At 73.9% G+C, this 54241-nt stretch carries 58 protein-coding genes (1 of these 58 running past the window's edge); 26 read left to right on the forward strand and 32 right to left on the reverse strand.

Annotated elements, in window-relative coordinates; translation table 11 throughout:
• A protein-coding gene (gene egtC / locus ABD981_RS03445; RefSeq protein WP_046909575.1) for an ergothioneine biosynthesis protein EgtC crosses the window boundary here: on the forward strand, nt 1-267 show its end. The gene continues 486 nt to the left of window position 1, outside the view; 267 of the gene's 753 nt are visible here — the last part of the coding sequence; the start codon falls outside the window, past its left edge; its stop codon occupies nt 265-267.
• Entirely contained in the window at nt 264-1229 is a 966-nt protein-coding gene (gene egtD, locus ABD981_RS03450; RefSeq protein ID WP_046909574.1) for an L-histidine N(alpha)-methyltransferase, read from the forward strand. The genes egtC and egtD overlap by 4 nt, the downstream gene beginning before the upstream one ends.
• On the opposite strand, the gene ABD981_RS03455 is transcribed toward egtD, so the two are convergent.
• The 3 genes from ABD981_RS03455 to ABD981_RS03465 form a co-directional block, all read right to left on the reverse strand.
• Nucleotides 1124-2029 (reverse strand): lysophospholipid acyltransferase family protein, encoded by a 906-nt coding sequence (locus tag ABD981_RS03455; protein WP_123954753.1) that lies wholly within the window; start codon nt 2027-2029, stop codon nt 1124-1126. The two genes, egtD and ABD981_RS03455, sit on opposite strands and share 106 nt — an antisense overlap.
• Nucleotides 2026-2838, reverse strand: a complete 813-nt coding sequence (locus tag ABD981_RS03460) for a GNAT family N-acetyltransferase (RefSeq protein WP_205628225.1) — start codon at nt 2836-2838, stop codon at nt 2026-2028. Before ABD981_RS03460 ends, ABD981_RS03455 begins: the two co-directional genes overlap by 4 nt.
• 163 nt (nt 2839-3001) lie before the next feature.
• Nucleotides 3002-4249, reverse strand: a complete 1248-nt coding sequence (locus ABD981_RS03465; protein ID WP_046909619.1) for an extracellular solute-binding protein — start codon at nt 4247-4249, stop codon at nt 3002-3004.
• A 261-nt stretch (nt 4250-4510) separates the two neighbouring features.
• On the opposite strand from ABD981_RS03465, the gene ABD981_RS03470 reads away from it, so the two are divergent.
• On the forward strand, nt 4511-4726 hold the full coding sequence (locus ABD981_RS03470; RefSeq protein ID WP_046909572.1) for a dodecin: 216 nt from the start codon (nt 4511-4513) through the stop codon (nt 4724-4726).
• 98 nt (nt 4727-4824) lie between these two features.
• Here the strand turns inward: ABD981_RS03470 and ABD981_RS03475 are convergent, their stop codons facing one another.
• Entirely contained in the window at nt 4825-5313 is a 489-nt protein-coding gene (locus ABD981_RS03475) for a phosphatase domain-containing protein (RefSeq protein ID WP_046909571.1), read from the reverse strand.
• A 60-nt stretch (nt 5314-5373) separates the two neighbouring features.
• Between ABD981_RS03475 and ABD981_RS03480 the strand changes: the two genes are divergently transcribed.
• Nucleotides 5374-6459 (forward strand): MsnO8 family LLM class oxidoreductase, encoded by a 1086-nt coding sequence (locus ABD981_RS03480; protein ID WP_046909570.1) that lies wholly within the window; start codon nt 5374-5376, stop codon nt 6457-6459.
• Nucleotides 6443-8845: an ATP-binding cassette domain-containing protein gene (locus ABD981_RS03485; protein WP_046909569.1), complete on the forward strand. Its 2403-nt coding sequence runs from the start codon at nt 6443-6445 to the stop codon at nt 8843-8845. Before ABD981_RS03480 ends, ABD981_RS03485 begins: the two co-directional genes overlap by 17 nt.
• 122 nt (nt 8846-8967) lie before the next feature.
• On the opposite strand, the gene melC2 is transcribed toward ABD981_RS03485, so the two are convergent.
• The 5 genes from melC2 to ABD981_RS03510 form a co-directional block, all read right to left on the reverse strand.
• A complete protein-coding gene (gene melC2 / locus ABD981_RS03490; protein WP_046909568.1) occupies nt 8968-9795 on the reverse strand; it encodes a tyrosinase MelC2 in 828 nt (275 codons plus the stop codon).
• A gap of 42 nt (nt 9796-9837) precedes the next feature.
• Nucleotides 9838-10230 (reverse strand): apotyrosinase chaperone MelC1, encoded by a 393-nt coding sequence (melC1, locus tag ABD981_RS03495; protein ID WP_046909567.1) that lies wholly within the window; start codon nt 10228-10230, stop codon nt 9838-9840.
• A 288-nt stretch (nt 10231-10518) separates the two neighbouring features.
• Entirely contained in the window at nt 10519-11265 is a 747-nt protein-coding gene (locus tag ABD981_RS03500; RefSeq protein ID WP_046909566.1) for a succinate dehydrogenase/fumarate reductase iron-sulfur subunit, read from the reverse strand.
• Nucleotides 11262-13205, reverse strand: coding sequence for a fumarate reductase/succinate dehydrogenase flavoprotein subunit (locus ABD981_RS03505; RefSeq protein WP_046909565.1), 1944 nt, complete (start codon nt 13203-13205; stop codon nt 11262-11264). The genes ABD981_RS03500 and ABD981_RS03505 overlap by 4 nt, the downstream gene beginning before the upstream one ends.
• Nucleotides 13206-13928 (reverse strand): succinate dehydrogenase, encoded by a 723-nt coding sequence (locus ABD981_RS03510; RefSeq protein WP_046909564.1) that lies wholly within the window; start codon nt 13926-13928, stop codon nt 13206-13208.
• A gap of 95 nt (nt 13929-14023) precedes the next feature.
• Here ABD981_RS03510 and ABD981_RS03515 point away from each other — a divergent pair, with 95 nt between their 5' ends.
• A complete protein-coding gene (locus ABD981_RS03515) occupies nt 14024-14923 on the forward strand; it encodes a LysR family transcriptional regulator (protein ID WP_046909563.1) in 900 nt (299 codons plus the stop codon).
• A gap of 68 nt (nt 14924-14991) precedes the next feature.
• Here the strand turns inward: ABD981_RS03515 and ABD981_RS03520 are convergent, their stop codons facing one another.
• A complete protein-coding gene (locus ABD981_RS03520) occupies nt 14992-17163 on the reverse strand; it encodes a putative bifunctional diguanylate cyclase/phosphodiesterase (protein ID WP_046909562.1) in 2172 nt (723 codons plus the stop codon).
• Nucleotides 17160-17972, reverse strand: a complete 813-nt coding sequence (locus tag ABD981_RS03525) for an SAM-dependent methyltransferase (protein ID WP_046909561.1) — start codon at nt 17970-17972, stop codon at nt 17160-17162. The genes ABD981_RS03520 and ABD981_RS03525 overlap by 4 nt, the downstream gene beginning before the upstream one ends.
• A 505-nt stretch (nt 17973-18477) precedes the next feature.
• Between ABD981_RS03525 and ABD981_RS03530 the strand changes: the two genes are divergently transcribed.
• The 3 genes from ABD981_RS03530 (at nt 18478) to ABD981_RS03540 (ending at nt 20681) form a co-directional block, all read left to right on the forward strand.
• Nucleotides 18478-19161, forward strand: coding sequence for a hypothetical protein (locus ABD981_RS03530; protein ID WP_345527838.1), 684 nt, complete (start codon nt 18478-18480; stop codon nt 19159-19161).
• A gap of 28 nt (nt 19162-19189) precedes the next feature.
• Nucleotides 19190-19954, forward strand: coding sequence for a bestrophin-like domain (locus ABD981_RS03535; protein ID WP_046910584.1), 765 nt, complete (start codon nt 19190-19192; stop codon nt 19952-19954).
• A gap of 166 nt (nt 19955-20120) precedes the next feature.
• The gene (locus ABD981_RS03540) at nt 20121-20681 is read left to right on the forward strand and encodes a hypothetical protein (RefSeq protein WP_046910583.1); all 561 of its coding nucleotides are present in this window, start codon (nt 20121-20123) and stop codon (nt 20679-20681) included.
• Nucleotides 20682-20781: 100 nt separating this feature from the next.
• Here ABD981_RS03540 and ABD981_RS03545 read toward each other — a convergent pair whose 3' ends face one another.
• The gene (locus tag ABD981_RS03545; RefSeq protein ID WP_046910582.1) at nt 20782-21306 is read right to left on the reverse strand and encodes a hypothetical protein; all 525 of its coding nucleotides are present in this window, start codon (nt 21304-21306) and stop codon (nt 20782-20784) included.
• 324 nt (nt 21307-21630) lie between these two features.
• On the opposite strand from ABD981_RS03545, the gene ABD981_RS03550 reads away from it, so the two are divergent.
• Nucleotides 21631-22290, forward strand: a complete 660-nt coding sequence (locus ABD981_RS03550; protein ID WP_046910581.1) for a class F sortase — start codon at nt 21631-21633, stop codon at nt 22288-22290.
• A 91-nt stretch (nt 22291-22381) separates the two neighbouring features.
• On the opposite strand, the gene ABD981_RS03555 is transcribed toward ABD981_RS03550, so the two are convergent.
• Nucleotides 22382-23248 (reverse strand): polysaccharide deacetylase family protein, encoded by an 867-nt coding sequence (locus tag ABD981_RS03555; protein ID WP_046910580.1) that lies wholly within the window; start codon nt 23246-23248, stop codon nt 22382-22384.
• A 90-nt stretch (nt 23249-23338) separates the two neighbouring features.
• Here ABD981_RS03555 and ABD981_RS03560 point away from each other — a divergent pair, with 90 nt between their 5' ends.
• Nucleotides 23339-23785 carry a universal stress protein gene (locus ABD981_RS03560; RefSeq protein ID WP_046910579.1) on the forward strand — a complete coding sequence of 149 codons (447 nt, stop codon included), beginning with the start codon at nt 23339-23341 and terminating at the stop codon, nt 23783-23785.
• Between the two features lie 95 nt (nt 23786-23880).
• Here the strand turns inward: ABD981_RS03560 and ABD981_RS03565 are convergent, their stop codons facing one another.
• Nucleotides 23881-25071, reverse strand: a complete 1191-nt coding sequence (locus tag ABD981_RS03565; RefSeq protein WP_046910578.1) for a CapA family protein — start codon at nt 25069-25071, stop codon at nt 23881-23883.
• Between the two features lie 229 nt (nt 25072-25300).
• Here ABD981_RS03565 and ABD981_RS03570 point away from each other — a divergent pair, with 229 nt between their 5' ends.
• From ABD981_RS03570 to ABD981_RS03580, 3 genes are all read left to right on the forward strand, one after another.
• Nucleotides 25301-25861, forward strand: a complete 561-nt coding sequence (locus tag ABD981_RS03570) for a sigma-70 family RNA polymerase sigma factor (protein WP_046910577.1) — start codon at nt 25301-25303, stop codon at nt 25859-25861.
• Nucleotides 25862-25865: 4 nt separating this feature from the next.
• Nucleotides 25866-26279, forward strand: coding sequence for a PaaI family thioesterase (locus ABD981_RS03575; RefSeq protein WP_046910576.1), 414 nt, complete (start codon nt 25866-25868; stop codon nt 26277-26279).
• A 183-nt stretch (nt 26280-26462) separates the two neighbouring features.
• On the forward strand, nt 26463-26942 hold the full coding sequence (locus ABD981_RS03580; protein ID WP_123954973.1) for a hypothetical protein: 480 nt from the start codon (nt 26463-26465) through the stop codon (nt 26940-26942).
• Between the two features lie 13 nt (nt 26943-26955).
• Here the strand turns inward: ABD981_RS03580 and ABD981_RS03585 are convergent, their stop codons facing one another.
• The 7 genes from ABD981_RS03585 to ABD981_RS03615 form a co-directional block, all read right to left on the reverse strand.
• Entirely contained in the window at nt 26956-28161 is a 1206-nt protein-coding gene (locus ABD981_RS03585; RefSeq protein WP_046910575.1) for a histidine kinase, read from the reverse strand.
• Nucleotides 28158-29960, reverse strand: a complete 1803-nt coding sequence (locus tag ABD981_RS03590; RefSeq protein ID WP_046910574.1) for a sodium/solute symporter — start codon at nt 29958-29960, stop codon at nt 28158-28160. Before ABD981_RS03590 ends, ABD981_RS03585 begins: the two co-directional genes overlap by 4 nt.
• Nucleotides 29961-29970: 10 nt before the next feature.
• A complete protein-coding gene (locus ABD981_RS03595) occupies nt 29971-30369 on the reverse strand; it encodes a DUF485 domain-containing protein (protein WP_205628263.1) in 399 nt (132 codons plus the stop codon).
• A gap of 93 nt (nt 30370-30462) precedes the next feature.
• Complete coding sequence (locus ABD981_RS03600; protein WP_046910573.1) at nt 30463-31272, reverse strand: LytR/AlgR family response regulator transcription factor; 810 nt, start codon at nt 31270-31272, stop codon at nt 30463-30465.
• Between the two features lie 30 nt (nt 31273-31302).
• Entirely contained in the window at nt 31303-32175 is an 873-nt protein-coding gene (locus ABD981_RS03605; protein ID WP_046910572.1) for an Fpg/Nei family DNA glycosylase, read from the reverse strand.
• A gap of 146 nt (nt 32176-32321) precedes the next feature.
• Nucleotides 32322-34436 (reverse strand): SpoIIE family protein phosphatase, encoded by a 2115-nt coding sequence (locus ABD981_RS03610; protein WP_123954972.1) that lies wholly within the window; start codon nt 34434-34436, stop codon nt 32322-32324.
• A 93-nt stretch (nt 34437-34529) separates the two neighbouring features.
• Nucleotides 34530-35669, reverse strand: coding sequence for a DUF6777 domain-containing protein (locus tag ABD981_RS03615; protein ID WP_046910570.1), 1140 nt, complete (start codon nt 35667-35669; stop codon nt 34530-34532).
• A gap of 182 nt (nt 35670-35851) precedes the next feature.
• Between ABD981_RS03615 and ABD981_RS03620 the strand changes: the two genes are divergently transcribed.
• The 4 genes from ABD981_RS03620 to ABD981_RS03635 all read left to right on the forward strand — a co-directional run bounded on the left by ABD981_RS03620 (nt 35852) and on the right by ABD981_RS03635 (nt 39170).
• Nucleotides 35852-36877, forward strand: coding sequence for a YndJ family protein (locus ABD981_RS03620; RefSeq protein WP_240495402.1), 1026 nt, complete (start codon nt 35852-35854; stop codon nt 36875-36877).
• Complete coding sequence (locus ABD981_RS03625; protein WP_123954970.1) at nt 36874-37443, forward strand: DUF1990 domain-containing protein; 570 nt, start codon at nt 36874-36876, stop codon at nt 37441-37443. Before ABD981_RS03620 ends, ABD981_RS03625 begins: the two co-directional genes overlap by 4 nt.
• A 74-nt stretch (nt 37444-37517) precedes the next feature.
• Nucleotides 37518-37682 carry a hypothetical protein gene (locus ABD981_RS03630; RefSeq protein ID WP_165591003.1) on the forward strand — a complete coding sequence of 55 codons (165 nt, stop codon included), beginning with the start codon at nt 37518-37520 and terminating at the stop codon, nt 37680-37682.
• Between the two features lie 63 nt (nt 37683-37745).
• Complete coding sequence (locus ABD981_RS03635) at nt 37746-39170, forward strand: lipase maturation factor family protein (RefSeq protein ID WP_046910569.1); 1425 nt, start codon at nt 37746-37748, stop codon at nt 39168-39170.
• Nucleotides 39171-39238: 68 nt separating this feature from the next.
• Here ABD981_RS03635 and ABD981_RS03640 read toward each other — a convergent pair whose 3' ends face one another.
• The 3 genes from ABD981_RS03640 to ABD981_RS03650 all read right to left on the reverse strand — a co-directional run bounded on the left by ABD981_RS03640 (nt 39239) and on the right by ABD981_RS03650 (nt 41925).
• Nucleotides 39239-39409, reverse strand: coding sequence for a hypothetical protein (locus tag ABD981_RS03640; protein ID WP_165591002.1), 171 nt, complete (start codon nt 39407-39409; stop codon nt 39239-39241).
• 240 nt (nt 39410-39649) lie between these two features.
• Nucleotides 39650-41134, reverse strand: coding sequence for an SDR family NAD(P)-dependent oxidoreductase (locus ABD981_RS03645; protein WP_046910568.1), 1485 nt, complete (start codon nt 41132-41134; stop codon nt 39650-39652).
• Between the two features lie 77 nt (nt 41135-41211).
• A complete protein-coding gene (locus ABD981_RS03650) occupies nt 41212-41925 on the reverse strand; it encodes a ferric iron reductase (protein WP_046910567.1) in 714 nt (237 codons plus the stop codon).
• Between the two features lie 307 nt (nt 41926-42232).
• Between ABD981_RS03650 and ABD981_RS03655 the strand changes: the two genes are divergently transcribed.
• Nucleotides 42233-43303, forward strand: a complete 1071-nt coding sequence (locus ABD981_RS03655) for a DMT family transporter (protein ID WP_123954969.1) — start codon at nt 42233-42235, stop codon at nt 43301-43303.
• Here ABD981_RS03655 and ABD981_RS03660 read toward each other — a convergent pair.
• The 3 genes from ABD981_RS03660 to panD all read right to left on the reverse strand — a co-directional run bounded on the left by ABD981_RS03660 (nt 43184) and on the right by panD (nt 45773).
• Nucleotides 43184-44566 carry a transglycosylase family protein gene (locus ABD981_RS03660; protein WP_046910566.1) on the reverse strand — a complete coding sequence of 461 codons (1383 nt, stop codon included), beginning with the start codon at nt 44564-44566 and terminating at the stop codon, nt 43184-43186. The genes ABD981_RS03655 and ABD981_RS03660 overlap by 120 nt on opposite strands.
• Before the next feature lie 377 nt (nt 44567-44943).
• A complete protein-coding gene (locus tag ABD981_RS03665) occupies nt 44944-45288 on the reverse strand; it encodes a GNAT family N-acetyltransferase (RefSeq protein ID WP_046910565.1) in 345 nt (114 codons plus the stop codon).
• A 59-nt stretch (nt 45289-45347) separates the two neighbouring features.
• Complete coding sequence (gene panD / locus ABD981_RS03670; RefSeq protein WP_046910564.1) at nt 45348-45773, reverse strand: aspartate 1-decarboxylase; 426 nt, start codon at nt 45771-45773, stop codon at nt 45348-45350.
• 262 nt (nt 45774-46035) lie between these two features.
• Between panD and ABD981_RS03675 the strand changes: the two genes are divergently transcribed.
• Nucleotides 46036-46596 carry a SixA phosphatase family protein gene (locus ABD981_RS03675; protein WP_046910563.1) on the forward strand — a complete coding sequence of 187 codons (561 nt, stop codon included), beginning with the start codon at nt 46036-46038 and terminating at the stop codon, nt 46594-46596.
• 115 nt (nt 46597-46711) lie between these two features.
• Here the strand turns inward: ABD981_RS03675 and ABD981_RS03680 are convergent, their stop codons facing one another.
• The gene (locus ABD981_RS03680) at nt 46712-46855 is read right to left on the reverse strand and encodes a hypothetical protein (protein WP_165591001.1); all 144 of its coding nucleotides are present in this window, start codon (nt 46853-46855) and stop codon (nt 46712-46714) included.
• Nucleotides 46856-47158: 303 nt separating this feature from the next.
• Here ABD981_RS03680 and ABD981_RS03685 point away from each other — a divergent pair, with 303 nt between their 5' ends.
• The 4 genes from ABD981_RS03685 to ABD981_RS03700 all read left to right on the forward strand — a co-directional run bounded on the left by ABD981_RS03685 (nt 47159) and on the right by ABD981_RS03700 (nt 49246).
• On the forward strand, nt 47159-47383 hold the full coding sequence (locus ABD981_RS03685; RefSeq protein WP_046910562.1) for a DUF6458 family protein: 225 nt from the start codon (nt 47159-47161) through the stop codon (nt 47381-47383).
• A gap of 60 nt (nt 47384-47443) precedes the next feature.
• Nucleotides 47444-47818: a ribosome maturation factor RimM gene (locus tag ABD981_RS03690; RefSeq protein WP_046910561.1), complete on the forward strand. Its 375-nt coding sequence runs from the start codon at nt 47444-47446 to the stop codon at nt 47816-47818.
• Between the two features lie 86 nt (nt 47819-47904).
• The gene (locus ABD981_RS03695) at nt 47905-48357 is read left to right on the forward strand and encodes an SRPBCC family protein (RefSeq protein WP_046910560.1); all 453 of its coding nucleotides are present in this window, start codon (nt 47905-47907) and stop codon (nt 48355-48357) included.
• A gap of 367 nt (nt 48358-48724) precedes the next feature.
• Complete coding sequence (locus ABD981_RS03700; protein WP_046910559.1) at nt 48725-49246, forward strand: DUF6328 family protein; 522 nt, start codon at nt 48725-48727, stop codon at nt 49244-49246.
• A gap of 85 nt (nt 49247-49331) precedes the next feature.
• On the opposite strand, the gene ABD981_RS03705 is transcribed toward ABD981_RS03700, so the two are convergent.
• The 3 genes from ABD981_RS03705 to ABD981_RS03715 all read right to left on the reverse strand — a co-directional run bounded on the left by ABD981_RS03705 (nt 49332) and on the right by ABD981_RS03715 (nt 52955).
• Nucleotides 49332-49505: a CsbD family protein gene (locus ABD981_RS03705; RefSeq protein ID WP_123954968.1), complete on the reverse strand. Its 174-nt coding sequence runs from the start codon at nt 49503-49505 to the stop codon at nt 49332-49334.
• A gap of 94 nt (nt 49506-49599) precedes the next feature.
• The gene (locus tag ABD981_RS03710; RefSeq protein WP_046910558.1) at nt 49600-51330 is read right to left on the reverse strand and encodes a thiamine pyrophosphate-dependent enzyme; all 1731 of its coding nucleotides are present in this window, start codon (nt 51328-51330) and stop codon (nt 49600-49602) included.
• A 32-nt stretch (nt 51331-51362) separates the two neighbouring features.
• Nucleotides 51363-52955 (reverse strand): FMN-binding glutamate synthase family protein, encoded by a 1593-nt coding sequence (locus ABD981_RS03715; protein WP_046910557.1) that lies wholly within the window; start codon nt 52953-52955, stop codon nt 51363-51365.
• A 114-nt stretch (nt 52956-53069) separates the two neighbouring features.
• On the opposite strand from ABD981_RS03715, the gene ABD981_RS03720 reads away from it, so the two are divergent.
• Together ABD981_RS03720 and ABD981_RS03725 are read left to right on the forward strand one after the other, a co-directional pair.
• Entirely contained in the window at nt 53070-53411 is a 342-nt protein-coding gene (locus ABD981_RS03720; RefSeq protein WP_131723922.1) for a hypothetical protein, read from the forward strand.
• 110 nt (nt 53412-53521) lie between these two features.
• Nucleotides 53522-53683, forward strand: a complete 162-nt coding sequence (locus tag ABD981_RS03725) for a DUF5670 family protein (protein ID WP_046910555.1) — start codon at nt 53522-53524, stop codon at nt 53681-53683.
• Nucleotides 53684-53775: 92 nt separating this feature from the next.
• Here ABD981_RS03725 and ABD981_RS03730 read toward each other — a convergent pair whose 3' ends face one another.
• Nucleotides 53776-54003 carry a DUF5133 domain-containing protein gene (locus tag ABD981_RS03730; RefSeq protein ID WP_046910554.1) on the reverse strand — a complete coding sequence of 76 codons (228 nt, stop codon included), beginning with the start codon at nt 54001-54003 and terminating at the stop codon, nt 53776-53778.
• Nucleotides 54004-54241: the final 238 nt, after the last annotated feature.

The raw sequence follows: 54241 nt of genomic DNA on the forward strand, positions 1-54241 counted from the left end.
CCCGAGCGGGCGCTCGCCGGCACCGTGCGGGAGGTGGCCGAGGCGGCGCCGGGGGCGCGGCTCAACCTGCTGCTGACCGACGGCTCCACCATCACGGCCACGACCTGGGGGGATTCGCTCAGCCACCTCACCGGGCCCGACCGCACGGTCGTGGCCTCCGAACCGTACGACGACGACCCGCGCTGGCGGCCGGTGCCGGACCGCACGGTCCTCACCGCCTCCCGCTCCGGCGTCGTCCTCACCCCGCTCGAGGAGCCCTCCCCGTGAGCCCCTTCCAGCTGACCCGCACCCTCGCCGAGGACGCCACGGGCGCCGCTCTGCGCGCCGACGTCCTGCACGGCCTCACCCGCACCCCCAAGGAACTCCCGCCGAAGTGGTTCTACGACGCCCACGGCAGCGAGCTGTTCGAGGAGATCACCCGGCTCCCGGAGTACTACCCGACGCGCGCCGAACGGGAGATCCTCGTCGCCCGCTCCCGGGACATCGCCGCCGAGACCGGGGCGCGCACGCTGGTGGAGCTCGGCTCCGGGTCCTCCGACAAGACCCGCCATCTCATCGACGCCCTCCTGCCGGGGCTGGACAGCTACGTGCCGGTGGACGTGAGCGAGTCGGCGCTGAGGGGGGCGGGCGAGGCGCTGCTCGCCGAGCGGCCGGGGCTGCGCATCCACGCCCTGGTGGCCGACTTCACCCACGGGCTGGCCCTGCCGGAGACACCGGGGCCGCGTCTGGTGGCCTTCCTCGGCGGCACGATCGGCAACCTGCTGCCCGACGAGCGGCGGGAGTTCCTGCGCGCGGTACGGGGGATGCTGGCGCCCGGTGACGCGCTGCTGCTCGGCACCGACCTGGTGAAGGACGAGGCGACCCTGGTCGCCGCCTACGACGACGCGGCCGGGGTGACGGCCGCGTTCAACAAGAACGTGCTCGCGGTCGTCGACCGGGAGCTGGGGGCCGACGCCGATCCGGACGACTTCGAGCACGTCGCCCTCTGGGATCGCGAGCGCGAGTGGATCGAGATGCGGCTGCGGGCGCGGCGCGCGCTCGCGGTCAAGATCCCGGAGCTGGATCTGGTGGTGCCGTTCGAGGCCGGCGAGGAGCTGCGGACGGAGGTGTCGGCGAAGTTCCGTCAGGAGGGCGTGCGCAAGGAGCTGGCCGAGGCGGGGCTCACGCTGGCCCGCTGGTGGACGGACGAGGAGGGGCGGTTCGCGCTGTCGCTGGCCACCGTGGGCTGACGGTGGACGGCGGTCTCCGCGGCGCGGGCGAGGGCGCGGCGGTCCGGATGCCGGGTGCCGGGTATCGGGTCCAGTATCCGGATGTCGGCGACGAGCCGCCGTGCCGTCACGATCCGCCACAGGGAGGCCCCCAGGGGGTCGTCCCCGACGAAGGCCGCGGGGCCCACGGGCCGGTAGGCGATCCGTACCGGCTGGACGTCGGATCCGGTGTCCAGGGCGGCCTGGAACGCGGCCGGGCGGAAGGCGCCCTCGCCGCGCCCGCACCACGTCGACCCCTCCGGGAAGACGACCACCCGGCCGCCGCCCGCCAGGACGCAGCTCATGGCGCCCACGGTCCCGGGCAGGCTCCTGAGGCGGTCGCGGTCGATGAAGAGGGTGCCGCCGAAGGCGGCGAGCCGGCCGAGCAGGGGCCAGCCCCGTACCTCGCGCTTGGCGAGCATCCGGCCCGGCAGGACGGCGGCGATCAGCGGGACGTCCAGCCAGGAGAGGTGGTTGGCCACCACCAGGAGCGGCCCGCCGGGGAGCGTCGCGGGCCCGTGGACCCGGATCCGCACCCCGAAGGCGCGGAGCACCGCCCGGCACCAGCGGCGGACCAGGAACAGGCGCCAGGCGGCGGGGAGCGGGGCCGCGAACGGGGCGAGGAGCACCCCGAGGAGCACGGCCGCGAGCCCGGCGGCGAGCCGGACCACGCCCCGGGCCGCCGCCGCGCGCGGGGCGTCGGGCCCGGGGTGGGCGGCGCACCGGCCCGGGGTGCAGGGCGCCGTGGGGAGCCACGGCGAAGGGGCCGTGGGGGTGCTCACCGGACCGGCGCGAGCGAGAGGAAGTGGCGCAGGTAGCGGGGGTTGGTCCGGCGCAGCGACAGCAGGACGTAGAGGTCGGCCACGCCGAAGTCGGGGTCGTGGGCCGGGGCGCCGCACACCCAGGCGCCGAGCCGGAGGTAGCCGCGCAGCAGCGCGGGCAGCTCGGTGCGGCCCTGGGCGGGGGCGGCGGCGTCGGGGGTCCAGAGCCGGTGCGGGGTGACCCAGTACTCCTCGGGCGCGAGGTGCTTGGCCTTGACGGTGTCCCAGGTGGCGGCGGCCAGGGTGCCGCCGTCGGCGAGCGGCACGGAGCAGCAGCCGGCGAGCCACTCGTGCCCGGTGCGGGTCATGTAGCGGGCGAGCCCGGCCCAGATGAGGGCGATGACGGCGCCGTTGCGGTGGGCGGGGTGGACGCAGGAGCGGCCGACCTCGACCAGGTCGTGGCGGATGGGGGCGAGCCGGGTGAGGTCGAACTCGCTCTCCGAGTAGAGCCGCCCCGCGACGGCGGCGCGGTCGGGCGGCAGCACCCGGTAGGTGCCGACGACCTCGCCGGTGTCCTCGACCCGTACGAGGAGGTGGTCGCAGTAGGCGTCGAAGGCGTCGCTGTCGAGGCCGGGTTCCGGCCCGTCGAGGACGGCGCCCATCTCGCCCGCGAAGACCTGGTGCCGCAGCCGCTGGGCGGCGCGGACGTCGTCCTGGTCGCGGGCGAGGCCGACGACGTAGCGGGGCTGCGGCCCGCCCCCCGCCTGCGGCTGGGCCGGTACGGCCACGACCGGTGCGGCGACGGGCTGGGCGAGGGGTACTGCGGCCATGTCGGGCTCCTCCGGCGGTACGGAAGGGACGGGGGGAGCCGGACCGGGTGAGCGGTGGTCCGGCTCCTTGTTTCTTCCGTGACCGGCTGGATTCGACGTGACCGTGCGGGGGCCGGTTGGTGTGGAGGCGCTGAATGCTGTCCGGCGGCCGGACGGGCGCCGGCTACTCCGCCAGGCCGCTGGTGATCTGCTCGGAGGCCTCCTTGGCGGCCTGCCGGGGGTCGCCGCCCTGGAGGACGGCGGTCATGTACGGCTTGATGGGGTTGGAGCCCTCGATGTCGGCCCACTGCGGGGAGTTGGGGGTGGCCCGGCCGCGGGCGGCGCCGACGGCCATGGTGGCGGTGGCCTCCTGGTCCTCGACGGCGGAGGCCAGCGAGGCCTTGTTGGGGACGTAGTTCATGGCGCGGGCGAGTTCGGTCTGCCACTTCTCGCCGGCCAGGGCCTTGACGACGTCGAGGGCGGCGGCGCGCTCGGGGGCGTTCTCCGGGATGATCAGGTCGGAGCCGCCGGTGAAGACGGCGCAGGGCTGGCCCGCCTTCTTGCCGGGTATCGGGAAGAAGCCCAGCTTGTCCTTGAGGCCGGGGTTGGCCTTGGTGATGACGGGGATGGCGCTGGGGGTCGCGATGATCTGGGCGACCTTGCCCTTGGCGAAGACCTCGGCCTGCGGCGGGTTCTGCTCGTCGGCGTCCTTGGGGCCCTGGCCGTGGGACTGGAGGTCCTTGTAGAACTCCATGCCCCGCAGGGCGGCGGCGCTGTCGAGGGTGCCGGTCCAGCCGCCGCCCTTCTCGACGGCGAGCTCGCCGCCCTCGTCCCAGATGAAGCCGGACAGGGTGTACCAGTCCTGGCCCGCCAGGTAGATGCCCTGGTTGCCGTCCCCGTTGAGCTTCTCGGTGTCCTCGAGCCACTGGGCGCGGGTGGCGGGCGGCTTGGTGATGCCGCCCCGCGCGAACAGGTCCTTGTTGTAGATGACGATGCGGTTGGCCGCGTACCAGGGGATGCCGTACTGGGCGCCGCCGATGGAGCCGGGCTCGGCGAGACCGGGGAGCCAGTCCTGGCTGCCGAGGTCGCGGACCGACTCCAGGGTGAGGTCGTAGAGCTTCTCGGTGTCGGCGTACTGCGCGACCTGGGTGTTGCCGACCTCGATGACGTCGGGTCCGCCCTCGCCCTTGATGGCCTCCGTGACCTTCTTCCCGATGCCGGTCCACTCCTGGATGGTGAACTTCAGCTCGATGTCGTCGTGCTCGGCCTCGAAGTCCTTCGTGAAGCGCTGCAGGAAGTCGTCGCTGACGCTGTCCCGCATCAGCCAGACGTTGACCGTGCGGGTGCCACCGCCCCCCGGGAGGAGACCGCACCCCGAGAGGACGAGGGCGGAGACGACTGCCAGCGGACAGACGAGATGGCGGTTCTTCACGTAGGTCACCTTCTGCGTTCCAGGGCACGGGCTGCGGCATGGAGTGCGGCGGCATGGGGGGCTGACCCGACGTGTGGGGGACCTGAGGGGAGGTTCGCGCGGGTATGTGGCCTGGATTCTGGTCTGGACCAAAGCGGATGGTCAAGTCCTTGACCACTTCGGCCGCCGGTGCGGGCGTCGGCCGGGCGGCTGCCGACGTGTCGCGGACCGCGGCGCCGTGGGGCACGGTGGAGGGAACGCACCGAGAGGAGTCCGGCTCCCATGTCGAACCACACCTACCGCGTCACCGAGATCGTCGGCACGTCCACCGAGGGCGTCGACCAGGCCATCCGCAACGGGATCGAGCGCGCCGCGCAGACCCTGCGGGGCCTCGACTGGTTCGAGGTCACCCAGGTCCGCGGGCATCTCGTCGACGGGTCGATCGAGCATTACCAGGTCGGGCTCAAGGTCGGCTTCCGCCTGGAGGACGAGGGCTGACGCGGATCGGAATGACGTCATCCGGCACCTTGGCGTCCAAGGTGCCGGATGACGTCATTCCGATCACGTATGCCGCATACCGGGGCGGGTCGGCGTCCTCAGGTCCGCCCCTCCCCCTCCTGCGCCTCCGTCAGCGCCTCCGAAGGCGCCGCCCAGCGGGCCCGCACCACCGTGAAGCCGGCGCCCTCGGCGGCGTCGCAGACCAGCTCGTCGTCGTCGACCAGCATGCGGACCTCGCGGGCCTCGCCGATCCGGCGCAGCACCTCCAGCTTGGTCTGCCGCGCCGGGCGGAAGTCACGGTCCCGGCGCATGTGGACCGGGCCCTCGGGAAGGCCGTGGGCGGCGAGCCAGGCGAGCGTGTCGCGGCGGCAGCGCTCGGGCCGGCCGGTGAGGTAGACGATGTCGCACTCCTCGGCGGCCTCCCGGCACAGCGCGAGGCCCTCGTCGAGCGGCGGGTCCTGCGGGGCGGCGGCGAAGAAGCCGTTCCAGTCGCGCGGCCCGCCCTCCAGGAAGTGCTGGCGGTGGGCGGTGGAGCTCAGGGTGTTGTCCAGGTCGAAGACGGCCACGGGCCTGCGGTGTCGGGTCACTCCCCCAGCCTAGGCACCGGCGCCCGGGAATCCACGGTGCCGTGACGCGTTGAACCTTCCGTGAGCACCACGGCGACAGCACTCGAAGGCATCCGGTTCTCGGTCCTGGACCGTTCCCGCACCCGGGAGGGCGAGGACGCGGGGCAGGCGCTGCGCGACACGGTGGCGCTGGCCCGGGAGGCGGAGGCACTGGGCTACCACCGGTTCTGGGTGTCGGAGCACCACGGCGTGCCGGGGGTGGCCGGTTCGGCACCGACCGTGCTCGCCGCGGCGGTGGCGGGGGCGACCTCACGGATCCGGGTGGGCACGGGCGGCGTGATGCTGCCGAACCACCAGCCGATGGTGGTGGCCGAGCAGTTCGGGGTGCTCGCGTCCCTCTTCCCGGGGCGGATCGACATGGGGCTCGGACGGTCGGTCGGGTTCACCGACGGCATCCGTCGGGCGCTCGGCCGGGACAAGGAGGACGCCGACCGGTTCGGCGCGCAGCTGACGGAGCTGCTGGGCTGGTTCACCGGGGAGCAGACCGCCCATCCGCAGGTGCACGCCCGCCCGGCGGAGGGCCTGCGGGTGCCGCCGTTCGTGCTCGCCACGGGCGAGGGCGCGGCCATCGCGGCGGCGGCCGGGCTGCCGCTGGTGATCGGGGATCTGCGCGGGCGCTCCCGGATGCTGGAGGCGGTCGACGCCTACCGGGCCGCGTTCCGGCCGTCGGTCTGGGCGGCGGAGCCGTACGTGGTGGTGGCGGGCACGGTCGCGGTGGCGGCGACCGACGAGGAGGCGCGGCGGCTGCTGATGCCGGAGGCGTGGTCGCTCGCGTACGCGCGGACCCGGGGCGCCTTCCCGCCGCTGCTGCCGCCGGAGCGGATCGAGGGCCTTCAGGCACCCGGGGCTCCGGAGGGGATGACGGAGAAGCAGCGTGACTTCTACCTGTCCGGGCTCCAGGGGCACGTCCACGGCACCGAGGAGCGGGTCGCCGAGGAGCTGGCGCGGGCGGTGGAGGAGAGCGGGGCACGCGAAGTGCTGGTGACGACGAGCACGTACGACCGTGGCGCGCTGCTCGACTCGTACCGCAGGCTCGCCCGTCTGGCGGGCCTGACCAGGGCAAACGTGCCGGGCGGCCTAGAATCGTCGGATGCACAGCCGCACTGACGCCCCGCCTGCGCCTCCCGGGCCCCACGATCCGTTCGTTCGCGTGCGGGGCGCCCGTGAGCACAATCTGAAGGGTGTGGACGTCGACGTCCCGCGCGACGCGCTGACCGTCTTCACCGGTGTGTCGGGGTCGGGGAAGTCCTCGCTGGCGTTCGGGACGATCTACGCGGAGGCGCAGCGGCGCTACTTCGAGTCGGTGGCGCCGTACGCCCGCCGGCTCATCCACCAGGTGGGGGCGCCCAAGGTCGGGGAGATCACCGGGCTGCCGCCGGCGGTGTCGCTGGAGCAGCGCAGGGCCGCGCCGAACGCGCGCTCCTCGGTCGGCACGGTGACGACGCTCTCCAACTCGCTGCGGATGCTGTTCTCCCGGGCCGGCACGTATCCGCCGGGGGCGGAGCGGCTGGACTCCGACGCCTTCTCCCCCAACACGGCCGCCGGGGCCTGTCCTTCCTGCCACGGCATCGGCCGGGTGCACGGGACGAGCGAGGAACTGCTCGTACCCGACCCTGAATTGTCGATCCGCGACGGCGCCATCGCCGCCTGGCCGGGCGCCTGGCAGGGCAAGAACCTGCGGGACGTGCTGGACACCCTGGGGTACGACGTCGACCGGCCCTGGCGGGAGCTGGCCGCGGAGGACCGGGAGTGGATCCTGTTCACGGACGAGCAGCCCGTGGTGACGGTCCATCCGGTACGGGAGGCCGGGCGGATCCAGCGCCCGTACCAGGGCACGTACATGAGCGCCCGGCGCTATGTGATGCACACCTTCTCGGATTCGAAGAGCGCGACGCTGCGGGCGAAGGCCGAGCGGTTCCTGACCAGCAGCCCCTGCCCGGTCTGCGGGGGCGGGCGGCTGCGGCCCGAGGCGATGGCGGTGACCTTCGCGGGGCGGACCATCGCGGAGCTCGCCGCGCTGCCGCTGACCGAGCTGGCCCGGACGCTGACCCGGGCGACGGAGGCGTCGGCGGCCACGGCCGGCGGCGGCTCCGAGACCGCCCGGGTGCTCGGCGAGGACCTGGTGGCGCGGATCGGCACGGTCACGGAGCTGGGTCTCGGCTATCTCAGCCTGGACCGGGCGACGCCCACGCTGTCCAACGGCGAGCTCCAGCGCCTGCGGCTCGCCACCCAGCTGCGGTCGGGGCTGTTCGGGGTCGTGTACGTGCTCGACGAGCCGTCCGCGGGGCTGCACCCGGCGGACACCGAGGCGCTGCTCGTGGTCCTGGACCGGCTGAAGGCGGCGGGGAACACGGTCTTCGTCGTCGAGCACCATCTGGACGTGGTGCGGCACGCGGACTGGCTGGTGGACGTCGGCCCCCTGGCCGGTGAGCACGGCGGCCGGGTGCTGCACAGCGGCCCGCCGCAGGGGCTCGCCGAGGTGGCCGGGTCGGCGACGCGGCGCTTCCTCTTCGACCGGACGGCCGCCCCCGGACGGGTGGTGCGCGAGCCCTCCGGGTGGCTGCGGACGGGGCCGGTCGACCGGCACAACCTGCGCGGGCTCGACGCCGCCTTCCCGCTGGGCGTGCTCACGGCCGTGACCGGGGTGTCCGGTTCGGGGAAGTCGACCCTGGTGGGCGTCCTGTCCGAGGAACTCGACGGCGTGGAGCGGCTGGTGACGGTCGACCAGAAGCCGATCGGGCGGACGCCTCGCTCCAACCTCGCCACGTACACGGGCCTGTTCGACGTCGTGCGCAGGCTCTTCACCGCCACGGACGAGGCGCGGGAGCGGGGTTACAAGGCCGGCCGGTTCTCCTTCAACGTGGCCGGCGGGCGCTGCGAGACCTGTCAGGGCGAGGGGTTCGTCTCCGTCGAGCTGCTCTTCCTGCCGAGCACGTACGCGCCCTGCCCGGACTGCCACGGGGCCCGCTACAACCCGGAGACGCTCGGGGTGCGGCTGCGCGGGCTGACCATCGCCGAGGTGCTGGACCTGACGGTGGAGTCGGCGGCGGAGTTCTTCGCGGACGTCCCGGCGGCGGCGCGCAGCCTGCGCACGCTGCTCGACGTCGGCCTCGGCTACCTGCGGCTCGGGCAGCCCGCGACCGAGCTGTCGGGCGGGGAGGCTCAGCGCATCAAGCTGGCCGCCGAGCTCCAGCGGCCCCGCCGCGCCCACACGCTGTACGTGCTCGACGAGCCGACCACGGGGCTGCACCCCGCCGACGTGGAGGTGCTGATGCGCCAGCTGCACGGGCTGGCCGACGCCGGGCACACGGTGATCGTCGTCGAGCACGACATGGACGTGGTGGCCGGCGCGGACTGGGTGATCGACCTGGGTCCCGGCGGCGGCGACGAGGGCGGCCGGATCGTGGCCGCGGGCCCGCCCGCCGCCGTGGCCGGGACGACGGCGAGCAGGACCGCTCCGTACCTGGCCCGGGCCCTGGGCGTCACCGCCTAGGGCCGGGCTTCGGGATCGTTCCTGGCCCGGTTCCGGTCCCGGGGCGAGGGGCCCCCACAGCCCCGCGCCGCGGGCCGGCCGTGGCCGTGGCCGTCACGCCGGCCCCGGCCCGGGACCGCCGGTTACGCCGCCGTGTCGAAGGTGTAGTGGCGGGTGTGGTCCAGCATGTCCGCCGGGGTCACGTCGTTCCACGGGCGCATCGTGTCGTTGAGGTCGACGACGTTCGCCGTGCCCGCGGCCGGGAGGTAGACCGACCGGGGGTGGCGGGCCTGCCAGTCGGCCCACAGCTTGTCGATGAAGGCGTGGTGCATCCAGAACACGGGGTCGTTCGGGGAGACGCCGGTGGCCATCTGGCCGCCGACCCAGACGTGCACCCGGTTGTGGAGGTTGACGCCGCGCCAGCCCTCCAGGTGGTTGCGGAAGCCGTCCGAGGAGCTGTTCCAGGGGGCCATGTCGTACGTCTCCATGGCCAGGACGGAGTCGACCTCGGCGCGGGTGGGCAGCTGGCGGCCGCCGGCGCCCAGGTCGCGCCGGAGGTAGTCGCGGCCGTCGACGCGGACGTTGACGGTCCAGCGGTTCCCGGAGCGGGCGAAGGCGCCGTCGAGGACCTGGCCGTCGCGGGCCCGGCCGGTGCCGCCGAGGAAGTCGGGGGCCCAGAGCGACGAGCGGGCGGTGCGGTCGGCGGTCCAGTCCCAGTAGGGCAGGGCGACGGTCGCGTCGACGGACTGCAGCGCCTGCTCGAACTCTATGAGGAAGCGGCGGTGCCAGGGCAGGAAGGAGGGCGAGCGGTGGCCGACGCGGTCGCCGCTGTCGGTGTCGCTCATGATGAAGGCGTTGTGCGTGGTGACGAAGGTGTCGTAGCGGCCCGAGCGCTTGAGCTCGAGGAGGGCGGCGACGAAGCGCCGCTTCTCGTCGGCGGTGAGGGCGGCCTGGTTCTTGCGTACGGTCACGGTGGTACGGCTCCTGGATGAAACGGGGCGTGCGGGATCGGGTCAGGCGACGGTGAGCGGGACGAGCGGCGCGCCCTGCAGCTCACGGACGGCCGCGCGGGCCACGGCCTTGGGCGTGGCGACGGGGTCGTAGTGGTTGATGACGCTGATCCAGGTGCCGTCGGCGTTCTGCATGACGTGCAGTTCCTCGCCGTCGATCGTCACGGAGTAGCCGCCCCCGTGGTGCCCCCCGTGGTGGCCGCCGCCGTGCGACGGGCCGCCCTTGATGCGGCGGCCCTGGTAGACCTCGTCGAAGGCCGTCGGCTCCGGGCCGGCCGCCGGAGCGGCGGCGCGCGGGGTGGTGGCCCCGGCGGAGCCGGCCAGGGCGAGGCCCGCGACGGCGCCGGCGGCGCCGGCGGCGACGCCCAGGGCCTGGCGGCGGGTGATGCTGGACATGAGAACCCCCAAATGAACTGGTACGACCGGGGGTTTGGTCATATGCCCCCGGCAGGACCCATCAGTACCCGGGAGTGCCCGGACGCCGGAAATCGCCCGGAGTGGGTTGGCCGCGATATGGACAACTCGCCATGATCAGTACAGTCTTGAACGGAGTTGATCTTGCGGTTCCGGCGCACGGAAGCGCCCCGGAACGAAAGTTCTGTGGAGATCATGACGATCTCGTGAACGATCTTTCGTTCCGGGGCGCCCGGAGTGGTGGGGCTCACGCTCCCAGACTGTCCGGATTCAGCCGCGCACCTTCCGCCGGGCGCGCAGCCACTCCTTGTTCATCGCCGCGATCGACGGGAGCGGGATCCCCTTGGGGCAGGCGGTGGCGCACTCGCCGGTGAGGGTGCAGCCGCCGAAGCCCTCGGCGTCCATCTGGGCGACCATGTCGAGCACGCGGGTCTCGCGCTCGGGGGCGCCCTGGGGCAGCACGCCCAGGTGGTTGACCTTGGCCGAGGTGAAGAGCATCGCCGAACCGTTGGGGCAGGCGGCGACGCAGGCGCCGCAGCCGATGCACTCGGCGTGCTCGAAGGCGAAGTCGGCGTCGGCCTTGGGGACGGGGGTGGCGTGGGCCTCCGGCGCGGAACCGGTGGGGGCGCTGACGTAGCCGCCCGCCTGGATGATCCGGTCGAAGGCGGACCGGTCCACGACGAGGTCCTTGACGACGGGGAAGGCGGACGCCCGCCAGGGCTCGACGTCGATGGTGTCGCCGTCGCGGAAGGAGCGCATGTGCAGCTGGCAGGTGGTGGTGCGCTCGGGGCCGTGGGCGTCGCCGTCGATGACGAGGCTGCAGGCGCCGCAGATGCCCTCGCGGCAGTCGTGGTCGAAGGCGACCGGGTCCTCGCCGCGCAGGATGAGGTCCTCGTTGAGGGTGTCCAGCATCTCCAGGAACGACATGTCGGGCGACACGCCGTCCACGTCGTAGGTGGACATGGCGCCTTCGGCGTCGGCGTTCTTCTGGCGCCAGACGCGCAGGGTGAGCCTCATGCGTAGCTCCGCTGGGTGGGGTGGACGTGTTCGAAGACGAGGTCCTCCTTGTGGAGGACGGGGACCCCGGCCGGGGTGGACTCCCAGGCGGCGACGTAGGCGAACTCCTCGTCGCGGCGGGCGGCCTCGCCGTCCGGGGTCTGGGACTCCTCCCGGAAGTGGCCGCCGCAGGACTCCTCGCGGTGCAGGGCGTCGAGGCACATCAGCTCGGCGAGTTCGAGGTAGTCGACGACCCGGTTGGCCTTCTCCAGGGACTGGTTGAACTCCTCGCCCGTGCCCGGCACCTTGATGCGGCGCCAGAACTCCTCGCGGATCTCGGGGATCCGGCGCAGCGCCGTGCGCAGTCCCTCCTCGGTGCGGGCCATGCCGCAGAACTCCCACATGAGCTCGCCGAGTTCGCGGTGGAAGGAGTCCGGGGTGCGGTCGCCGTCGACGGCGAGCAGCAGGTGCAGCCGGTCCTCGGTCTCGGCGAGCACCTCCCGTACCTCCGGGTGGGCGTCGGTGACGGGGGTGTCGTGCGGGTGGCGGGCCAGGTAGTCGTTGATGGTGGCGGGCAGGACGAAGTAGCCGTCGGCGAGGCCCTGCATGAGCGCGGAGGCGCCGAGCCGGTTGGCGCCGTGGTCGGAGAAGTTGGCCTCGCCGATGGCGAAGAGGCCGGGGACCGTGGTCTGGAGGTCGTAGTCGACCCAGAGGCCGCCCATCGTGTAGTGCACGGCGGGGTAGATCCGCATCGGCACCTCGTACGGGTCCTCGGCGGTGATCCGCTCGTACATGTCGAAGAGGTTGCCGTACTTCTCCTCGACCTTCGCCCGGCCCATCCGGCGGATGGCGTCGGCGAAGTCGAGGTAGACCCCCTGGCCGCCGGGGCCCACTCCCCTGCCCTCGTCGCAGACGTTCTTGGCGGCGCGGGAGGCGATGTCGCGGGGGACGAGGTTGCCGAAGGAGGGGTAGACGCGCTCCAGGTAGTAGTCGCGCTCGTCCTCGGGGATGTCGTTGGCGGGCCGGGTGTCGCCGTGCGCCTTGGGGACCCAGATGCGGCCGTCGTTGCGCAGCGACTCGCTCATCAGGGTGAGCTTGGACTGGTGGTCGCCGGTGCGCGGGATGCAGGTGGGGTGGATCTGGGTGAAGCAGGGGTTGGCGAAGTACGCGCCGCGCCGGTGGGCCCGCCACACGGCGGTGGCGTTGGAGTTCATGGCGTTGGTGGACAGGTAGAAGACGTTGCCGTAGCCGCCGGTGGCGAGGACGACGGCGTCGGCGTAGTGGGTGGAGATCCGCCCGGTGACCAGGTCGCGGGCGACGATCCCGCGGGCCCGGCCGTCGACGACGATCAGGTCGAGCATCTCGGTGCGCGGGTGCATCTCCACGTTGCCGGCGGCGATCTGCCGGGACAGCGCCTGGTAGGCGCCGAGGAGGAGCTGCTGGCCGGTCTGGCCGCGGGCGTAGAAGGTGCGGGAGACCTGGACGCCGCCGAAGGAGCGGGTGTCGAGCAGTCCGCCGTACTCGCGGGCGAAGGGCACGCCCTGGGCGACGCACTGGTCGATGATCTCGACGGAGATCTGGGCGAGGCGGTGGACGTTGGACTCGCGGGCGCGGAAGTCGCCGCCCTTGACGGTGTCGTAGAAGAGGCGGTGCACGGAGTCGCCGTCGTTGCGGTAGTTCTTGGCCGCGTTGATGCCGCCCTGGGCGGCGATGGAGTGGGCGCGGCGCGGGGAGTCCTGGTAGCAGAACTGGACGACCTGGTAGCCCTGTTCCGCGAGGGTGGCGCCGGCGGAGCCGCCGGCCAGGCCGGTGCCGACGACGATCACGCGGTGGCCGCGCCGGTTGGCGGGGTTGACCAGCTTCGCCTCGAAGCGGCGGGTGTCCCAGCGCTCGGCGACGGGTCCGGCGGGGGCCTTCCCGTCGGTGAGCGGGGCGCCCAGGGTGTAGTCGGGGGAGGTCATTCAGCTCACCACTCCGGTCATGACGGCGACGGGTACGGAGACGAATCCGGCGGTCAGCAGCAGCGCGAGGGCGTTGGCCGTGGCCTTCAGGAGGCGTTCGCGGCGGGCGTTGCCGACGCCGAGGGTCTGGGCGGCGCTCCAGAAGCCGTGCCGGACGTGGAGGCCGACGGCGAGCATGGCGACGATGTAGATGACGTTGCCGTACCAGGTGGAGAAGGTGTCGACGACGTTCTCGTAGGCCCGGCCCTCCTGGAAGCCGCCGGGGTGGACGGTGCCGGTGGTCAGGTCGAGGACGTGCCAGACGATGAAGAGGCCGACGACGACCCCGCCCCAGCGCATGGTGCGGGTGGCGTAGCTCGCCCTCCTGCGCTTGTGGACGTAGGCGGTGGGGCGGGCCTTCAGGTCGCGCCTGCTGAGCTGGTACGCGGAGACGGCGTGGGCGACGACGGCGACGAGCAGCACGATCCGGGCGAGCCACAGCCCCCACTCGTGGTGGAGCACGGGGGCGCCCATGGTGCGCAGCCAGTGGGCGTAGCCGTTGAACTCCTCGGGGCCGAAGAAGACCTTGAGGTTGCCGGCCACGTGGGCGACGAGGTACGCCAGCATGGTCAGACCGCTGACGGCCATGACGGTCTTCTTGCCGATCGTGGACGCCCAGAAGCCGCGGGTGGGACCGGAGGGCGGGCCGCCCGCCTTCCGGTCGGGTGTGGTTGCCAGAGCCATGCCAGCGACGGTAGGGGCGAAGGGCCCGAGAGGTCCAAGACATGGTTCGGCTGATCTCGATAGGGGGTGCCTATGATGCGGGGTAGGCTGGTCCCATGCAGTTCCAGCAGCTCCTGTACTTCGTCGCCGTCGCGGAGACCCGCCACTTCACCCGGGCCGCCGAGCGGGTCCACGTCTCGCAGCCCTCGCTCTCCCAGCAGATCAAGGCCCTGGAGCAGGAGCTGGGCGCTGAGCTGTTCAGCCGGGCCCGCGGCAACATCGCGCTCACCGACGCGGGCGAGGCGCTGCTGCCGCTGGCCCGCCGGATCCTCGCGGACACCGACACCGCCCGGCACGAGGTGCAGGAGCTGGTGCAGCTGCGGCGCGGCCGGGTGCGCCTCGGGGCGACGCCCAGTCTCTGCACGGGCCTGCTGCCGGACGTGCTGCGTACCTTCCACGACCTGCACCCGGGGATCCGGCTGCTGATCGAGGAGGGCGGCTCGCACGACCTCGTACGGGAGCTGGCGCGCGGCGCGCTCGACCTCGCGCTCGTGGTGCTGCCGCTGCCGACGCCCTCGCCGGCCCTGACGACGGTGGAGCTGCTGACCGAGGACCTGGTGGTGGTCTCCTCGGCGTCCGCCCCGGCCCCGCGCCGCCCGGTGCGGATCGCCGATCTGCGCGACCAGCCGCTGGTCATGTTCCGGCACGGCTACGACCTGCGGGAGCTGACCGTGGGGGCCTGCCGGGCGGAGGGCTTCGAGCCCTCGTTCACGGTGGAGGGCGGCGAGATGGACGCCGTCCTCGGTTTCGTCCGGGCCGGGCTCGGCCTCGCCGTCGTCCCCACCATGGTGGCGGCCCGCGCGGGCCGCGACCTGCGGGTGACGGCCCTGGCCCGCCCGGGCCTGCAGCGCACGATCGCGCTGGCCCACCGCAGCGACGTGGCGCCCCCGCGGGCGGCGCGCGAGCTGCAGAAGCTGCTCATGGCCTCCCGGAGGGGCGGTCGGACCGGGTCCTGACCGGCCCGCGCGCCCGGGCGGACGGGCGGGCGGCCGGGCGGGCGGGCGCGCGGGCGCGCGGGGCCGCGCTACACCGCGTCCGCCAGGACCAGCGAGTGGATGCGGTCCGGGGCGCCGGGGCGGGCGTAGTACCAGCCCTGGGCCGTGTCGCAGCCCAGCTCGCGCAACTGCTGGGCCTGCGCCCCGGTCTCCACGCCCTCGACCGTGACGGCCAGCTCCAGGCTGTGGGCCAGCTGCACGATCCCCTCGACGATCTTGAGGTCGACGGGGTCCACCGGGTGCTGCTGCATGCCCTGGGTGAAGGAACGGTCCAGCTTGAGCACGCTCACCGGCATCCGGCGCAGGTTGGCGAGGTTGGAGTAGCCCGTGCCGAAGTCGTCGAGCGCGATGTCCACACCCATCTCGGCGAGCTGCCGCAGCGGCTTGAGCAGGTCGTCGTCCGCGCCGATGAGCGCCGACTCGGTGACCTCCAGGCAGAGCGCGCCCGGTTCGAGCCCGGAGCGCTCCAGGACGTCGACCGTCTCGGCGACGAGCCGCGGATGGTGGAGCTGGGTCGGCGACAGGTTGACGTTGATCCGCAGCGGGCCGCCGTCGGAGTGCCGGGTCTGCCAGAACCGGGCCTGGCGCACGGCCTCCTGGAGCACCCAGCGGCCCAGCGGCACGATGAGGCCGGTGTTCTCGGCGAGCGGGATGAACCGGTCGGGGCCGAGCACCCCGTGCTGCGGGTGGCACCACCGGACGAGCGCCTCGGCGCCGTGCACGCTGCCGTCGTCGAGGTGCACGAGCGGCTGGTACTCGATGAAGAACTCGCCGCGCTCCAGCGCGGCCGGCAGCGCGGTGGTGAGTCCGTGCCGGGTGATGGCCCGCGCGTCGGCCTCGGCGTCGGCGAACTCGAAGCGGTTGCCGCCCGCCGACTTGGCCCGGTACATGGTGATGTCGGCGCTGCGCAGCACCTCGGCCGCGGTGCGCTCCCCCACCGGGCCCTCCACCACGCCGACGCTGCCGCGCACGGTCAGTTCGCGGCCGTCGATCCGGATCGGGGCGGCGAGGGCGCCGAGCATCCGGTCGGCGAGCGCGGCGACCTTGTGCTGGCTGTCGGGCCCGGTGGTCAGCGCGACGAACTCGTCGCCGCCGAGCCGGGCCACCATCTCGCCCGGCGCGGTCACCGAGCCCTGCAGCCGGTCGGCGACCTCCACCAGCAGCCGGTCGCCGGTGGCGTGGCCGAGGCTGTCGTTGACGACCTTGAAGCCGTCGAGGTCCAGGTAGCACAGCCCGAAGCGGCCGTCGCCCGGCGCGAGGGTCTTCTCCAGACGCTCGAAGAACAGCGTCCGGTTGGGCAGCCCGGTGAGCGCGTCGTGGGTGGCCTCGTACCGCAACCGCAGGTTGAGCAGCCGCCGTTCGGTGGTGTCCTCCATCAGCGCCAGCTGATAGCGGGGCACACCGTCCGCGTCGCGCAGCAGCGAGACGGTGAGGTTGGTCCACAGCACGGTGCCGTCACCGCGGTAGTACGGCTTCTCCACCCGGTAGTGCTCGCGCTCGCCCCGCACCAGCTCGTCGTAGAGGCGCCAGACGTGCGGGCCGTCCTCGGGGTGCGACCAGTCGGCGACGTTGCGGCTCAGGACGTGCTGTTCGAGGCCGCCGAACATCCGGGTGAGCGTCTCGTTGACCTCCAGGACGTTGCCCTGGAGGTCGGCGATGCCGATGCCGACCGCCGCGCCCTGGAAGACCGCGCGGAAGCGGCTCTCGGTGGCGTGCAGGGCGAGTTCGGCGGCGCTGCGGGCGGAGAGCGCCGAGTGCGCGATGGACTCCTGCTCGGTCAGCGTCCGTTCGCGCAGGGCCTGCGCGTAGCCGGCGGCCATGGCGTGCTGGAGCCGGGAGCAGCGGGCCCGCAGTTCCTCGGCGGTGGCGCCGACGGCGTCCGGCTCCTCCGCGCAGTACAGCACCAGATAGGCGTCGACGACGCCGAGGCTGCGGGACAGCGCGTCGGGATCGGTGCAGTGCGCGGCGATCAGGGCCTGGCCGACGCGGTGCGCGGGCGCGGTGTCGAAGGGCCGGGCGCGCAGGGCCCCGCTCAGGTCGCGGGCGAGCGGCAGCAGGTGCCGTTCGAACTCCTGACGGGTCATCGAGGTCGCGGTGACCGGGAAGACGGCCCTGCTCCAGATGGTCACGAACCGTCTGAGTCTGTCCTCGGGGCCGTCGGCGTCGGCGACGGCCCCGGCCTGCTGGGGCGGTACCTTCACGCCGTGCGCCCCACCCCTGCGAACCCGGAGAAGGCGTAGGGGTCCTCCTCCTCTTCCGGACCGTCGGGCCGCCAGTGGGGCATCGACACCAGTCCGGGCTCGACGAGTTCGGTGCCGTCGAAGAAGCGGGCGATCTCCTCGCGCGAGCGCATCACCAGCGGGTTGCGGATGTCGCGGTAGACGTCCACGGTGCCGCCGGCCCGCTCCTGCGGCAGCGGGACGCCCTCGTAGGAGGCGTGGGTGAGGACGAGGAGGCTGCCGGGGGCGAGCGCGTCGAGCAGTTCGGCGACCACCGCGGCCGGCTCGTCCGCGTCCTCCAGGAAGTGCAGCACGGCCACGAGGAGCAGGGCCACCGGCCGTTCCAGGTCGAGGAGTTCGCGCACCTCGTGGCTGCCCAGGATCTCGCGCGGCTTGCGCAGGTCGGCGGCGAGCACGGCCGAGCGGTCGTCGCCCGCGAGCACGGCCCGGCTGTGGGCGACGGCCACCGGGTCGTGGTCGACGTAGACGACGCGGGCGGTGTCGCTGGCGGCCTGGGCCACCTCGTGGACGTTGCCGAAGGTCGGTATGCCGGAGCCGATGTCCAGGAACTGGGTGACGTCGTTGTCAACCGCGTACCGGACGGCCCGCCGCATGAAGGCACGGTTCGCCTGCATGATCTTGGGGAGCCCCGGCATGAACTCCATGGCCTTGCGGGCCGCTTCCCGGTCCACTTCGAAATTGTGCGAGCCGCCCAGATAGAAGTCGTACATACGGGACACGCTCGGCACCGAAATATCGATGCCTGGCGGAGCCCAGGCGGGACGCTCCATCAAAGTCTCCAACAGTCGCCATGGGGGATACGGCCATGTGTTCGCGGTCTACGTTCGAGCCGAGGCTACTGATCGCCTGCCTGGAGAGCGAGTAGAAACGGAAATTCGCGATCCGTTCTTGGTCACACGCCATTGGCACGTGCGCGAGGAACGGAAGAGTTCACGCCTTCGGCCCGTGCATATTCACGTGCATATGGCCGTGCCGGGGTTCTCGGGCAGATCTCACGGGGGAAGCGCCCTCGCGGACCTCCCCGTCAAGAGGCGACAACCGGCCACTTCCCGCGCCCGTCGGCTCCCCCGCGGGAGACACCGCGGCAATCCATCCCAAGACGCCGCAAGCCGCCCCAACCTCCCGCAAGGGCATGCCCTTTGGGGTCAGTGCACACCAACAGGTCGACAGGGACGGCGGAAACGTCAAACCCGTGCACTCCGAAAACCCCTCCATCCGGGGAATCGGAGGCCGTTCCGGGCCTACGGCCCGCCGCGCGTGATCATGCTGCTCGGCGTGTCTCTGTTGTCTCAGTACGGATCGCTCCTCGCGCGGCCCCTTGCGGCCGGGGCGCTCGTGTGGCTGCTCGCCACACCGGTGCCCGTCGCCGCCGACGCCTGCGCCTCCGCCACGACCGGACCCGACGGTTCGAACACCGCGGTCGCCTTCGCCGGACGGGGCCCCTGCCGCCCCACCCACCACCCGCACCCACCCCACCCGACGCACCCCACGCACCCCACGCACCCCACGCACCCGCCCCACCCCACCCATCCGCCGCACCCCACGCACTCCCCCTGCCCCACGGAGCCGCCGAAGCCCACCGAGACGCCGAAGCCGCCGGAGCCCACGAAGCCGCCCGAGCCCCCCGAGCCGAGCCCTCCGCCTCCGCCGCCCCCGCCCAGCCCCGTACCGCCGCCCGCGCCGAAGCCCCCGCCCGTGCGCACGCCTCCCCCGCCGAAGCCGGCCCCGGCCCCCGAGCCCGCACCCACCACGCGCGAGGCCGCGCCGCCGCCCGCGCCGCCGAAACCTTCCCCCTCACCGACCCTGCGCCCGCCCGCGCCCGTGGCCCTGCCGCACTACCGGCGGGCGGCGGCCCGCGCGAAGCCCGAGAGCGCCCCGAACGTCCTCACCACCACCCTGCTCATCACCGCCCCGGCCGTGATCGCGACCGCGATCCTGCGCCCCCGCGGTTCCCGCTGAGCCCCGCGCTCGGCCAACGGAGGAAACCGTGTCCGAATGGCTCGTCCTGACCATCGCGATGGCCGCCGCGTGCGCCGTCGTCCTCGCCATCGTCGTCATCAACCACCGGAGGATTCCGGAGGACGACGACCCCAGCGAGACCCCTGACGTCATCGAGTACATGACGATGATGATCGGCGTGGTCTACGCGATCGTCCTCGGTCTCGCGATCGCCGGCGTCTGGGAGGCCCGCAGCGCCGCCCAGGAGACCGTGCGCCAGGAGGCGCAGGCGCTGCACGAGATCTCCGCGCGGGCCGAGGTGTACCCGGTCGCCGTGCGGGAGCGGATCCGCTCCGACGTCGACACGTACGTCCGGTACGTCGTCGAGGGCGAGTTCCCCCACATGTCGGAGCACGGCGAGCTCAGCGACGAGGGGACGGAGCTGCTGGAGAAGGTGCGCCGGAGCGTGACCGACTACCGGCCGGCCAACGACTTCGAGGGGCAGGCCTACCAGCCGCTGGTGGACCAGGTGGCCGTCGCCGACGACGCGCGCGGGGCCCGCGGGCAGAGCGCGGGGGACACGATGCCCGGGGTGGTCTGGTTCGGCCTGATCATCGGCGCCCTGGTGACCGTCGGCCTGATCTTCACGCTCCAGATCCGGCGCACCGGGAAGGAGTTGCTGCTCGCCGGCCTCTTCAGCGCGCTGATCGCCTTCCTGCTCTTCCTCATCTGGGACTTCGACGCCCCCTTCGGCAGGGGCATCGCCGCGACCGCCGCGCCGTTCACCGACCTGTTCCCGCAGCTCACCGGCTGACCGGGGAGCCCTATGTAGGCCGGGTGGGGGACTTCGGTGCCCCATTCGCGCGTCTGGGATCGCGGCTGTGATAGAGGGCTCCTAGCGTTTCGGGCATCGAGGTGCATGTCATCCGATGTGTGGAAAACCCTTCCGCAGCTGCTCCTCGGGACCCGGAGGATTCACCATGCGCGCGATACGTGCCGCGTCCACCGTTCTGCTGGGGGCGGCCGCCCTCGCCCTGGCCGCGCCGCTCGCCGTCGCCGCCGACGGCCCGCCCGGGGCGCCGCGGCCGCAGGCGCCCCGGGCCAAGCAGGCGGGCGACTTCGTCATCTCCCCCGGGACCGTCGCCCCGGGCGGCCGGATCACCCTGAGCGCCCCGGGATGCGCGAGTACGGCGACGGCGTCGGCCGGCATCTTCGACACGGTCACGATCGCGCCGGGTTCGTCGGCGACCGCGGCGGTGGACCTCGACGCCAAGCGCGGCGCCGTCTACACGGTGTCGTTCAACTGCACCGGGGGGATCTCCAACACCGTCGACCTGACGATCAGCGGCGGAGCCACCTCGACGCCCACCGCGAGCTCGACGCTGCTGAACCCGCCGCGCGGAGTCCAGGGCGGCCTCGGCGGCTCCATCGGCTCGGCGGACGCCTGGACGATGGCGGCCGGCGGTGCCATGGTGCTCGCCGCCGCCACCGGTGTGGTGCTCGTCGTGCGGCGCAGGTCCGCCGAAGGCCGCCGCCACTGACGGCCGGCGCGGACGGTGCCGCGCACGCCCGTCGCCCCCGGGTCCTGGACGAGGACCCGGGGGCGACGGGCGTTGCGGGCCGACCGGGAGGTTCGGCCGGTCAGACCGCGCCGGACATGCGGCGCCGGCGGGCGATGAACAGACCGCCGCCCAGCGCGGCCGCGGCGACCAGGCTGCCGCCGACGGCCATCTCGGTGGAGCTCGGCGCGAGCGAGCCGCCCAGGCCGCCCTGCGCACCCTGGCCCGGCAGCACCCGGAACGGCTGGGTGAGCGTGCGGCCGCCGCACTGGACGGCCAGGTTGTACTGGCCCGGGGTGGCGTTGTTGTAGATGCGGGCCGTGGCGGTGGACACCCCGTTGACGGTGGCGGAGAGCGTGGTCGTCGCGAAGGCGTTGGACGTGACCGTGCCGCCGGCGCAGCCCCGGACGGTGATCGTGAGGATCGCCCCCTGGTGGACCGCGAAGGGCGACACCGTGACGCCGTTGGAACCGTCTCCGCCCCGCTGGACCTCGGAAGAGTTGACGGTCACGCTGCTGGGCCCGTTGGTGGCGGTGGCGAGGGGGGCCGCGAGTCCGAGCGCCGCGAACGCGGTCGCCGTCACCGCCAGAGTGCGTGCAGCACGCATGGTGGAACCTCCTGTGGAAGACGCCCCAAAGCGGTGCTCCGGGAGATTCGACGAGTACGCCTTCCATGACGAACCATCACAAGACGGAACGGGCCCCGCATGTCGGCCTTGGGCCACCCCGGTGAGGCCGGGCACCGGCCGAACGGTGGGCGAATCTGACGGTTCCGCAGGTCACGCACCATCAGGCCGATGATCTGACGATTACTCGGATGGGTTATCACCCGGACGCCGCCGCACCGACGGCCGACACCCGTTCGCCCCGCCCCGATCGCCGGTCCCGCCGGGCGCCCTTACCGTTCCCGTGACGCCCACGAAGGGAGAACCATGAGGACCAAGGACTTCAGCGTCCTCGACGCGGCCAGGAGACGCCAACCCTGGGGAGCCCTGGCTCTGGTGATGCTGTCCGGCCTGGCGATAATGCGCAACGGCGTCGGCTTCGAATCGGGTCCCCCGCAGCCCGCCGCCGCGGCCCGTCCGGTCATCCGTCCCGTCGGCCCCGCTCCGACCGCGGCCGCCGGGATGGAGCCGCTGCCGTTCGCCCCGGCCTCCCGGATCCGCATCCCGGCCCTCCGCGTGGCCGCCCCGATCATGGACGTGGGCCTGGACGACAACGGGTGGATCAGCGCTCCCCCGCCGCAGGACGCCAACCTCGCCGGCTGGTACCAGAACGGCATCGCGCCGGGCATGCGCGGCACCTCCGTCGTCGTGGGCCATGTGGACAACCAGGCGGGCCCCGCCGTCTTCTACGGGCTCGGCTCCCTGCAGAAGGGCCAGCACGTCGAGGTCGAACGGTTCGACGGCCGGATCGCGGTCTTCGAGATCTACGGGGTCGAGGTCTACGCGAAGAACGACTTCCCCGTACAGGTCTACGCCGACACCGGCGAGCCCGAGCTCCGGGTGATCACCTGCGGCGGCGGCTACTCGCGGGCGCACGGCTACGACGGCAACGTGGTCGTCTACGCCCGCATGGTCGACTCGCGGTAGCGGCGACGGGACACCCCGGCGAGGGCCCCGGCACGGGTGGACGTGCCGGGGCCCTCGCGCCCGTCGCGCGCCGGGCGGTGCCCAGCCGTGCTCAGCGGCGCGGGACGGTGATGCTGTAGCCCGCGTCGAGGAGTTCGGGCAGATAGCGCTTGAGCGCGGCCACGCTGCGCGAACGGTCGCCGCCCGCGTCGTGGTTCAGCACGACGACCCCGGGCCCGGCTCCGTCCAGGACCCGGCGCACGATGGAGTCGGCGGGCGGCTCCTTCCAGTCCAGGGTGTCGACGGTCCAGGCCATCGGCTCCATCCCCAGCTCGGCGCCGATCTCGAACGAGAGCCGGTTCCACGCCCCGTAGGGGGCCCGGTACCAGAGCGGCGGGGTGCCGAGGGCCTGTTCGATCACCTCGCTGGTGGAGCCGAGCTCCCGGCGGATGAGGGAGGGCCGCAGCTTCGGGATGAGCGGGTGGGACCAGGAGTGGTTGCCGACCACGTGCCCGTCCGCGGCCATCTCCTTGAGCAGGTCCTGGTTGTCGACAGCCATCTCGCCGCAGACGAAGAACATCGCCCGGCAGCCGTACCGGCGCAGGGTGGCGAGGATCTCCGGGGTGTAGCGGGGGTCGGGACCGTCGTCGAAGGTGAGCACCATCGAGCGGCCGACGCCGGTCAGGTGGAGGAAGGGCCGGGTGCGCACCGGCGGGACCGCCCGCCGGAAGGCGGGGGGCGCGTAGCCGGTCATCGGCTGGAGGCGGTAGGCGGCGGGCCGCAGCCGGGCCTGTGCCTGTGCCCCCGGCGCGCCGGCCGGACGCGCCGGGGGTGACGGGGGTGCCGCCCCTGCGGCGGGGCCGACTTCGGAGCCGCTCATGCGGTCCGCCGCGAAGACCCCGACCGTGGCCGTGGCCCCGAGCGCGGCGGCGAGCCTCAGCAGCGAGCGCCGCCCCACGGGCTTCTCATCGTTTTTCATGACCAATGGTTCGTACGGAGGACCCCGCGGGCTTCTCAGCGACACCGGCCGCTCGTCCGAAAGCACCCGATGAGCCGATAGCCTCGGAGGGTGAGTGGTTTCGAACGAGGTACCGACGGCCCGAAGGTGATCCTGGCCGGGGTGGACGGCTCCGAGTCCTCCCTGCGCGCCGCCTCCTACGCGGCCGGCCTGGCCCGGCGGCAGAACGCCCTGCTGGCCCTGGTCTACGTGCAGCCGCTGGTCCCGGTGGGGGCGGCGCTGGGCGCGCCGGTCGCCGGGACCACGGAGGAGATCGCCGAGGGCCTGGTGACCGAGATCCGCGAGGCGATGGAGCGGGTCAAGGGGATCTGGCAGGTGCGCTGGGAGTTCCACACCTTCCGCGGGGACCCGTACGCGGGCCTGGTCGCCGCCGCCGACGAGCTCAGGGCGGACGCGGTGGTCGTGGGCGTCTCGGAGTCGGCCGGGCACCGTTTCGTCGGCTCGGTCGCGGTGCGCCTGGTCAAGGCGGGCCGCTGGCCGGTGACCGTGGTGCCCTAGGTTCTTCGGGTCCGGATCCGGGTCCGGGTCCGGGTCCGGGTCCGGACTCCGGTTCCGGTTCCGGGTTCCGTCCGGGGTTCCGGGAAGTCGGGAGGCTACTCCCCCATGACCAGGCCCTCGCGGGCGGCGCCGCGGCCGAGGACGACCTCGCGGATGGTGTCGCGGGTGTCGGTGTACTGCAGCTCGCCCTTCCGGATCGCCTCGTTGAGGTTCACGACCCGGCCGCGGGCGGTGTCGAAGAACTGCGGGACGAACTCGGCCTTGGTGACCTGCCAGCGCGCGCCGGGTACGGCCGGCGGGGCGAAGGTGAAGCGGGCCAGGGTGCCCTGGTTGCCGCGCCCGTCGTGGGAGCCCTCGTAGTTGATCATGTCGCCGGCGATCTGGTCGCCCATGCCGTACACGATCCAGGTGCCGTTGACCTTCTCGTACGCCTGCGGGACGTGGGCGTGCGTGCCGAGCACGAGGTCGATGTCGGGGCGGTCGCCGGTGCGCGAGGCGGTGAGGGCGCGGCCGAGGGTGAGCTGCCGGTCGTCGGGTTCGGTCTGCCACTCGGTGCCCCAGTGGACGGAGACCACCACGACGTCGGCCCCGGCCCTGCGGGCGGCCCGGGCGTCGGCGACGATCTTCCGCTCGTCGATCACGTTGACGGCCCAGGGCTGCCCCTCGGGCAGCGGGTAGCCGTTGGTGTCGTAGGTGTAGGCCAGCTGGGCCACGGTGGCGCCGCCCGCCCTGAGGAGGGCCGGCCTGGCCGCCTCCTCGGCGGTGCGGGCCGAACCGGCGTGCCGTACGCCCGCCTTGTCGAGGGCGTCGAGGGTGCGGCGCAGTCCGGCGGCGCCGTCGTCCAGGGTGTGGTTGGAGGCGGTGGAGCAGGAGTCGTAGCCGGTCTCCCCGAGGGCGGCGGCGACCTCGGGCGGCGCCTTGAAGGCGGGGTAGCCGGTGTAGGGGCCGCCCTCCTCCCCGTAGACGGTCTCCATGTGGCAGATCGCCAGGTCGGCCCCGGAGACGACGGGTTTCACGCCGGACAGCATGGGGCGGAAGTCGTAGCCCGCGCCGCCCGCGTCGGCGTTGGCCTGGCGGATGACGGAGTCGTGCGGCAGGACGTCGCCGGAGGCGACGAGGGTGAAGCCGGCCGGTGCGGAGGCTCCCCCCGGGGCCGCGGGGTGGCGGGGCGTCCGGCCGGGGGCGGACGGGGTGGCGGGGGCACCGTCCTGGAGGACGCAGCCGCTGGCCGCGGCGAGCAGGAGGGCGGCGAGGGCCGCCGCGCCGGGTCGGGTGCGTGAGGTCATCTGCCGGGCTCCACCAATTCATAGGATGAACATCTGTTCATTTGAATTGACCGTCGGTGAAGGCCCCAGTCAAGGGTCATTGCCGCGGATCGCCCCAAACCCCGCTGAATCGGACGCAACGCTTCCGGTCGACCGCTCACCGCACCGTTCACCGCGCGGTGCGACCGTTCGTCGCAGACCGCTGTCCGTTCCCTGTCCCCGACCGCCCGGATGCGTTCGGATACCGCCCATGACCACGGCAACCACCGACGAGCGGACCCTGAAGGAACTCCAGTCCGAGCACGGACAGGCGCTGCTCGCCTTCCTGCTCAAACTGACCCACGGCGACCGGCAGCGCGCCGAGGACCTGGCGCAGGAGACCCTGGTGCGGGCCTGGCTGCACCCCGAGGCCTTCGCCGCGCCCTACGAGTCGATGCGCCCCTGGCTCTTCACGGTCGCCCGGCGCCTCGCCATCGACGCGCGCCGCTCCCGGCTCGCCCGCCCCGCCGAGATCGGCGACGGCGTGCTCGCCGTCACCGCCGACCCGGCCGACGCCACCGAGTCGGCCGACGCGGCCCTCGACGTACGGGCCGCGGTGCGCGACCTCAGCCCGGAGCACCGCGCGGTCCTCGTCCGGCTCTACTTCCACGGCCTGACCGTCAACGAGGCCGCCGCCGAACTCGGCATCCCGGCCGGCACGGTCAAGTCCCGCTCGCACTACGCGCTGCGCCTGCTGGGACGGCGGCTGCCCGGCTACCGACCGCCCCGGCGCACGCCCGTTGCCCGGCCGCTCGTCGCCGCCCCACAATGATCCGGTGACGCTGACTCTCGCCGCCGCCGAAAAGGTCCTCGCCGACAACTTCGCCCCCTGGGTGCTCGATCTGGGGCTCACCGTGGCCTCGGTCGACGGTCAGGAGGCCGTCCTCCGGCTCCCCTGGTCCGAGCGGCTCGCCCGGGAGGGCGGCGGCCTGTCGGGGCAGGCGCTGATGGCCGCGGCCGACACGGCGACGGTGCTCGCGGTGGCCGCCGCCCGCGGCGGCTTCGTACCGATGACCACCGTCCAGCAGTCGATCAGCTTCCAGCGCGCGGTGGTCGGCGCCGACGTCCTCGTGCGGGCGCGGCTGACCAAGGCGGGCAGGCGGATGGCGTTCGCGGACATCACCATGACCGCCGAGGGGAGCGAGGAGACGGCCGCCCACGCGACGGCGGTGTACGCGCTCCTCGGCTGACCTCCACGAGCGCTCCCGCCCCGCACCTCACCCGAGTCACACGGCTCCCACCTGCACCGATGCGGCGGGGGCCGTATCCGGAACCGCTCGGGCGAGTTGAGCAAAGTGCGCCCCGCGCACGTGCTTCCTGGTGGAGGCTCGTCGTCGGGGCCTCGTGAGGGACGTCCGGGAGAAGGTGGAGCGTTGCTGCCCGAGAGCACGAACGGCGCCGGCGGGGGCGGGCTCGCCGTCCCCATGGACTGGCTGTGCGCCGAGTACGCCGCCGACGACCTGCTGCGCACCAGCGGCCTCGTCGAGCCGGGTTCGCTGGAGTTCCGCGCCGGACTCCAGGCACTGGCCCTGACCGTCCACCTCTCCGGCCCCGGGGTGGAGGAGTGGCTGTGGCGCACCTCCCACGACCATCCCTGGTCCGGCTGGGTCGAGGGCCGGCTCGCCGCGCCGGCCGCCCTGACCGACCCCGGGCCCGATCTGGCCCTGGCCCTGGCCACCTGGCGGCGGCTGAGCGCCACCGAGCTGCGCGCCGCCGACCTGGCGGACCTCGCGGGAGTGGCCGGGCCGGTCCCCGCGTCACCGGCGGCCGGCATCGACGAGGACCGTCAGGTGTGGCTCCCCGCCTGGCAGTTGGGCGTGGCCCTCGCCCATCTCGCGCTGCACCTGCACTGACCGCGCGGACCCCTCAGGCCGCGGGATGGACCCCGGGCCGGTACTTGGGCACGCGCACGGTCACCTTCATCCCCGCGCCGAGGCCCGTCTCGATGACGAGGCCGTGCTCCGGCCCGTACACCTGGCGCAGCCGCTCGTCGACGTTGCTCAGGCCGATCCCCGAGGCCGAGGGGCGCTCCCCGCGCAGGATCGCGCGCAGCTCCTCGGGATCCATGCCGACGCCGTCGTCCTCGATGGTGACGACCGCCTCGGCGCCCGCGTCGTGGGCCGCGATGACGATCCGGCAGCCCTCGGCGGAGTCCTCCAGGCCGTGCTTGACGGCGTTCTCCACCAGCGGCTGGAGGCAGAGGAAGGGCAGCGCCACGGTCAGCACCTCGGGGGCGATCCGCAGGGTGACCGTGAGCCGCTCGCCGAAGCGGGCCCCGGCGAGCGCCAAGTACTGCTCGATGGAGCGCAGTTCGTCGGCGAGCCGGGCGAACTCGCCGTGCCTGCGGAAGGAGTAGCGGGTGAAGTCGGCGAACTCCAGCAGGAGCTCGCGGGCCCGCTCGGGGTCGGTGCGGACGAACGAGGCTATGGCGGCGAGGGAGTTGAAGATGAAGTGCGGGGAGATCTGGGCGCGCAGGGCCCGGATCTCGGCCTCCACGATCCGGGTGCGGGAGCGGTCGAGCTCGGCCAGTTCGAGCTGGACGGATACCCAGCGGGCCACCTCGGTGGCCGCCCGCACCAGCACCGCCGACTCCCGCGAGCCGTAGGCCACGAGCGCGCCGAGCACCCCGTCCTCGCCGGTGAGCGGGGCGACCACCGCCCAGCGCAGCGGGCAGGAGTCGTCGGCGCAGCCCGTGTGCGCCGAGTGGCTGCGGCCCGAGGCGAGGGTCTCGGCGACGAGTTCGGCGACCCGCTCGCGGTGGTGTCCGCCGCCGGGCCCGTCCCAGGCGAGCACCTCCGCGCGGTCGGCGAGGCACAGCGCCTCGGTGCCGAGCAGGGAGCGCAGCCGTCCGGCGGCCCGGGCCGCGGTCTCCTCGGTGAGCCCGGCGCGCAGCGGGGGCGCGGCGAGCGAGGCGGTGTGCAGGGTGTGGAAGGTGGCCCGCTCGACGGGGGTGCCGAGGCCGGGGTCGGCGGAACGCCGGCCGCGGCGGGCGGTGATCCGGCCGAGGACGAAGCCGACGGCGAGCAGGACGGCCCCGACGGCGCCCGCCGCGGCCAGTGCGATGCCGCTCACCGCCCGGCCGCCTTCGGCGCAGCCCCGGCCGGGCCCGGCTCCCGTGGCTCCGGACGGCCGCTGAGCTCCTCCGGCAGGTGCAGCCGGGCCAGGATCGCCGGGGTCCCGGCGGGCACCCGGCGCGGGGTGGCCAGCGACACCAGGACCATGCTGAGGAAGCCGAGCGGCACCGACCAGACCGCGGGCCAGGCCATCAGGGTGTGCGGCCAGCCGGCCGGCGGCAGTCCGGCCCGGGTCGCCATCACGGCGGCGAGCGCCGAGCCGCCGCCGAGGAGCAGTCCGGCGGCCGCGCCGGGCGGGGTGAGCCGCCGCCACCAGATGCCGAGGACGAGCAGCGGGCAGAACGAGGAGGCGGAGACGGCGAAGGCGAGGCCCACGGCGTCGGCGACCGGCACCTTGGAGGCGACCAGGCCGACGGCCAGCGGCACGGCCGTGGCCAGCAGGGTCGCCAGCCGGAAGTGCCGTACGCCCCGGGAGGGCAGCACGTCCTGGGTGAGCACGCCGGCCACCGACATGGTGAGTCCCGAGGCGGTCGACAGGAAGGCGGCGAAGGCGCCGCCCGCGAGGAGCGCGCCCAGCAGGTCGCCGAGGGCCCCGCCGAGCATCCGTTCGGGCAGCACGAGCACGGCGGCGTCGGCGGCGCCGGTCAGGGCGAGTTCGGGGGCGTAGATCCGGCCGAGCGCCCCGTACAGCGGCGGCAGCAGGTAGAAGACGCCGACCAGGACGAGGACCACGAGGGTGGTGCGGCGGGCGGCGCGGCCGTGCGGGCTGGTGTAGAAGCGGACGGCGACGTGGGGCAGGCCCATGGTGCCGAGGAAGGTCGCGAGGATCAGACCGTAGGTGGCGTACAGCTGCTGCCCGTCGCGGCCGCCGGCCAGGGGCTGGGACCAGCCGGGCGAAGCGAGTGGGGGGTCCCCCCGGCCGAAGGCCGGGGGAGGATCGGTTTCCGTCCCGGTCCGGCGCGGGACGGGCGCGCCCTCGGGGAAGGCGAGCGCGGTGCCCGCCTCCACCCGGTGGGTGCCCGGGGCGAGGGTGACGCCGTCGCCGTCGTACGCGCGGGAGTCGACGCGGCCGGTGACGGTGAGCGTCAGCGGGGCGTCGACCTCGATCCGTACGGTCTCGGCGAGCCGGACCGCGGTGGTCCCGTGGAGGACGGCGGGGGCGTCGAAGCGGGCGCGCGGGGCGCCGTCCCCGTGCCAGGCGGCGGCGAGGAAGAGCACCGGGACGAGCAGGGCGGTGAGCTTGAGCCAGTACTGGAAGGCCTGGACGAAGGTGATGCTGCGCATGCCGCCGGCGGCGACGATGCCGGTGACGACGAGCGCGACGAGCAGGCCGCCGACCCAGTCGGGGGCACCGGTGAGGATCTCCAGGGTGAGGCCCGCGCCCTGGAGCTGGGGCAGCAGGTAGAGCCAGCAGACGCCGACGACGAAGAGGCTGGCGAGCCGCCGGAGCTGGGGGGACTCGAGCCGGGCCTCGGCGAAGTCGGAGAGGGTGTACGCCCCGGAACGGCGCAGTGGGGCGGCGACGAGGAGCAGCAGGACGAGGTAGCCGGCGGTGTAGCCGACCGGGTACCAGAGCATGTCGGGGCCCTGGACGAGGACGAGTCCGGCGATGCCGAGGAAGGAGGCGGCGGAGAGGTACTCGCCGCTGATGGCGGCCGCGTTGAGGCGGGGGCCGACGGTGCGGGAGGCCACGTAGAAGTCGGAGGTGGTGCGGGAGATGCGCAGGCCGAGGGCGCCGATGAGGACGGTGGCGAGGACGACGGCGGTGACGGCGGCGATCGCGTAGGTGTGGTTCACGGGGCGGGGTTCACCGCTCGACGAGGCCGGTGAAGTCGCGTTCGTTGCGTTCGGCGCGGCGCACGTACCAGTGGGCCACGGCCCAGATGACGGGGTGGACGCCGACGCCGAGCACGGCCCAGACGGCGGCTTCGGGGGCGGGGAGGGCGAGCAGCAGCGGCAGCGGGCCGACGAGGAGGACGAGCGCGGCCAGGGCGGTGAGCGCGGTGCGCAGCTGGCTGCGCATCAGGGAGCGGACGTAGGTGTGCCCGAGGGTGGTCTGCTCGCTGATCTCGGAGCGGGCGGGCGGGTGCTGGGGCCGCGGGCGGGGCACGGCGCCGCCGTGGGCCGAGGCGTGGGTGACGGTCTCGCGCCGGGGCCGGGGGGCGTCCCGCCGGGCCTCGCCGGGGGGAGGGTGGTGCTCGGACATCGCCGTCCGCTCTCTCACGGTCTGCTGGGCCCGTGGAGTGTAGGCAGAAGGGGTCGGGGCCCGGTAGGGGGCGGGAGGAGGGCCTGTCAGGTCCTACGGGGCGCGGCGCATGAGGAGGTCGCGCAGGTGGCGGGCGTGGCGGCGGGAGACGGCGAGTTCGGTGTCGCCGACCCTCACGGAGGTCGCGCCGCCGTCGAGGCGGAGTTCGTCGATGCGGGCGAGGGCGACGAGGTGGCTGCGGTGGATGCGGACGAAGCCGCGGGCGGCCCACCGCTCCTCCAGGGCGGACAGCGGGATGCGGACGAGGTGGCTGCCGTGGTCGGTGTGCAGCCGGGCGTAGTCGCCGTGCGCCTCCACGTAGGCGATGGCGTCGACGGGCACGAAGCGGGTGACGCCGCCGAGTTCGACGGCGATCTGCTCGGGGGCGGACACCGGGGCGGTGGCGTGCACCAGGTCGTGGACGCGGCGGACGGCCTCGGCGAGGCGTTCGCGGCGCACGGGCTTGAGCACGTAGTCGACGGCCTCCAGGTCGAAGGCCTGGACGGCGAAGCCCTCGTGGGCGGTGACGAAGACGATGAGCGGCGGCCGGGCGAAGCGGCCGAGCAGCCGGGCCAGGTCGAGGCCGCCGAGTCCGGGCATGTGGATGTCGAGGAACAGCACATCGATGGCGCTGTTGGCGCTGTTGGCGCTGTTGGGGCTGTTGGCGCCGTCGGGGCCGGTGGCGTCGGCGGCGCCCTCCTCGCCGGTGCCCGGTCCCGGCTCCAGGGCGCGGCCGAGCCGGCGCAGCGCCTCGGTCGCGTCGCCCGCGCCCTCCGCGCTGCGCACCCGCGGGTCGGCCCGCAGCAGGTAGAGGAGCTCTCCGAGGGCCGGCGCCTCGTCGTCGACGGCCAGTACGCGCAGCATGCGGGGAGTCTAGACACTCCTCGCGGGCGGCTACTTGAGGAGTTTCGACATGCGGCGGTCGGCGAGGGGCTTCCCGCCGGTCTGGCAGGTGGGGCAGTACTGCAGGGAGCTGTCGCTGAAGGAGACCTCGCGGATGGTGTCCCCGCAGACGGGGCAGGGTTCGCCGGTGCGGCCGTGGACGCGCAGGCCGCTCTTCTTCTCCGCCTTGAGCTTGCCCGCGGCGAGTCCCCGGGAGCGCTCGACGGCTTCGGCGAGGGTCTCGCGCATCGCCGTGTGGAGAGCGGCGGTCTCCACGGGCGTGAGGTTCCGGGTGGGCTTGAACGGGGACATCCGGGCGACGTGCAGGATCTCGTCGCTGTACGCGTTGCCGATGCCCGCGATGAGGCTCTGGTCGCGCAGCGCGCCCTTGATCTGGCGCCGTTCGCCGGCGAGCAGCGCGGTGAACGCGGCGAGGTCGAAGTCCGGGGCGAGCGGGTCGGGTCCGAGCCGGGCGACGCCGGGCACCTCGGCGGGGTCGCGGACCAGGTGGACGGCGAGGCGCTTGGTGGTGCCCGCCTCGGTGAGGTCGAAGCCGTCGCCCCCGGTGAGCGCGGTACGCAGGGCCAGCGGGCCCTTGCCCGGGCGGGGCGGCCCGTCGGGCAGCACGTCCTTCCACTGGAGCCAGCCGGCCCGGGCGAGGTGGACGAGCAGGTGGAGGCGGCCGGCCTCGCCCTCGGTGGCGATGTCGAGGAACTTGCCGTGCCGGGCGACTCCGGTGACCCGCGCCCCGTCGAGGGCGCCGAGCGGCGGGTCGTAGGTCTTGAGGACGCTGATCGCGACGGGCAGCACGCGGGCGATCTCCTTGCCCACGAGGTGTTCGTCCAGGAAGGCGCGGAGGGCTTCGACCTCGGGCAGTTCGGGCATGCTCCCACCCTGCCGCACGGGGGCGCCGGACGCCCGCCGGGGCGCGGCCCCGCGCCCCGGTCCGTCCCGGCTCCGTCCGGCCCGGCTCCGTCCGGCCCGGCTCAGTCCAGCCCGGCTCAGTCCGGCCCGGCTCAGTCCGGCCCGGCTCAGTCCGTTCCGGCTCGGTCCGCAGGCTGCTCCGTGACGAACTCGCACCACACGCACTTGCCGCCGCCGCGCGGCTCCACGCCCCACAGGTCGGAGAGCCGGTCCACGAGGAGCAGTCCGCGTCCCGAGACGCCCGACTCCCCCGCCTCCCGGCGGCGGGGCAGGGCGCTGGAGCGGTCCTCGACCTCGACGCGCAGGCGCCGCTCGGGGCCGGGCAGCATCCGCAGGGTCACGATGGCGCCGCCGTCGGTGTGCATCAGGGCGTTGGTGGTGAGTTCGTCGGCGACCAGCTCGATCTCGTCGGAGCGGCCGCCCGCGCCCCAGGCCCGTACCGCCGCCCGGATCATGTGCCGGGCGGAGCTGAGCGCCTCGGGGTCGTTCTGGCCGACGTGCTGCTGGAGGCGGCCGCCGGACTGGGGCGGGTGGGCGCCCTCGCGGCGCAGCAGCAGGATCGCCACGTCGTCCTCGCCGCCGCGTTCCTCGACCACGTCGCAGAGGTGGTCGGCGAGTTCCTGGAGGTCCCGGGGGCCTCGCTTGACGAGCGAGGAGAGCCACTGGAGCCCCTCGTCGAGGTCCGCGCCGGGCTTCTCGACCAGGCCGTCGGTGTAGAGCAGCAGGGTCTGGCCGGGGTCGAGCTCGACGGTGGTCACGGGGTAGTCGAGCCGGGCGAACTCGGCGGAGAGGCCGAGCGGGAGGCCGCCGTCCACGGGGAGGCGGCGGGCGGTGCCGTCGGGGTCCTGGACGAGCGGGTCGACATGGCCGGCGCGGACGATCTGGACCAGGCCGGTGGCCGGGTCGGCCTCGGCGTAGGTGCAGGTGGCGAAGCGTTCGGTGTCGAGCTCGTGCAGGAAGACGGAGGCGCGGGCCATCACGGTGGCGGGGGTGTGCCCTTCGGCGGCGTACGCGCGCAGCACGATCCGCAGCTGTCCCATGACCGCGGCGGCGTGGGTGTCGTGGCCCTGGACGTCGCCGATGACGGCGCCGACGCGGCCGCCGGGCAGCGGGATGATGTCGTACCAGTCGCCGCCGATGTCCCGGCCGAGCCGGGCGGAGCGGTAGCGGACCGCTATCTGCGTGCCGGGGACGTCGAGGATGCGGCGGGGCAGCATGGCCTGCTGGAGGCCTTCCGCGAGGTCGTGCTCCTGCTCGTAGAGCATGGCGCGCTGGAGGCTCTGGGCGATGGAGCTGCCGAGGGCGACCAGCAGGTTGCGCTCGTCGGCGCTGAAGCCGGTGCGGTCGCCGCTGTAGAGCAGTCCGAGGGCGCCGATGGGGCGGGCCTGCGCGATGAGCGGGAGGTAGGCGGCGGAGGTGATGCCGAGGCCGCTGATGTGCGGCCAGAGGACCGGGAAGGAGGCGGCGAAGTCCTCCGGGGACTCGATGAAGCGGGGGCGCAGCGTGCGGATGACCTCGCCCATCGGGTACGGCTCGTCCACCCGGGTGAACCGGGTGCCGGGCACGAAGGCACCGTCGGGCCCTTCGGCCACGAGGTGGATGCGTCCGGCCTCCAGGAGGCCCATGACGAGGCTGGCCGCGCCGAAGTGTTCGAGGCCCTGGGAGTCGTTGAGCAGGTCGATGATGTCCTGCACGGTGCGGGCGTGGGCGAGGGCCGCCGTGGTGCCCTCGACGACGCTGGTGCGCTGCCGCCGCCCCTCGTCGAGGCCCAGCCGCGCGGCGGACTCGGTGAGCTCCTCGGAGGCGTCCCGGACGATGCCGACGATGCGGACCGGGCGCCCGCCGGCGTCGCGCCGGACCAGGCCCTGGGTGTGGGTCCAGCGCTGGGTGCCGGAGCGGGTGCGGATGCGGAAGTAGGCGCCGTAGTGGTCGCTGCCGTCCTTGAGGGCCTGGGCCACCAGGGTGTCGAGGCGGCGGCCCTCGTCGGGCAGGACCCGCGAGCCGAGGCTCGCGGGGTCGCCGTCGTACGCGTCGGCGTCCATGTCGAAGACGTTCAGGGCGCCCTCGTCCATGGTCATCCGGCCGGTGAGCAGGTCCCAGTCGAAGCTGCCCATCCGGAATTCCTGGCCGAACTCATGCAGAAAACAGCAGGTCGGCCCCGCCGAGCCCGCCTCGCAGCGGCACTGCTCGGCCGCCTCCCCGCCCCCGTTGCCCGCGTTCATGGGGCCACGCTAGGCGCAGCCCCGCCCGCGCGCACGGCGAAGATCGGAAATGGGTTCGGATCGAGATCGGCCAGGGGGCCGGTTCCGCGGCCGTCAGCCCTCGAAGGTCTCGGGCTGCTGGGCCGCCGGGTCGTTCGGGAACAGCTCCTCGAACGAGGGGGGCGGCTCGGCGGAGGGGTACTCGGGAGGCAGGTCATGGGGCGCATCGGGCATCGGGAGGTCGGGGGTCGGCACGTCCGGGGCATCGGGCGAGGGGGTGTCCTGTGCGGGGGCGTCGGGCGAGGGGGCGTCGGGGAGCGGTTCGGCGGGGCGCGTCCCGCGGTCGGGTGACCGCGGGGTCGCGGGGGCCTGGGGCTGGGCGGGCGACTGCGGCGCCCGGCCGTCCGGCAGCGGCGCGGCGGGGGCGGTTGCCGGGTCGCAGGAGGCGGGGTCGCACGGCGGCAGGACGCCGGGCCTGCGGTCCCCTTCGCCGTCGCTTCCGGCCGTCCGCTCGATCCAGGTGTTGTCGGCGAGGCTCGCGATCACGAGGCTCGTGACGACGGTGCTGGTCGGCGTGACGGCGACGACGCGGTCCGGCGCGTAGCCGGGCCAGGGCTCGCCGGCGTGCACGGCTCCCGGACCTGCGGACGGCGAGCGCAGCGGGCTGCCGCAGGCGCAGCGGACGCGCGGGGTGCCGTAGCGGTCGACGAGGACGGCCGTGCCGCCCTGGAGGACGGACTGGAAGGCGGTGGCCCGGCCGTCGCGGTAGCCGTGGTCGGTGACGCGGGTGTCGGCGCGCAGCATCACGGGGGTGAGCCCGCGCAGCCAGCCCGCCACCTCGGACTCGGGGATGCCGGCGGCCTCGGCGAAGGAGCGGGCCCTGGCCGGTTCCGCGGTGAGCAGGGCGACCTGCCGGGCGACGTCGCAGCTGGCGACGGATCGGGTGCCGGCGTAGAGGCCGGGGGTCGCGCCGCCTACTTCGCGGGCGGCGGGCACGGGGGTGCCGACGACGCCGTCGGGTGCCGTGCCGGACCGTGCGGGGGCGCCCTCCTGCGCGGTGGAGGGGGTGAAGGCGTCGGGGCTCTGGGCGCCGGCCGCCTGGAGCAGCACCTCCCGGGCCGGGGCGGCGGGGGCCTGTTCCGTCGCGGCCTCCCCCGGGCCCTTCGAGGAGCAGCCCGCCATCAGCAGGGCCGCGGCCAGCGCGGCCGCCGCCACGGCGCCGGGCCGGGTGGGCCATCGTCCGGGTGTGCGCACCTGGTCTCCCGCCTTTCGCCCCCGAGTCGTTGCTTCATGTCTGCCAAAGGGCCGGGGGGCCCGCAATCCGGGTACGCCCATCCGGCGAGGCGGCCGTCACCCACCCCGCCCTTGAACGTGTTCAGGCAAAGCCCTACGCTCATCCCGAGATGGTTGAACACGTTCAACAGGGGGTGAGTGTCATGTCCGTGCTCGTGGCACTGATCGTGACGCTCGGGATGCTGGTGATCGTCCCGATGGGCCTCGGGCTCATCGCCGACACCAGCGACACCAGCGACACCAGCGACACCGACGGCACCGACGGCGCCGCCGAGAGCGCCGGGACCGGCAGGACCCGTGGTCCCCGGCCGCCCGGCCTGCGTCTCCTCCGCCGGGCCTGGCCGCTGCTCGCCGCGCCCGGGGCGGTCGCCCTCTGGCTCCCCCGCTCCCCGCTCGCCGCCGCCCTGGCCTGCGTCTACGCGCTCGCCACCCTGGCGCTCGCCCTGCACGCCCCGGCCCGGCTCGCGGCCACCCGGTCCCTCGCCCCCGCCGAGGTCGCCGTGCTCACCGCCCTGGTGACGCCCTCGGTCGCGGGCCTCGCCCTGGTCGCCGAGCGGGGCGGGCACGAGCTGTTCGGCTTCGAGCTCGGCATCCTCGCGCTGACCGTCCCGCACTTCCACTTCGCCGGCTTCACCGCCGCCCTGGTCGCCGGACTCGTCTGCCGGGCGACCGGCGGACGCACGGCCCGCTTCGCCGCGCTCAGCGTCCCGCTCGGCACCCTGCTGGTGCTGCTCGGCTACTTCGTCGACGACTGGGCCGAACTGGCCGGCGCCGTCGTCCTCACCGCGGGCATGTGGGCCGTCGCCCTGCTGACCTGGCGCGAGCCGCGCACCACGGCCCCGGACCGGACCACCCGGGCCCTGCTCGGGGTCTCCGCCACCGTCCTGGTCGCCACCATGCTGCTGGCGCTCAGCTGGGCGCTCGGCGAGGCCACCGGGCTGCCGCACCCCGGCCTGGCCTGGATGGCCGCGACACACGGCCTCGGCAACGCGCTCGGGTTCGCCCTCTGCTCGCTGCTCGCCTGGCGCCGCCTGCGCGCGCTCCCGGGCCGGCGGCCCGACCACCTCGCGGCCGCGGCACAGCGGCCCCGGCCCCGGCCCGCGGCACAGCGCGCCGCCGCGCACCCCTCTGCCCGTACCGTCACGCACCGAACGGAGCTCCCGGCATGACCCGACTCATCCGCAGCCTCTCCGACGAGCCCCCGGCCCACCCCGCCGCCGCGCCCCGGAGCGGTCCGAACTACCCCGAGGTCGGCGCCACCCGCGTCCGGCCGCTGCCCGCCGCGTACCACCACCTGCACCACAGCGTCCGGGTCGGCCACGGCCGGGCGGCCTTCGAGACCGCGGGCGCGGCCGTCACCACCTGGCGGATGCACCGCGCGTCCGGCGCCCGGGTGACCAGCGAGGCCGTCCGCGCCGAACCCGGCGTGACCGTGGAGGTCTCCATGGGCCTCGGCCCGGTCCGCTTCACCGCCCCCTGCCAGGTGATCTGGACCGCGTACACGGAGACCGAGACCGGCTTCGCGTACGGGACCCTGGCCGGGCACCCCGAGTGCGGCGAGGAGTCCTTCGTGGTCGACCTGCGCGAGGACGGCTCGGTCTGGTTCACCGTGACCGCCTTCAGCCGCGCCGCCGCCTGGTACGCCCGGCTCGGCGGGCCCGTCGTCCGCGCGCTCCAGCTGGCCTACGCCCGCCGCCTCGGCCGCACGCTGCGCACGCTCGCCGGGGGCGCGTGACGGCCCGGCGGCGCTCGACGGCTCATGGCGGCGCCCACGGGGTTACGCTCCTTCTGTAGCGTGAGGAGGCGGCCATGAGCCAGTACGACGAGTACACCAGCCCCTCGCAGGCGGAGGGTGAGCGCCTCGAAGAGGACATGGATCCGATGCAGAAGGAACAGATGCATCCGATGACCACCCGCACCACCCCCTCCCAGGCGGAGGGCGAGCGCACGGCGGACGAGGACGAGAAGCGCTGACCCCCGGCGCGTCCGCCGCCCGGCGCTCCGGACGCACCCGGCGGGCCGCACCCGCCCGACACGATGGAGTGGTTCACCGCACCCGACTACTGGCTGAGCCGGATCGTCTTCCAGCGGGGGCTCGCCGGGCTGTACCTCGTCGCGTTCCTCTCCGCGGCCCTCCAGTTCCGCGCCCTCATCGGCGAGCACGGGATGCTCCCGGTGCCGGAGTACGTGCGCCGGGTGCCGGCGCGCGCCGCGCCCAGCCTCTTCCAGTGGCGCTACTCCGACCGCCTGTTCGCCGCGGTCGCCTGGGGCGGGGCGGGCCTGGCCCTCGCGATGGCCGCGGGCGCGGGCGACGCGGTGCCGCTGCCCGTGTCGATGCTGCTGTGGCTGCTGCTGTGGGGGCTGTACCTGTCGATCGTGAACGTCGGGCAGACCTGGTACTCCTTCGGCTGGGAGTCGCTGCTCCTGGAGACGGGCTTCCTCGCGGTCCTGCTCGGCAACGACGACACCGGGCCGCCCGTGCCGGTGCTCTTCCTGCTGCGCTGGCTGCTCTTCCGGGTCGAGTTCGGCGCCGGGCTCATCAAGATCCGCGGCGACCGCTGCTGGCGCGACCTCACCTGCCTCTACCACCACCACGAGACCCAGCCGATGCCCGGACCGCTGAGCTGGTTCTTCCACCACCTGCCGAGACCCCTGCACAAGGTCGAGTGCGCGGCCAACCACGTGGTCCAGCTCGGCGTCCCGGTGCTCCTCTTCACCCCGCAGCCGGTCGCCACGGTCGCGGCGGGGCTGATGGTGGCGACCCAGCTGTGGCTGGTGCTCTCCGGCAACTTCGCCTGGCTGAACTGGCTGACCATCGTCCTCGCCCTCTCCGCGATGGACGGCTCGCTCGTCACGGGCGCCCACCCTCAGCCCGAGGCCCCGCTCTGGTACGTGGTCGTGGTCTGCGCCGCCACCGCCCTGGTGCTGGTGCTCAGCCGGCACCCGGTGCGCAACCTGCTCTCCCGGCGACAGGCGATGAACCGCTCCTTCGACGCCTTCCACCTGGTCAACACGTACGGGGCCTTCGGCACGGTGGGCCGGATCCGGGACGAGATCGTCGTCGAGGGCACCGACGACCCGCGGCCGCACCCGGGCACGGTGTGGAAGGAGTACGGCTTCAAGGGCAAGCCCGGGGATCCGCACCGGATGCCGCGCCCGTTCGCCCCGTACCACCTGCGGCTCGACTGGCTGATGTGGTTCGCGGCGCTGTCGCCGGGCTACGCCCGCGACTGGTTCGGACCCTTCGTCGAGCGGCTGCTGGCCGGGGACCGCGACACCCTGCGGCTGCTGCGCCACAACCCCTTCCCCGACGCGCCGCCCACCCACGTGCGGGCCCGGCTCTACCGCTACCGCTACACGACCTGGCGCGAGCTGCGGACGACCGGGGCGTGGTGGCACCGCAGGCTGCTGCGGGAGTACCTGCCACCGGTCCGGCTGCGGGAGACGGCGTGGCGCCGCTGAGGCCGGGCACACCCGTGCCCCCGGTCGCGCGGGGCGGCCGGGGGCACGGGGCGAAGCGACAGTACGACTCAGTCGATGCCGGGCAGGATGTGGGGCTCGGCGAGGTCGTCCTCGTAGCCGGCGAGGCGGATCGGGGCCGAACGGGCCCACACCTCGAGGCTGCCGAGCTCGCCGGACCGGCGCTTGCGCTCGGTGGGTTCCTCCGGGCGCTGCTCCTGCTGGGTCAATTCCGGTGTCACCGCGCACTCCTTTGTGTCGCGTACCAAGGGGGACAAGGACCGTCGGTCGCGGTGGCGCCGTTGTTCGGGCGGGACCGCGGCCTTGGTGTCAGGCCTGTCCCCAGGCCGGCCGTGAGGGTTCGGTGAAACCCCGGTGGCCGACCGTGGACATCAGACTAACCAGATGAGCGAGCCAGCGCTCTATGGGGCGCCAAAGTGTGACGCGAACGGGTGACGCCTTTTGGGGCAGAAGCGGATGGACTACCAGTTACCGGGCGCGTAATCCTTCATGAACACCCCGTACAGGTCCTCGCCCAGCTCGCCGCGCACGATCGGGTCGTAGACCCGGGCCGCGCCGTCGACCAGGTCGAGCGGGGCGTGGAAGCCGGCCTCGGCGAGCCGCAGCTTGTCGAAGTGGGGACGCTCGTCGGTGATCCAGCCGGTGTCGACCGAGGTCATCAGGATGCGGTCGGTCTCGAACATCTCCTGGGCGCTGGTCCGCGTCACCATGTTCATCGCGGCCTTCGCCGCGTTGGTGTTCGGGTGGCCGGCGCCCTTGTAGCCGCGGCTGAAGACGCCCTCCATGGCGGAGACGTTGACGACGTACGAGCGGCCGCTGGACGCCTTGGCCGCGGCCTCGGCCATCACCCCGCGCAGCTTGCTGATGAGGATGAACGGCGCCGTGTAGTTGCACAGCTGGGTCTCCAGGAGCTCCACCGGCGAGATCTGCTCGATGGACTGGACCCAGGTGTTGGACTCGACGACGTCCGGCACCAGGCCGCCCGCGTCGATGGCGGTGCCGTCGAGGTGCCGGGCGACGCTGGCGTTGCCCGCGACCAGAGCGAGGTCGGCGACCTGCTGGGCGTCGAGCCCGCTGACGCCCGCGGGGAGCGCGGCGCCGGAGCCGAGCTCGCCGACCGCGCCGGAGCCGAAGGCGCCGATCACGTGGTGGGCGGGCAGCTCGCCGGCGGGCAGCGGGGCGTTCTCGCCCTCGACCAGGGCCGCGTAGGCGGAGGCCAGGCGGCGCACGGTCTGCGTCGCGTTGTTGACCAGGATGTCGAGCGGGCCGGCCTCGGCGACCTGGTCGGCCAGGGCCACGGCCTGGGCGGGGTCGCGCAGGTCGATGCCGACGACCTCCAGGCGGTGCATCCAGTCCGCCGAGTCCTCCATCGCCTTGAAGCGGCGGATGGCGTCCTTGGGGAAGCGGGTGGTGACGGTGGTGTGGGCGCCGTCGCGCAGCAGCCGCAGCGCGATGTACATGCCGATCTTGGCGCGGCCTCCGGTGAGCAGCGCGCGCTTGCCGGTGAGGTCGGCGCGGGCGTCGCGGCGGGCCCGGTTGAGGGCGGCACACTCCTGGCAGAGCTGGTGGTAGAAGTAGTCGACCTCGACGTAGCGCGTCTTGCAGGTGTAGCAGGAGCGCGGGCGCTGGAGTATCCCGGCGATCTGGCCGGCCTCGGTCACCGAGGAGGGCAGGATGCCCTCGGTCTCGTCGTCGATGCGCTGGGCGGAACCGGTGGCCGTGGCCTCGGTGACCGCCTTGTCGTGGGCGGTCTTGGCGGCGCGGCGCTCCTGGCGGCGGCGCTGCTTCACGGTCCGGTAGATGCCGGCGGTCGCCCGGCGGACCGCGATGGCGTCCGGGTGGTCGACCTCGATCTTGTCCAGCTCGTCGAGCACGCTCAGGCAGACGGCCAGGCGCTCGGGGTCGATGCCCGGCCCGTAGTCCTGGGTCTCTTCAGTCACCGTCATGGCCTTCGTCGTTCCTCGATCGCTCGCGCCGTGGGTACTCCGCGAGTACTGCCGTCAGTACTCCCAAAGACGCAACTTTACGGAGCCGGGGGCCGCGCCTCCAAACCCGTTCGGGGCGGGTGGTCGAACACACAGTCGCCGCAGAGGCCGCCGGAGGGGCAGCGGTAGTAGAGGCAGCAGCTGGTGCGGCGCAGGGCGGGGCCCCGGACCGTACGGTCCAGGTCGGGGTGGTCGAAGAGGCCCCGGACGAGGACGGCGGCCCGGTCGGCGGCGTCCGGGCGGCCGTGGGCGCGGGCCCAGCGGACGAGCTCGCGCAGCGCCCCGGCGAGCGCGGAGCCCGCGTTGCCCCACAGCAGGCGCTCGGAGATCCGCCCGTCGCGGGCGAAGGCCGCGTGCAGCGGGACCAGGTGGGCCTCGTGGACGGCGGCCCGCAGCTCCTCGACGCCGGCGGGGAGGGTGCTGCCGCCGGACCACCACAGGTCGTCGGGCGAGGTGAGGGCGCCGTCCCAGTGCAGGGTGGCGGGCGTCAGCTCGGGGAAGCGGCCGTGCAGGGCGGCGGGGCCCAGGGCGGTGGACCACAGACGGGCGGCGAGGCCGAGGTGCGCGATCGAGGCACCGACCCGGCGCTCGGGGGCGCCGAGCCGGGCGGTGACGCGGTCCACCCGCGCGGCGAGCGGGCCGTCCTCCCCCGCGTACAGACGGGAGAGCGGGAGGTGTGCCGCGCCGGGGCCGGGCGGGGTGGTGCGCAGCGCGAAGAAGCCGCCCACCTGTGCGCTGTCGTCGAGATCCACGCCCGCATCCTCCCGTACCCGCCGCCCGCTCCGGACCTCCCCGCCCCGAATCGATCAGGTCCGGCCCGGGCGGGCCAATGTGGACCGGACCGGGCTCCGACTGGCTCGGGTTCCGCTGTCCGCGGGGGCCCGGATCGGCGCTGCCCGCCTCGGCCCGGGCACCGGAAAGGTCGCGTTCCACCCGGCCTGACCTGCGCGGGCGTACATCCCAGGGTGTACGGGGGGAGTTCGTACTCCATCTGCGGTACCTCCGATCGCGTCCCCAGGTACGAGGACGGGAGCGCTCCGGAGAGAGATCGTGGAAGGTATGAGCCCCCTCCTGCTGTCCGTGCTCCTCTCCCTGGTCTCGGCGGTCGCCTACGCGGCCGCGGCGATCGTGCAGGAGCGCGTCGCGGCCTCCGCCACCGGACCGCGCTACGCCCCGCTGCGCACCCCCGCGTGGTGGGGCTCGGTCCTGCTCAACGGCCTCGGCGCGGCCCTCCACGTGGCCGCGCTGGCCTACGGGCCGCTCAGCCTGGTCCAGCCGCTGGGCGCGCTGACGATCGTGTTCGCGCTGCCGATGGCGGCGCTCTTCGTGGGCCGCAGGGCGGGCCGGACGGCCTGGCGGGGCGCCCTGATGGCGACCGTGGGCCTGGCCGGGCTGCTCAGTCTGACCGGCGGCTCCGGGGCGCAGACCCTCTCCGCCGGCGAGCGCCGGCTGCTCACCGTGGCGGCCTTCGGCGTGGTGGCCCTGCTGTTCCTCGCCGCCCGCCTGGTGGGCCGCTCGGTGCTGCGCAGCGTGATCCTGGCCGCCGCGGCCGGGGTGTCCTTCGGCATCGCCTCGGTGTTCACGAAGACGGTCGCCGAGGAGTGGACGCCGAGCGCGCCGCTCGCCGAGTGGACCAGCCTGCTGACCCTCTCGGCGCTCGCGGTGACCGGACTGCTGCTGTCCCAGGCCTCCTACCGGGGCGCGGGCCTCGCGGCCCCGCTCGCCACGGTCACCGTGGTCAACCCGGTGATCGCGGCGACGGTGGGCCTGACGCTGTTCGGCGAATCCTTCCGTTACGGCACGGCCGGCGGCGTGGCCGCGCTGATCTGCGGCGCGGTGGCGGCGGGCGGCCTGGTCCAGCTCACCCTCGACCGGCTGGGCCGGGCCGAGGACGCGCCGGGGGTGTCATCGGACCGGGCGCGGTCCGGCGGGGCGCGATCAGCCCGATCAGCCGGTTCAGTCGAGTCAGTCGGGTCAGCAGGGTCCGCCCGATCAGCCGGGTCAGCCGGGTCAGATCGACACGCCCCGGGCGCGGAGGTAGGCCAAGGGGTCGATGTCGGAGCCGTACCCGGGACCCGTGCGCATCTCGAAGTGCAGGTGCGGTCCCGAACTGTTGCCGGTCGACCCTGAGCGGGCGATGCGCTGTCCGGTGTTGACCCGCTGCCCGTCGCGGACGTTCAGCGCGGACAGGTGCGCGTACTGGCTGTAGCGGCCGTCCTCGTGGCGGATGACGACCTGGTAGCCGTACGAGCCGGCCCAGCCGGCGGAGACGACCTTCCCGGCGGCCACGGCCCGCACGGAGGTGCCGGTGGGGACCGGGAAGTCGACGCCCGTGTGGTAGCCGCTGGCCCAGGAGGAGCCCTCCTTGCGGTAGCGGGTGCCGATGTCGGTGTCGGAGACGGGCGAGGTGAAGCGGTCGGCTTCGGGGGCGGCGGGCCGGACCGCGGGCTTGTGGGCGGGCTTCGTGACCGGCCTGGGCGCGGGCTTGTGGACCGGCCGGGCGGCCGGGGGCCTGGCCGCGGGGGTGGTGACGGGCCTGGTGACGGGTTTCGCCGCGGGCCTGGCGACCGGCTTGGTGGCGGGCTTGGTGGCCGGGGCCTTCGTCGCCGGGGCCTTCGTCGCCGGGGCCTTCGTCGCCGGGGGCTTCGGGGCCGGGGGCTCCGCCGGCCGCGTGGGCTTCGGATCGGCCTTCTCGGGCGCCTTGGGGGCGGCCATCCGCAGCGTGAGCCGCTGGCCGGGGTGGATCAGGTCGGGGTCGTCGCCGACGACCTTCCGGTTCGTCTCGTAGAGGCGCTGCCAGCCGCCCCGGACGTGCTCGTCACGGGCGATGGCGGAGAGCGAGTCGCCGGGCGCGACGGTGTACATCTCGCGCACGCTCGGCACGGCGGTCGGGCTGGTGCCCGCGGGCTTCTTCCGCTGACCGGGTAACGCGGCCTTCGTGGCGGAGGAGGCCGTCGCGGCGTCCGCCAGCGGCCGGGTGCGCTGCGTCTGGGTCGCCGTACCCGAAGCCTCGCCGCCGCGTTCCAGCCCGGCCCGGGGCGCGCAGGCCGGCCAGGCGCCCGGTCCCTGCCCCTTGAGCACGCGTTCGGCGACGGCGATCTGCTGGTCCCGGGAGGCCAGGTCGGCGCGCGGCGCGTAGTGCGTGCCGCCGTACCGCTCCCAGGTCGACTGGCTGAACTGGAGCCCGCCGAAGTAGCCGTTGCCGGTGTTGATCTGCCAGTTGGAGGAGGACTCGCAGGCGGCGAGCTTCTCCCAGACGTCGAGCGAGGCCGCCTGTGCCGTGCCCGCGCCGATCAGCGGCAGGGCCATCCCGGCGCCGCCCGCGGTGACCGTGAGCGAGGCACGGTTGATCAGGCTCGGCTGGTGGCGGCGGTGTCTCCCGCGTACGGCCATGGGCCCCCCTTGAACGCATCGGCAGTCGCCCACGGTAAGGGCGGGCAACCGTACGTGACAAGGCCCCTGGCACAATCCCCGCCCCGCTCCGTCACCTCCCCGTCAGCGGCCGGCGGGACCCGGCTGCGGCTGGGGCTCCGGCTCGGGGACGGGCACCGGGGTCGGCTGGGGTTCCGGCACCGGGTTCGGCGGCGGTACGGGCGAGGGCACCGGCGGAGGCACCGGCGGCGGGACGGGCGAGGGGGGCTCGGGGTACGGGGGCTGGGTCACGGCGGGCTCCGGTGCGCGGGGGCAGGGTCGGATCCAGGTTGCCCCGGTCCGTCCGCCCCCGCGCGCGGAGCCCGTTCATTCGGGTCGGCGCCCGGCGGCCGGCCGGGTCACCAGAGGTCCGGCGAGGCCTTCAGCTGGGCCTTGGCCGCCCGGACGACCTCCTCCGGGGCCACCGGGGCCTCCTCGGGGTGCCGTGCGGCCCAGGCCGCCGCGTACGGGCAGAGCGGGACGACGGGGACGCCCTCGGCGGCGGCGGTCCGGTAGAACTCCCGGACCAGCGCCCCGGCGACGCCCTGCCCCTCGTGGGTCGCCTCGACCACGGTGTGCACCGCGACGAGGGCGTGCGGCGGGGCGTCCAGGACGAAGTAGACGACGACGCCGGCGTAGTCGCCGTCGTCGAAGGCCTCCAGGCGCCCCTTCTCCCGGTCGTCGCGGATGGTCGGCTCGGCCATGCTGCGGTCCTCCAGACTCGTCGGGCCCGTCGGCTCCGGCCCTCCGGCCGCCCGGGGGCTCAGACCTGCGCGGGCACCGCGTGCGGCGCCCGCACCGTGTCGCTGCCCGGGACCGGCGCGGAGGCGTCCTGTCCCAGCTCCACGATGCGGTTCCCGGCGTCCACGTGCACGACGCGCGGCACGAACGTGCGCGCCTCGGCGTCCTCCACCTGGGCGTAGCTGATGAGGATGACCAGGTCCCCGGGGTGCACGAGGTGGGCCGCGGCCCCGTTGATCCCGATCACGCCGGAGCCTCGCTCGCCCTCGATGACATAGGTCTCCAGGCGGGCCCCGTTGTCGATGTCGACGATGTGGACCAGCTCGCCGGGGAGGAGGTCGGCGGCCTCCATCAGCTCGGCGTCGACGGTGACGGACCCCACGTAGTGCAGGTCGGCCTGGGTGACGGTGGCGCGGTGGATCTTGGACTTGAACAGAGTACGCAGCACTTGGGACTCCTCGAAGACAGCTCCCTGCCTGCTTTGTGCAGGTCAAGGGCGTCGACGACCCTACACCTGCGCCGCCGTCCGATGGTTGTGAGGAACATCGCTCCGGGCGGGCTGGACGGCCTCCCGTCCGGGCTTTCGCCTTCGCCCGCCCGCCCGCCCGCTCGTGCGTGCGCGCGTGCGTGCGTGCGTGCGTGCGATCACGGAGACGGGGTAGACGCATCGTCCGGAACGACCCGGAGCCGTACGCGCGGAAGGAGACGTCATGGGCCCGGAGCCCGGATGCAGGCGGGCGCCACCGGCAGGGGACGGCGCGGCCGGGGTCCGGCTGCTGTTGGTGCGCCACGCGAAGGCCGTGCGCAAGGACCGGCGGATCGACGACTTCGACCGCGAGCTGAGCGAGCGGGGCAGGGGCGACGCGCCCCGGACCGGCCGCCGGCTCGCGGGCTCCGGTCTCGAACCCGACTTCGTGCTCTGCTCCCCGTCGCGCAGGACCCGCCAGACCTGGCGGCTCGCCGCCTCCGCGCTGGAGGACCCGCCGCCCGTCGTCCACGACGAGCGCCTCTACAGGGCGCCGCCCGGCACGCTGGTCTCCGTCCTGGCCGAGCGGAGCCCCGGCCTTCGCACCGTGGGCCTCGTCGGCCACAACCCGGGGATCCGCGAGCTGGCCGCCGGCCTGTGCGGGAGCGGCCCCGCTGAGCTGCTGGAGCGGGTGAGGGCGGGCTTCCCGACCTCGGGCGTGGTGCTGATCGAGCTGCCCGGGGGCTGGGAGTCGCTGTCCCCCGGCAGCGGAAGGGTGATCGCCTGCTGGTCACCGGGCGACTGATCCCGCCGCCGGGCCGGGCGCGCGCCGCCGCCCGGCCCGGCGGGGACGGAATGCGACACGTCCCCGCGATGCACCGCGCGGGGCGCCGGCGTACGCCTGTGGAGCGGGTCGGGCGTCAGCGGTGGCGCAGCCTGCCGAACAGGCGGCGTGCCTGGGCGCGCCTGCGCGGGTCGTTCGCGGCGCGGCGAAGCGACGCCGCCGCGTCACGGCCCCGGGGGCTGCGGGCGAATCGCTTGATGCGGTCCAGCAGTGCGGTCATGGGTTCTCCTCCGATGTCCGTGTCCTGACACATCGTGTTGCCCCGGGCGGCCGTCTCACACGTCCCCTCTGTCGACGATCCGTCAGGAGCCGTGCGCAGGAAGGTCGTTCCCGTACGGGAGCGGCGCGGCCGGTCGAAGTGGGCCGGGAAGGCGGCGAGGCTCGCCGCCACGCTCCCGACGGATCGCCCCGGTCGTGCGGCCCCGGACCGGTCCGTTGCGACCGTCTCCGGGTACGGCGGAATGATCCCCGCGGACCCGGGTACGCGGACGCTGTCCAACCCGCAGGGGAGGAGCAACCAACCATGGGTCTGGGACTGTTCATCATCATGATCGCCGTCGGCGCGATCCTCACGTTCGCGACCGACTGGGAGATCCAAGGGGTCGACCTCGATCTGGTCGGCCTGATCCTCATGGGCGTCGGCCTGCTCGGGACCGCCGTCTACACCAGCGTCCTGCGCCGCCGCCGGATGGTGGTCCCGCCGGTGGCGCCCACGGTCACCGACGACGACCGTCGTGACCTGCTCTGAGGCGGCCCGCACGTCCGGCGCCGCGCCCTGCACGAACCCAGCGACAGAGGAGTGACAGCGATGACCGACCATCTGTGGTCCTTCAGTGCCGAGTCCGGCCACCTGGCGGGTACCGACCTCACCGGGTGGCGCGTCGAGGCCGCCGACGGGCACATCGGCAAGGTGGACAAGCACTCCGACGAGGTGGACGACTCCTATCTCGTCGTCGACACAGGCGTCTGGATCTTCGGCAAGGAGGTGCTCATCCCGGCGCGGGCGGTGACCGGCGTCGACCTGGAGGAGCAGACCCTCCACCTCGCCCTGTCGAAGGAACAGGTCAAGGACTCGCCCGAGTTCGTCTCCGACAAGCACCTCGCGGACCGCCAGAACCGCGAGGAGATCGACCAGTACTACCGCGCCTCCTGGCCCTTCGGGGGAGGCGTGGGCGGCTTCTGACGGGCCGCCGGCCCGCCCCGGCACACAGGAGCTCAGCAGCACGTCCCGACGGGGACGCGATCCCCGTCCGAGAGAAAGGTGTCGCCATGTCCCAGGTGGAGGAGTCGGTCGAGGTCGAGGTACCGGTCCGCGCCGCGTACGACCAGTGGACCCAGTTCGAGACGTTCCCCCGCTTCATGGACGGAGTGGAGCGGATCGAGCAGCGCACGGACACGCTCACCCACTGGACCACCGAGATCGGCGGGGTGCGGCGCGAGTTCGACGCCGTCGTCACCGAGCAGATCCCGGACGAGCGCGTCGCGTGGACGACGGTCGAGGGCGAGGCCCGCCAGGCGGGCGTGGTGACCTTCCACCGCCTCGACGAGACCCGGACGAAGGTCATGCTCCAGATGGACTTCGCCCCCGAAGGGCTGACGGAGCAGGCGGGCGACAAGCTCGGCTTCGTCAAGCGCAAGGTGGCCGGCGACCTCAAGCGGTTCAAGTCGTTCATCGAGGAGCGCGGTGGCCTGCAGACGGGCGGCTGGCGCGGATCGGTCTGAGATCCGGCGACGGCCGGGAGGAGCGCCGGGGCCCCGTGCACGGCATACCCGTGCACGGGCCCCCGCCGGGGCGGGCCCCGCACGCGCACTCCCGCAGAGCGCAGTCCCGTCCGAGGACCCCAGTGCCCCGGGCCGGAGCGGCGGGAGCCGTCCCCGCGCTCCCGCCGCGTCCCCCCCGGCGCACCGCGCCGACGGGACGGGGCCCCGCCGCCGTCATCGGCGGCGGGGCCCCCGCGAACGGCCGGCCCGGCCGCGGCCCCGACTCCGCGCCGTGCCGCGCCGGACGGAAGCCCCCACACCCGATGGGGGCTTTCGCCATGAGACGGTGCCATCCCGTTCCTGCCCCGCCCTTCAGAGGAGGACCCCCATGAACGAACGAGACGGCGGTACGCCGGAGGACGAGCGGAGGGAGTCCCCTCGCGACGGACGCGGCGAGACGGAGGAGGAACGCGCGGACCGGCGCTGGCAGGAGCTCCTCCAGGAGATCCGGGTGGCACAGACCGGCGTCCAGATCCTCCTCGGTTTCCTCCTCACCGTGGTGTTCACCCCGCTCTTCCACGAGCTGGAGCAGACCGACAAGAGGATCTACCTGGTCACGGTCGTCCTCGGATCCCTGGCAACGGGCGCCCTGATCGGCCCCGTCTCCTTCCACCGGATCGTGTCGGGGCGGCGGATCAAGCCGCATGCCGTCGTGTGGGCCTCCCGGCTCACCTTCGCCGGCATCCTGCTGCTGCTCGCGACGCTGATCTCCGCCCTGTTCCTCATCCTGCGGGTGGCGACCCACGACCCGTACGTGCCCTGGCTGGTCTCGGGTGTCCTCGCCTGGTACCTGATCTGCTGGTTCGCCCTGCCGCTGTGGGTCCGCACCCGCTACGCCGAGCGAGGCTGACCGGAGCCGGGGACGACGGAGAGGGGCGGCCCGCCATCGGCGGGCCGCCCCTCTCCCTGCCGGACGAGGTCCGTCGCAGGTCGGATCAGTGCTTGAAGACGTCCTTCGCCTTCTCCTTGGCGGTGCGGGCGTCGCCCTTGGCCTGCTCGGCCCGGCCTTCCGCCTCAAGGCGCTCGTTGTCGGTCATCCGGCCGACCGCCTCCTTGGCCTTGCCCTTGGCCTGCTCGACCTTGGCCTTGCCCTTCTGCTCACCGGACACGAGATCGCTCCCTTCGTGCGACGCGTCTGACACCAGGACGCCTCACCGCGATCCGCGAGAACAAACCCATGGATTTCGGGCGCCGCCTCACCGCTCAGCGCGCACCGGAGGGCAGGTTCTCCTTGATCTTGGCGATGGCGAAGCCCCACCCCTGCGACACCGTCGGCTTGCCCGGGACGGCCACTTCCGCCGGGTTGGTCAGCACGTCGAGGAGGACCGGGCCGGGCAGGGCGAGCGCCTTGCGCACGGCCTCGTCCACCTCGCCCGGCGAGGTGACGCGGATGCCGGTCAGCCCGAGCGCCTCGGCCACGGCGGCGAAGTCGGGGTTGTCCAGCACCGTCCCGAACTCGGGAAGCCCCGCCTGCTCCTGCTCCAGCTTGACCATGCCGAGGCGGCGGTTGTCGAAGACGACGAGCTTCACCGGCAGCCGTTCGGAGCGGATCGTCATGAGGTCGCCGAGGAGCATGCCGAGGCCGCCGTCGCCGCAGAAGGCCACGACCTGCCGGTCCGGGGCCCACAGCTGCGCCCCGATGGCCTGGGGCATGGCGTTGGCCATGGAGCCGAGGTTGTAGGAGCCGATCAGCCGGCGGGTGCCGCGCATGCGCACGAGCCGCGAGAGCCACACGGTGGCCATGCCGGTGTCCGAGGTGAAGATCGCGTCGTCGGCGGCGTGGCGGTCGACGGCCGCCGCGAGGGCCTCGGGACGGATGGCGGCCTCCCGGTTGTCGAACACGGCCCGCACGCGTCCCAGGAGCCGCTTGTCGTGGGCGGGGTCGGCGAGGCCGGCCTGCCCCTCCTGCCAGTCCGCGTACCGTTCGCGGGCCCCGTCGAGGTGGGAACGCGACGCGACGGGGGCCAGCAGCGGCAGCAGGGCCCTCAGCGTCGCGCCCACGTCCCCGGCGAGCCCGACGTCCACCGGGACGCGGCGTCCGAGGTGCTCCTCGCGGGTGTCGATCTGCACGACCCGGCAGTCCTCCGGGTACCAGTCCCGGTAGGGGAAGTCCGTCCCGAGCATGATCAGGGTGTCGCAGGCGTCCATGGCGTGGGCCGCGGCCGGATTGCCGATGAGGCCGGTCTGGCCGACCTCGTACGGGTTGTCGTCCTCGAAGCCCTCCTTTCCCTTCAGGGTCAGCACCATGGGCGCCGAGAGCAGCTCGGCGGCGCGCAGCACCTCCTCGCGGGCCTCCCGGGCGCCGCGGCCGACCAGGAGGGTGACCCGCGAGCCCCGGCCGATCGTCTCGGCCGCCTCGGCGAGCGCCGGGTCGTCGGGGCGGGTGACGGCCGGACGCGGCAGCGCGAACCGCGTCGGCCGGTCCTCCTCGACCTCCTGGTCACCGAGGTCGCCGGGGACGGTCAGCACCGCCACGCCGCGCCCGGTCACGGCCGCCCGCACCGCGGACTCCAGCAGCCGGGGCATCTGGGAGGGGGAGGTCACGGTGGCCCGGTACACGGCCACGTCCCGGAAGAGGAGGTCGTTGTCGACCTCCTGGAAGTAGTCGCCGCCCAGCTCCGACAGCGGCACCTGGCCGCAGATCGCCAGGACCGGCGCCCCGCTCTTGGCCGCGTCGTACAGTCCGTTGAGCAGGTGCACCGAGCCCGGTCCCACGGTGCCCATGCAGACGGCCGGCTCTCCGGAGAGCTGGGCGCGCGCTCCGGCGGCGAAGGCCGCCGCCTCCTCGTGGCGGAAGCCGGTCCAGTCGATGCCCTCGGTGGTGCGGATGGCGTCGGTGATCGGGTTGAGCGCGTCGCCGACGACGCCGAAGACGCGGTCGACGCCGAGGTCTGCGAGCCCGTCGACGATCACCTGTGCGACGGTACGGGACATGGGGTCTCCTTCCTCTGGGGCCGCCGGCCTGTTCACCGGAGGGTGAACCGGTCCGGGTGGGCCGCCTTCCAGTCGCCTGCCCAGGTGTCCGGAACCGATGCGGGCGACAGGAGCACTCCGGGTTCGAGCGGCTCGTACAGCTCGGCGTGGGAGCGCACGGCGTCCGGTCCGACCCGGCGCAGCAGCATGCCGGGCTCCAGGTCCCCGGGGCCGTCGGCGCCCATGGCGGCCATGAGGGCCAGGGCGCTGCGGACGGTCGCCTCCTGGAAGCGCCGGACCCGCTCCGCCTTGTCCTGGACGTCGAGGGCGCGGGCGCGCCGGTGGTCCTGGGTGGCCACCCCCACGGGGCAGGTGTTGGTGTGGCAACGCTGGGCCTGTATGCATCCGAGGGCGAACATCATGGCCCGGGCGGAGTTGGTGTAGTCGGCACCCTGGATCAGCCGCTTGACGATGTCGCTGCCGGTGGCGACCTTGCCGGAGGCGCCGATCCTGATCCGGTCGCGCAGCCCCGTGCCGACGAGGGCCCGGTGCACCGTGGTCAGGCCCTCGGTGAGGGGCAGGCCGACGCTGTCCGCGAACTCCAGCGGGGCGGCGCCCGTACCGCCCTCCGCCCCGTCGACGACGATGAAGTCGGGGGTGAGGTCCTCCTCCAGCATCGCCTTGCAGACGGCGAGGAAGTCGCGGCGCGCGCCCACGCACAGCTTGAAGCCGACCGGCTTGCCGCCGGAGAGCTCCCGCATCCGGCCGAGGAAGCGCACCAGCTCCCGGGGGGTCCGGTAGACGCGGTGGTACGGCGGCGAGATCACCGTACGGCCCTCGGGGACGCCGCGGACGGCGGCGATCTCCCGGCCGACCTTGGAGCCGGGCAGCACTCCCCCGATGCCGGGCTTCGCGCCCTGGCTGATCTTCAGCAGGACGCAGGCGACCTGGTCGAGCGCGGCCTTCTCGGCGAACAGCCGCGGGTCGAAGCCGCCGTCCTCGGCACGGCAGCCGAAGTACCCGGTCCCGATTTCCCAGACGAGGTCGCCGCCGGGGGCGAGGTGGTGCTCCGACACCCCGCCCTCGCCTGTGTCGTGGGCGAAGCCGCCGCGCCGGGCGCCCTCGTTCAGGGCGCGGACGGCCGGGGCCGACAGGGAGCCGAAGCTCATCGCCGACACGTTGAGCAGCGCCATGTCGTAGGGCCGCGCGCAGTCGGGGCCGCCGATCCGGACCCGGGGCGCCTCGTCCGGCACCGGGCGTGGCGCCATGGAGGGGACCAGGTACTCGGTGCCGGTCCGGTCCAGCTCCAGCTCGGTGCCGAAGGGGTCCTCGGCGTCCGTCCCCTTCGCCCGCTCGTACACGATGGACCGGGTGTCCCGGTCGAAGGGCACGCCGTCGACGTTCCTCTCGACGAAGTACTGCTGCACCTCGGGGCGGATCGCCTCCATCGCGAACCGCAGGTGCCCGAGGAGCGGATAGTTGCGCAGGATCGAGTGGCGCCGCTGGACGACGTCGTACGTCGCGAGCGCGGCGAGCAGCAGGGCGGGGCCGGCCGCGCACCACCACCACGGGGACACCAGGACGGCCGCGAGGCCGGTGGCGAGCGCGGCGAGCACGGAACAGACCACGAGCAGTGACGTCACCATGGACGGTCGTCTGTCCCGTACGGGCGCGGTCAAGCACGCGGGATGGGGCGCGGGGCGTGGGCGGGACCGTGATCCACCAGGTTTAGGGTGCGGGACTCCGGCGAGACGGTGCCCATGAGTGCTTCGGAGAACAGCGGACGCAGCCCCCTCCCCTGGACCGGCCTCTACGCCGTCCCGGACCGCCCCGGCCCGACGCGGGTGGACCACCCCGACGTGGACGAGGCGTACGAGCCGGCGGGCCCGCGCCCCCTTCCCGCGCCGTCCGCGGAGACGGCCGGCGGGACCGGGGGCGGCCTGCGGGCCCCGGCGCGCGCCCGCCGGACCGTGACGGCCGGTGCCGCTGCCGGCACGGCGGCCGCGCTCGCCCTCGCGTACGGGTGGGGGCGCCGGACCGGACGCCTGGCCGCACGACGCGACCTGGGCCCGGTGGCCCTGTTCTTCGAACGCCGCAGCTGAGCCGGCGGCGCTTCCGCCCCCGCGAGGGGCCGACGCCCGCGTGTCCGCCGTGCGCCGCCCTTTCACCTTTCCGTTTTCCGTCAGTCACCGTCTTCCCGGAGGTCGACCCCATGGTCCCCCTGCTTCTCGTCCTGCTCCTCGCCCTGCTGCTCTTCGGCGCCGGCTTCGCCGTGAAGGCGCTCTGGTGGATAGCCGTCATCGTGCTCGTCCTGTGGCTGCTGGGCTTCGTGGCCCGGCCGAAGGGCGGCTCGAGCCGCTGGTACCGCTGGTAGGCGGCCTCCGGCGGACGCGCTCCCGCCCGAGCACGCGGCCGAGCCCGGCACCCTCCTGAGGGAGGTGCCGGGCTCGGCCGCGTGCTCGGTGCTCAGGCGCTCAGCACCGAGTCGTCCTCGGGGCGCGCGCCCGGCAGACGGTGGCGGGCCGCGATCAGCGCCGCGTCCACGTCCCGCGTACCGGTGGACACGCACAGCGTGTAGGCGAGGTCGTCCATGCGCCGCCGTACTTCTTCGCCGCCGTTCTCGGCCTTGAGCATCATCAGCGTCTCGTACTGCTCGATGAGCTCGCGCAGGACCGCGGGGTGGGCCATCAGCACGTACTGCTCCCCTCGTCGTCGGGGCGGGGGACCGCCCGGTTCGGGGCGCGTGTACCCCGGTCGCGGCGTCGCACACCCCGTCCCGGGGCCGGGAAGGACGGGTTCCGGCCGGATGACCGGCACTGCCCTCCTGTTGTCGATCACGGAGGGGTAGTGTCGTCATGATTGCCGTACGGCAACGATCGCGGCAGCCGCAGTCGACCAGGGGGAACGGTCGGTGGGCGCGCGGCGTGCGCCG

It is taken from the genome of Streptomyces showdoensis (assembly GCF_039535475.1).
Lineage (GTDB): Bacteria > Actinomycetota > Actinomycetes > Streptomycetales > Streptomycetaceae > Streptomyces > Streptomyces showdoensis.

Excerpts from the sequence above, each read along its gene's own strand:
- ABD981_RS03700 (WP_046910559.1), top strand. The coding sequence starts at position 48,725 with ATGAACGAACGAGACGGCGGTACGCCGGAGGACGAGCGGAGGGAGTCC.
- ABD981_RS03510 (WP_046909564.1), bottom strand. The coding sequence starts at position 13,928 with ATGGCTCTGGCAACCACACCCGACCGGAAGGCGGGCGGCCCGCCCTCC.
- ABD981_RS03625 (WP_123954970.1), top strand. The coding sequence starts at position 36,874 with ATGACCCGACTCATCCGCAGCCTCTCCGACGAGCCCCCGGCCCACCCC.
- ABD981_RS03565 (WP_046910578.1), bottom strand. The coding sequence starts at position 25,071 with ATGACCTCACGCACCCGACCCGGCGCGGCGGCCCTCGCCGCCCTCCTG.
- ABD981_RS03485 (WP_046909569.1), top strand. The coding sequence starts at position 6,443 with ATGCACAGCCGCACTGACGCCCCGCCTGCGCCTCCCGGGCCCCACGAT.
- ABD981_RS03695 (WP_046910560.1), top strand. The coding sequence starts at position 47,905 with ATGTCCCAGGTGGAGGAGTCGGTCGAGGTCGAGGTACCGGTCCGCGCC.
- ABD981_RS03680 (WP_165591001.1), bottom strand. The coding sequence starts at position 46,855 with ATGACCGCACTGCTGGACCGCATCAAGCGATTCGCCCGCAGCCCCCGG.
- ABD981_RS03665 (WP_046910565.1), bottom strand. The coding sequence starts at position 45,288 with ATGGCCGAGCCGACCATCCGCGACGACCGGGAGAAGGGGCGCCTGGAG.
- ABD981_RS03605 (WP_046910572.1), bottom strand. The coding sequence starts at position 32,175 with ATGCCCGAACTGCCCGAGGTCGAAGCCCTCCGCGCCTTCCTGGACGAA.
- ABD981_RS03600 (WP_046910573.1), bottom strand. The coding sequence starts at position 31,272 with ATGCTGCGCGTACTGGCCGTCGACGACGAGGCGCCGGCCCTCGGAGAG.
- ABD981_RS03675 (WP_046910563.1), top strand. The coding sequence starts at position 46,036 with ATGGGCCCGGAGCCCGGATGCAGGCGGGCGCCACCGGCAGGGGACGGC.
- ABD981_RS03660 (WP_046910566.1), bottom strand. The coding sequence starts at position 44,566 with ATGGCCGTACGCGGGAGACACCGCCGCCACCAGCCGAGCCTGATCAAC.
- ABD981_RS03620 (WP_240495402.1), top strand. The coding sequence starts at position 35,852 with ATGTCCGTGCTCGTGGCACTGATCGTGACGCTCGGGATGCTGGTGATC.
- ABD981_RS03545 (WP_046910582.1), bottom strand. The coding sequence starts at position 21,306 with ATGCGTGCTGCACGCACTCTGGCGGTGACGGCGACCGCGTTCGCGGCG.
- ABD981_RS03515 (WP_046909563.1), top strand. The coding sequence starts at position 14,024 with ATGCAGTTCCAGCAGCTCCTGTACTTCGTCGCCGTCGCGGAGACCCGC.
- ABD981_RS03540 (WP_046910583.1), top strand. The coding sequence starts at position 20,121 with ATGCGCGCGATACGTGCCGCGTCCACCGTTCTGCTGGGGGCGGCCGCC.
- ABD981_RS03655 (WP_123954969.1), top strand. The coding sequence starts at position 42,233 with ATGAGCCCCCTCCTGCTGTCCGTGCTCCTCTCCCTGGTCTCGGCGGTC.
- ABD981_RS03505 (WP_046909565.1), bottom strand. The coding sequence starts at position 13,205 with ATGACCTCCCCCGACTACACCCTGGGCGCCCCGCTCACCGACGGGAAG.
- ABD981_RS03550 (WP_046910581.1), top strand. The coding sequence starts at position 21,631 with ATGAGGACCAAGGACTTCAGCGTCCTCGACGCGGCCAGGAGACGCCAA.
- ABD981_RS03610 (WP_123954972.1), bottom strand. The coding sequence starts at position 34,436 with ATGAACGCGGGCAACGGGGGCGGGGAGGCGGCCGAGCAGTGCCGCTGC.
- ABD981_RS03470 (WP_046909572.1), top strand. The coding sequence starts at position 4,511 with ATGTCGAACCACACCTACCGCGTCACCGAGATCGTCGGCACGTCCACC.
- ABD981_RS03645 (WP_046910568.1), bottom strand. The coding sequence starts at position 41,134 with ATGACGGTGACTGAAGAGACCCAGGACTACGGGCCGGGCATCGACCCC.
- ABD981_RS03635 (WP_046910569.1), top strand. The coding sequence starts at position 37,746 with ATGGAGTGGTTCACCGCACCCGACTACTGGCTGAGCCGGATCGTCTTC.
- ABD981_RS03525 (WP_046909561.1), bottom strand. The coding sequence starts at position 17,972 with ATGGAGCGTCCCGCCTGGGCTCCGCCAGGCATCGATATTTCGGTGCCG.
- ABD981_RS03710 (WP_046910558.1), bottom strand. The coding sequence starts at position 51,330 with ATGTCCCGTACCGTCGCACAGGTGATCGTCGACGGGCTCGCAGACCTC.
- ABD981_RS03725 (WP_046910555.1), top strand. The coding sequence starts at position 53,522 with ATGGTCCCCCTGCTTCTCGTCCTGCTCCTCGCCCTGCTGCTCTTCGGC.
- ABD981_RS03555 (WP_046910580.1), bottom strand. The coding sequence starts at position 23,248 with ATGAAAAACGATGAGAAGCCCGTGGGGCGGCGCTCGCTGCTGAGGCTC.
- ABD981_RS03500 (WP_046909566.1), bottom strand. The coding sequence starts at position 11,265 with ATGAGGCTCACCCTGCGCGTCTGGCGCCAGAAGAACGCCGACGCCGAA.
- ABD981_RS03460 (WP_205628225.1), bottom strand. The coding sequence starts at position 2,838 with ATGGCCGCAGTACCCCTCGCCCAGCCCGTCGCCGCACCGGTCGTGGCC.
- ABD981_RS03715 (WP_046910557.1), bottom strand. The coding sequence starts at position 52,955 with ATGGTGACGTCACTGCTCGTGGTCTGTTCCGTGCTCGCCGCGCTCGCC.
- ABD981_RS03685 (WP_046910562.1), top strand. The coding sequence starts at position 47,159 with ATGGGTCTGGGACTGTTCATCATCATGATCGCCGTCGGCGCGATCCTC.
- ABD981_RS03690 (WP_046910561.1), top strand. The coding sequence starts at position 47,444 with ATGACCGACCATCTGTGGTCCTTCAGTGCCGAGTCCGGCCACCTGGCG.
- melC1 (WP_046909567.1), bottom strand. The coding sequence starts at position 10,230 with ATGTCCAGCATCACCCGCCGCCAGGCCCTGGGCGTCGCCGCCGGCGCC.
- ABD981_RS03630 (WP_165591003.1), top strand. The coding sequence starts at position 37,518 with ATGAGCCAGTACGACGAGTACACCAGCCCCTCGCAGGCGGAGGGTGAG.
- ABD981_RS03720 (WP_131723922.1), top strand. The coding sequence starts at position 53,070 with ATGAGTGCTTCGGAGAACAGCGGACGCAGCCCCCTCCCCTGGACCGGC.
- ABD981_RS03595 (WP_205628263.1), bottom strand. The coding sequence starts at position 30,369 with ATGTCCGAGCACCACCCTCCCCCCGGCGAGGCCCGGCGGGACGCCCCC.
- ABD981_RS03570 (WP_046910577.1), top strand. The coding sequence starts at position 25,301 with ATGACCACGGCAACCACCGACGAGCGGACCCTGAAGGAACTCCAGTCC.